57 protein-coding genes and 1 tRNA gene (1 of these 58 running past the window's edge) are annotated in these 55,748 nt (G+C 72.8%); 29 read left to right on the forward strand and 29 right to left on the reverse strand.

The annotated features are described in order from the left end of the window. Positions 1-1,136 (reverse strand): HNH endonuclease signature motif containing protein (locus tag ACYVDO_RS19200; RefSeq protein WP_460938923.1); only part of this gene is annotated, 1,136 nt, incomplete at its 3' end. Between the two features lie 57 nt (positions 1,137-1,193). Here ACYVDO_RS19200 and ACYVDO_RS19205 point away from each other — a divergent pair. Then, positions 1,194-1,340 (forward strand): hypothetical protein, encoded by a 147-nt coding sequence (locus ACYVDO_RS19205; protein WP_460938925.1) that lies wholly within the window; start codon positions 1,194-1,196, stop codon positions 1,338-1,340. 38 nt (positions 1,341-1,378) lie between these two features. Here ACYVDO_RS19205 and ACYVDO_RS19210 read toward each other — a convergent pair whose 3' ends face one another. Further along, positions 1,379-2,161, reverse strand: coding sequence for a hypothetical protein (locus ACYVDO_RS19210; RefSeq protein ID WP_460938927.1), 783 nt, complete (start codon positions 2,159-2,161; stop codon positions 1,379-1,381). 32 nt (positions 2,162-2,193) lie between these two features. On the opposite strand from ACYVDO_RS19210, the gene ACYVDO_RS19215 reads away from it, so the two are divergent. The 6 genes from ACYVDO_RS19215 (at position 2,194) to ACYVDO_RS19240 (ending at position 7,204) form a co-directional block, all read left to right on the forward strand. Continuing rightward, a complete protein-coding gene (locus ACYVDO_RS19215; protein WP_460938929.1) occupies positions 2,194-3,012 on the forward strand; it encodes an ABC transporter ATP-binding protein in 819 nt (272 codons plus the stop codon). A gap of 33 nt (positions 3,013-3,045) precedes the next feature. Further along, complete coding sequence (locus tag ACYVDO_RS19220) at positions 3,046-3,525, forward strand: NfeD family protein (RefSeq protein ID WP_460938931.1); 480 nt, start codon at positions 3,046-3,048, stop codon at positions 3,523-3,525. Between the two features lie 3 nt (positions 3,526-3,528). Then, entirely contained in the window at positions 3,529-4,743 is a 1,215-nt protein-coding gene (locus ACYVDO_RS19225) for an SPFH domain-containing protein (RefSeq protein WP_460938933.1), read from the forward strand. A 134-nt stretch (positions 4,744-4,877) separates the two neighbouring features. Next, on the forward strand, positions 4,878-5,651 hold the full coding sequence (locus tag ACYVDO_RS19230) for a sulfite exporter TauE/SafE family protein (protein ID WP_460938935.1): 774 nt from the start codon (positions 4,878-4,880) through the stop codon (positions 5,649-5,651). Further along, a complete protein-coding gene (locus ACYVDO_RS19235) occupies positions 5,651-6,370 on the forward strand; it encodes a TSUP family transporter (protein WP_460938937.1) in 720 nt (239 codons plus the stop codon). Before ACYVDO_RS19230 ends, ACYVDO_RS19235 begins: the two co-directional genes overlap by 1 nt. Before the next feature lie 9 nt (positions 6,371-6,379). Continuing rightward, positions 6,380-7,204 carry a TrmH family RNA methyltransferase gene (locus ACYVDO_RS19240; RefSeq protein WP_460938939.1) on the forward strand — a complete coding sequence of 275 codons (825 nt, stop codon included), beginning with the start codon at positions 6,380-6,382 and terminating at the stop codon, positions 7,202-7,204. 33 nt (positions 7,205-7,237) lie between these two features. On the opposite strand, the gene ACYVDO_RS19245 is transcribed toward ACYVDO_RS19240, so the two are convergent. From ACYVDO_RS19245 to ACYVDO_RS19295, 11 genes are all read right to left on the reverse strand, one after another. Further along, on the reverse strand, positions 7,238-8,650 hold the full coding sequence (locus ACYVDO_RS19245; protein ID WP_460938941.1) for an ABC transporter substrate-binding protein: 1,413 nt from the start codon (positions 8,648-8,650) through the stop codon (positions 7,238-7,240). Positions 8,651-8,686: 36 nt separating this feature from the next. Next, the gene (locus ACYVDO_RS19250; protein ID WP_460938943.1) at positions 8,687-9,514 is read right to left on the reverse strand and encodes a carbohydrate ABC transporter permease; all 828 of its coding nucleotides are present in this window, start codon (positions 9,512-9,514) and stop codon (positions 8,687-8,689) included. Further along, the gene (locus ACYVDO_RS19255; protein WP_460938945.1) at positions 9,511-10,419 is read right to left on the reverse strand and encodes a carbohydrate ABC transporter permease; all 909 of its coding nucleotides are present in this window, start codon (positions 10,417-10,419) and stop codon (positions 9,511-9,513) included. Before ACYVDO_RS19255 ends, ACYVDO_RS19250 begins: the two co-directional genes overlap by 4 nt. Positions 10,420-10,497: 78 nt before the next feature. Beyond that, positions 10,498-10,878, reverse strand: coding sequence for a DUF3037 domain-containing protein (locus ACYVDO_RS19260; RefSeq protein WP_460938947.1), 381 nt, complete (start codon positions 10,876-10,878; stop codon positions 10,498-10,500). After that, positions 10,875-11,642, reverse strand: coding sequence for a HipA family kinase (locus ACYVDO_RS19265; protein ID WP_460938949.1), 768 nt, complete (start codon positions 11,640-11,642; stop codon positions 10,875-10,877). The genes ACYVDO_RS19260 and ACYVDO_RS19265 overlap by 4 nt, the downstream gene beginning before the upstream one ends. A 48-nt stretch (positions 11,643-11,690) precedes the next feature. Continuing rightward, the gene (locus ACYVDO_RS19270) at positions 11,691-12,875 is read right to left on the reverse strand and encodes an MFS transporter (RefSeq protein WP_460938951.1); all 1,185 of its coding nucleotides are present in this window, start codon (positions 12,873-12,875) and stop codon (positions 11,691-11,693) included. Between the two features lie 36 nt (positions 12,876-12,911). Then, positions 12,912-13,379 (reverse strand): MarR family winged helix-turn-helix transcriptional regulator, encoded by a 468-nt coding sequence (locus ACYVDO_RS19275; protein ID WP_460938953.1) that lies wholly within the window; start codon positions 13,377-13,379, stop codon positions 12,912-12,914. A gap of 75 nt (positions 13,380-13,454) precedes the next feature. Then, complete coding sequence (locus tag ACYVDO_RS19280) at positions 13,455-14,990, reverse strand: ATP-dependent DNA ligase (RefSeq protein WP_460938955.1); 1,536 nt, start codon at positions 14,988-14,990, stop codon at positions 13,455-13,457. A gap of 68 nt (positions 14,991-15,058) precedes the next feature. Next, a complete protein-coding gene (gene ald / locus ACYVDO_RS19285; protein ID WP_460938957.1) occupies positions 15,059-16,180 on the reverse strand; it encodes an alanine dehydrogenase in 1,122 nt (373 codons plus the stop codon). Positions 16,181-16,337: 157 nt separating this feature from the next. Then, positions 16,338-16,520 carry a hypothetical protein gene (locus ACYVDO_RS19290; protein WP_460938959.1) on the reverse strand — a complete coding sequence of 61 codons (183 nt, stop codon included), beginning with the start codon at positions 16,518-16,520 and terminating at the stop codon, positions 16,338-16,340. 127 nt (positions 16,521-16,647) lie between these two features. Then, a complete protein-coding gene (locus ACYVDO_RS19295; protein ID WP_460938961.1) occupies positions 16,648-17,211 on the reverse strand; it encodes a flavodoxin family protein in 564 nt (187 codons plus the stop codon). 103 nt (positions 17,212-17,314) lie between these two features. Here ACYVDO_RS19295 and ACYVDO_RS19300 point away from each other — a divergent pair, with 103 nt between their 5' ends. Beyond that, positions 17,315-18,262 carry a universal stress protein gene (locus ACYVDO_RS19300; RefSeq protein ID WP_460938963.1) on the forward strand — a complete coding sequence of 316 codons (948 nt, stop codon included), beginning with the start codon at positions 17,315-17,317 and terminating at the stop codon, positions 18,260-18,262. A gap of 35 nt (positions 18,263-18,297) precedes the next feature. Here ACYVDO_RS19300 and ACYVDO_RS19305 read toward each other — a convergent pair whose 3' ends face one another. Continuing rightward, positions 18,298-19,212: a universal stress protein gene (locus tag ACYVDO_RS19305; protein ID WP_460938965.1), complete on the reverse strand. Its 915-nt coding sequence runs from the start codon at positions 19,210-19,212 to the stop codon at positions 18,298-18,300. Between the two features lie 514 nt (positions 19,213-19,726). On the opposite strand from ACYVDO_RS19305, the gene ACYVDO_RS19310 reads away from it, so the two are divergent. After that, positions 19,727-19,939, forward strand: a complete 213-nt coding sequence (locus ACYVDO_RS19310; RefSeq protein ID WP_460938967.1) for a hypothetical protein — start codon at positions 19,727-19,729, stop codon at positions 19,937-19,939. Between the two features lie 385 nt (positions 19,940-20,324). Here ACYVDO_RS19310 and ACYVDO_RS19315 read toward each other — a convergent pair whose 3' ends face one another. Continuing rightward, entirely contained in the window at positions 20,325-21,047 is a 723-nt protein-coding gene (locus ACYVDO_RS19315; RefSeq protein ID WP_460938969.1) for a phosphoribosyltransferase, read from the reverse strand. Positions 21,048-21,163: 116 nt separating this feature from the next. Between ACYVDO_RS19315 and ACYVDO_RS19320 the strand changes: the two genes are divergently transcribed. The 3 genes from ACYVDO_RS19320 (at position 21,164) to ACYVDO_RS19330 (ending at position 22,683) form a co-directional block, all read left to right on the forward strand. After that, a complete protein-coding gene (locus ACYVDO_RS19320) occupies positions 21,164-21,787 on the forward strand; it encodes a ribosome hibernation promotion factor (protein ID WP_460938971.1) in 624 nt (207 codons plus the stop codon). A 9-nt stretch (positions 21,788-21,796) separates the two neighbouring features. Next, positions 21,797-21,988 carry a sigma 54 modulation/S30EA ribosomal C-terminal domain-containing protein gene (locus ACYVDO_RS19325; protein ID WP_460938973.1) on the forward strand — a complete coding sequence of 64 codons (192 nt, stop codon included), beginning with the start codon at positions 21,797-21,799 and terminating at the stop codon, positions 21,986-21,988. A gap of 98 nt (positions 21,989-22,086) precedes the next feature. Further along, positions 22,087-22,683 (forward strand): Rv1733c family protein, encoded by a 597-nt coding sequence (locus tag ACYVDO_RS19330; RefSeq protein ID WP_460938975.1) that lies wholly within the window; start codon positions 22,087-22,089, stop codon positions 22,681-22,683. A gap of 1,018 nt (positions 22,684-23,701) precedes the next feature. On the opposite strand, the gene ACYVDO_RS19335 is transcribed toward ACYVDO_RS19330, so the two are convergent. After that, positions 23,702-23,789 (reverse strand) — tRNA-Leu (locus ACYVDO_RS19335). Between the two features lie 96 nt (positions 23,790-23,885). Here ACYVDO_RS19335 and ACYVDO_RS19340 point away from each other — a divergent pair. After that, positions 23,886-25,217 (forward strand): M20/M25/M40 family metallo-hydrolase, encoded by a 1,332-nt coding sequence (locus tag ACYVDO_RS19340; RefSeq protein WP_460938977.1) that lies wholly within the window; start codon positions 23,886-23,888, stop codon positions 25,215-25,217. 115 nt (positions 25,218-25,332) lie between these two features. Next, positions 25,333-26,280, forward strand: a complete 948-nt coding sequence (locus ACYVDO_RS19345; protein WP_460938979.1) for a hypothetical protein — start codon at positions 25,333-25,335, stop codon at positions 26,278-26,280. Between the two features lie 65 nt (positions 26,281-26,345). Here the strand turns inward: ACYVDO_RS19345 and ACYVDO_RS19350 are convergent, their stop codons facing one another. Next, positions 26,346-26,531 carry a DUF5703 family protein gene (locus tag ACYVDO_RS19350; RefSeq protein WP_460938981.1) on the reverse strand — a complete coding sequence of 62 codons (186 nt, stop codon included), beginning with the start codon at positions 26,529-26,531 and terminating at the stop codon, positions 26,346-26,348. A 39-nt stretch (positions 26,532-26,570) separates the two neighbouring features. Between ACYVDO_RS19350 and ACYVDO_RS19355 the strand changes: the two genes are divergently transcribed. After that, positions 26,571-26,888 (forward strand): primosomal protein, encoded by a 318-nt coding sequence (locus ACYVDO_RS19355; protein ID WP_460938983.1) that lies wholly within the window; start codon positions 26,571-26,573, stop codon positions 26,886-26,888. 55 nt (positions 26,889-26,943) lie between these two features. Here ACYVDO_RS19355 and ACYVDO_RS19360 read toward each other — a convergent pair whose 3' ends face one another. After that, positions 26,944-27,882 (reverse strand): aldo/keto reductase, encoded by a 939-nt coding sequence (locus ACYVDO_RS19360; RefSeq protein ID WP_460938984.1) that lies wholly within the window; start codon positions 27,880-27,882, stop codon positions 26,944-26,946. A gap of 62 nt (positions 27,883-27,944) precedes the next feature. Between ACYVDO_RS19360 and ACYVDO_RS19365 the strand changes: the two genes are divergently transcribed. Together ACYVDO_RS19365 and ACYVDO_RS19370 are read left to right on the forward strand one after the other, a co-directional pair. Next, positions 27,945-29,036, forward strand: coding sequence for an LLM class F420-dependent oxidoreductase (locus ACYVDO_RS19365; RefSeq protein WP_460938986.1), 1,092 nt, complete (start codon positions 27,945-27,947; stop codon positions 29,034-29,036). Next, positions 29,033-29,890, forward strand: coding sequence for an undecaprenyl-diphosphate phosphatase (locus tag ACYVDO_RS19370; protein WP_460938988.1), 858 nt, complete (start codon positions 29,033-29,035; stop codon positions 29,888-29,890). The genes ACYVDO_RS19365 and ACYVDO_RS19370 overlap by 4 nt, the downstream gene beginning before the upstream one ends. 46 nt (positions 29,891-29,936) lie before the next feature. Here the strand turns inward: ACYVDO_RS19370 and corA are convergent, their stop codons facing one another. Then, positions 29,937-30,917 carry a magnesium/cobalt transporter CorA gene (gene corA / locus ACYVDO_RS19375; protein WP_460938990.1) on the reverse strand — a complete coding sequence of 327 codons (981 nt, stop codon included), beginning with the start codon at positions 30,915-30,917 and terminating at the stop codon, positions 29,937-29,939. A 73-nt stretch (positions 30,918-30,990) separates the two neighbouring features. On the opposite strand from corA, the gene ACYVDO_RS19380 reads away from it, so the two are divergent. The 4 genes from ACYVDO_RS19380 to mshC are packed head-to-tail and all read left to right on the forward strand — an operon-like array spanning position 30,991 to position 34,314. After that, entirely contained in the window at positions 30,991-31,683 is a 693-nt protein-coding gene (locus ACYVDO_RS19380; protein WP_460938992.1) for an MSMEG_4193 family putative phosphomutase, read from the forward strand. A gap of 9 nt (positions 31,684-31,692) precedes the next feature. Further along, positions 31,693-32,232: a DUF3090 domain-containing protein gene (locus ACYVDO_RS19385; RefSeq protein ID WP_460938994.1), complete on the forward strand. Its 540-nt coding sequence runs from the start codon at positions 31,693-31,695 to the stop codon at positions 32,230-32,232. A 59-nt stretch (positions 32,233-32,291) separates the two neighbouring features. Continuing rightward, the gene (locus ACYVDO_RS19390; protein ID WP_460938996.1) at positions 32,292-33,041 is read left to right on the forward strand and encodes an SCO1664 family protein; all 750 of its coding nucleotides are present in this window, start codon (positions 32,292-32,294) and stop codon (positions 33,039-33,041) included. Between the two features lie 22 nt (positions 33,042-33,063). Then, on the forward strand, positions 33,064-34,314 hold the full coding sequence (gene mshC, locus ACYVDO_RS19395) for a cysteine--1-D-myo-inosityl 2-amino-2-deoxy-alpha-D-glucopyranoside ligase (RefSeq protein WP_460938998.1): 1,251 nt from the start codon (positions 33,064-33,066) through the stop codon (positions 34,312-34,314). A 7-nt stretch (positions 34,315-34,321) separates the two neighbouring features. Here mshC and ACYVDO_RS19400 read toward each other — a convergent pair whose 3' ends face one another. After that, the gene (locus tag ACYVDO_RS19400; RefSeq protein ID WP_460939000.1) at positions 34,322-35,191 is read right to left on the reverse strand and encodes a PAC2 family protein; all 870 of its coding nucleotides are present in this window, start codon (positions 35,189-35,191) and stop codon (positions 34,322-34,324) included. A 93-nt stretch (positions 35,192-35,284) separates the two neighbouring features. On the opposite strand from ACYVDO_RS19400, the gene ACYVDO_RS19405 reads away from it, so the two are divergent. Next, entirely contained in the window at positions 35,285-35,968 is a 684-nt protein-coding gene (locus tag ACYVDO_RS19405) for an HAD family hydrolase (RefSeq protein ID WP_460939002.1), read from the forward strand. Here the strand turns inward: ACYVDO_RS19405 and ACYVDO_RS19410 are convergent. Together ACYVDO_RS19410 and metH are read right to left on the reverse strand one after the other, a co-directional pair. After that, positions 35,944-36,789 (reverse strand): RecB family exonuclease, encoded by an 846-nt coding sequence (locus tag ACYVDO_RS19410; RefSeq protein ID WP_460939004.1) that lies wholly within the window; start codon positions 36,787-36,789, stop codon positions 35,944-35,946. The two genes, ACYVDO_RS19405 and ACYVDO_RS19410, sit on opposite strands and share 25 nt — an antisense overlap. A gap of 160 nt (positions 36,790-36,949) precedes the next feature. After that, entirely contained in the window at positions 36,950-40,738 is a 3,789-nt protein-coding gene (metH, locus tag ACYVDO_RS19415; protein ID WP_460939007.1) for a methionine synthase, read from the reverse strand. A 60-nt stretch (positions 40,739-40,798) separates the two neighbouring features. Between metH and ACYVDO_RS19420 the strand changes: the two genes are divergently transcribed. The 3 genes from ACYVDO_RS19420 (at position 40,799) to arc (ending at position 44,789) form a co-directional block, all read left to right on the forward strand. Then, a complete protein-coding gene (locus ACYVDO_RS19420; protein ID WP_460939009.1) occupies positions 40,799-41,908 on the forward strand; it encodes a site-2 protease family protein in 1,110 nt (369 codons plus the stop codon). A gap of 11 nt (positions 41,909-41,919) precedes the next feature. Beyond that, the gene (locus tag ACYVDO_RS19425) at positions 41,920-42,981 is read left to right on the forward strand and encodes a tRNA (adenine-N1)-methyltransferase (RefSeq protein ID WP_460939011.1); all 1,062 of its coding nucleotides are present in this window, start codon (positions 41,920-41,922) and stop codon (positions 42,979-42,981) included. Positions 42,982-43,052: 71 nt separating this feature from the next. After that, entirely contained in the window at positions 43,053-44,789 is a 1,737-nt protein-coding gene (gene arc, locus ACYVDO_RS19430; protein WP_460939013.1) for a proteasome ATPase, read from the forward strand. Here arc and ACYVDO_RS19435 read toward each other — a convergent pair. The 4 genes from ACYVDO_RS19435 to ACYVDO_RS19450 are packed head-to-tail and all read right to left on the reverse strand — an operon-like array spanning position 44,786 to position 49,973. Beyond that, positions 44,786-47,434, reverse strand: coding sequence for a non-ribosomal peptide synthetase (locus tag ACYVDO_RS19435; protein ID WP_460939015.1), 2,649 nt, complete (start codon positions 47,432-47,434; stop codon positions 44,786-44,788). The two genes, arc and ACYVDO_RS19435, sit on opposite strands and share 4 nt — an antisense overlap. A gap of 56 nt (positions 47,435-47,490) precedes the next feature. Continuing rightward, positions 47,491-47,889, reverse strand: coding sequence for a DUF3054 family protein (locus ACYVDO_RS19440; protein WP_460939017.1), 399 nt, complete (start codon positions 47,887-47,889; stop codon positions 47,491-47,493). A 31-nt stretch (positions 47,890-47,920) separates the two neighbouring features. After that, a complete protein-coding gene (locus ACYVDO_RS19445) occupies positions 47,921-48,907 on the reverse strand; it encodes a ribose-phosphate diphosphokinase (protein ID WP_460939019.1) in 987 nt (328 codons plus the stop codon). 55 nt (positions 48,908-48,962) lie between these two features. Then, on the reverse strand, positions 48,963-49,973 hold the full coding sequence (locus tag ACYVDO_RS19450; protein WP_460939021.1) for an alpha/beta hydrolase: 1,011 nt from the start codon (positions 49,971-49,973) through the stop codon (positions 48,963-48,965). Positions 49,974-50,005: 32 nt separating this feature from the next. Here ACYVDO_RS19450 and dop point away from each other — a divergent pair, with 32 nt between their 5' ends. From dop to prcA, 4 genes are all read left to right on the forward strand, one after another. Then, positions 50,006-51,523 (forward strand): depupylase/deamidase Dop, encoded by a 1,518-nt coding sequence (gene dop, locus ACYVDO_RS19455; RefSeq protein WP_460939023.1) that lies wholly within the window; start codon positions 50,006-50,008, stop codon positions 51,521-51,523. Between the two features lie 69 nt (positions 51,524-51,592). Then, a complete protein-coding gene (locus tag ACYVDO_RS19460) occupies positions 51,593-51,799 on the forward strand; it encodes a ubiquitin-like protein Pup (RefSeq protein WP_091760181.1) in 207 nt (68 codons plus the stop codon). After that, positions 51,796-52,623, forward strand: coding sequence for a proteasome subunit beta (gene prcB, locus ACYVDO_RS19465; RefSeq protein WP_460939025.1), 828 nt, complete (start codon positions 51,796-51,798; stop codon positions 52,621-52,623). Before ACYVDO_RS19460 ends, prcB begins: the two co-directional genes overlap by 4 nt. Next, on the forward strand, positions 52,620-53,447 hold the full coding sequence (gene prcA / locus ACYVDO_RS19470) for a proteasome subunit alpha (protein ID WP_460939027.1): 828 nt from the start codon (positions 52,620-52,622) through the stop codon (positions 53,445-53,447). Before prcB ends, prcA begins: the two co-directional genes overlap by 4 nt. A gap of 59 nt (positions 53,448-53,506) precedes the next feature. On the opposite strand, the gene ACYVDO_RS19475 is transcribed toward prcA, so the two are convergent. The 3 genes in view from ACYVDO_RS19475 to ACYVDO_RS19485 are tightly spaced (at most 51 nt apart) and all read right to left on the reverse strand, a layout consistent with a single transcriptional unit that may run on beyond the window. Then, positions 53,507-54,229: a dienelactone hydrolase family protein gene (locus tag ACYVDO_RS19475; RefSeq protein WP_460939029.1), complete on the reverse strand. Its 723-nt coding sequence runs from the start codon at positions 54,227-54,229 to the stop codon at positions 53,507-53,509. A gap of 46 nt (positions 54,230-54,275) precedes the next feature. Continuing rightward, positions 54,276-54,911, reverse strand: a complete 636-nt coding sequence (locus ACYVDO_RS19480) for a peroxiredoxin (protein WP_460939031.1) — start codon at positions 54,909-54,911, stop codon at positions 54,276-54,278. Positions 54,912-54,962: 51 nt separating this feature from the next. Next, positions 54,963-55,748, reverse strand: partial view of an alpha/beta hydrolase gene (locus tag ACYVDO_RS19485; protein WP_460939033.1) — the 3' portion only. Its footprint extends 138 nt past the window's final position; only the last 786 of its 924 coding nucleotides appear in the window; its start codon lies beyond the right edge, outside the window; it ends in the stop codon at positions 54,963-54,965.

Raw genomic sequence — 55,748 nt, forward strand, 5'->3', positions numbered from 1 at the left:
TGGGGGCACAGGCTGACCTGGTTGGTCTCGTCGGTGGGGCCCCCGTCGGCCCAGGCGTGCAGGTGGTGGACCTCGACGAAGCGTGTCGCCGTGCACCCGGGGAAGCGGCAGCCGCGGTCGCGGTCCTGGATGAGGCGGCGGGTGCGGTCGGGGAGGATCCGCATGCTGCGCCCGACCGAGACGGGGCGGCCCTGGGTCTCCCAGACCGGCTGGACGACCCCGTCGCTGAGGAACCGGCCGAGCAGCCGCAGCGGGATGGCGTGACCGCCATTGACCCACGCGCCGTCGGTGGACAGGTGCAGGTAGACCCGGTAGTGCGACGCCCGGCTGGTGGAGGCGACCGACGCCAGGGACCGGTGGGCCAGCTCCTCCAGCGCATCCGCGTACGTCGGCAGGCCGGTCTGGCTCATCGCGCCCGGCCGCGCGGCGACAGGGCCGCCGGGCGTGGCGGCATCGTCGTCCTCGCCCGACGAGCCCCCTCGGCTGGCGGTGAAGAGCGCGTCTTTCGCCTCCTTGATGGCCTGCTCGACCAGCGCCCCCACCGTGGCCGGGGCGGAGTACCGCAGGTGGAACCGGCCGTCGGCGTCGTAGTGCATCGCCAGCTCCGGCTTCGCGCACGCCCGCCGCTCGGCCTGCGACTCTCCTGCCAGCGAGTCCCGCACCACCGTCAGCGGCCCCTCGGCAGGGCCGTCCTGGGCCGCGGACGGCATCCCGCCGGGCTGGTCGAACGCGTGCCGCGCGCACATCCGGCGCAGCTGCGGCACCGTCGCGTGCCGGGCCAGGTGGGCCATCGACGCCTGGTGCGTCACCGGGACCCGACGGGCCACGACCGCGACCTGGTCCAGCGACAGCTCGCCCGCATCCAGGGCGGCGGCGGCCTCGGGCAGCTCCTTCGTGCGCCGGGCCACCCGCACGACGTCGGCGGCGTGCTCGGGGGACAGTCCCGCCCGGACCACGAGGTAGTGCTCCGGCGACCGGAACCCGCCATCACCCCAGTGCTTGTCGTCGACCAGCTCGCGGGCCACCTCGACCAGCTCGGCCTGCGCCCTGTTGAGCCGCCCCGCCACCTGCGCCGTGCGCGCCCACAGCTCACGCTGCCGGGAGTCCCGGGCCTGTGCGAGCGGAGTGGGTGACATGCTCACATCGTACACCTGTTCGAACGGCGACGCCATGGTTGTCCCCAAGGAAATCCATTGCCGAGCAACGGAATTCGCGCCTTCGCCTGGCGCAGCCGGCGGTTCTGGGAGAAGCAGGGCTGGCGGCCCACCGGGCGCACCTCCCGGACGCTGTACCCGCCCCATCCCGTGCTGCTCGAGTACGGGCGCGAGCTTCGGCGGTAGGCGCGGCACCCACCCGGCACCTGCCCCGGTTCCTGCCCTCAGCCCGGGCGCCACCCGGCGATCACGGCGCAGGCCGCGTTGGTGGCGTCGGCCAGCGTCCGGTCCGCGCTGCGCTGCAGCCTCAGCAGCAGCGCGTGCCGCCGTCCGGCGTCGGTCGCGGTGAGCGCGCCGTCGCCGGCAGCCAGCGCGACGTCGACGATCTGGCCCACGGTGCCGGCCAACGCGATGACACGCGCCGCGCGACCCGGCATACCGGAGGGGAGCCCCCACCGCCCACCCAGGGCGGCGTCGGCGAGGTCACGAGCCGCCGAGCCGGCGAACGGTTGGCCGCCGAGGGCGTCGAACGCCGCGGTCGCCGTGAGCAGCTCCTCGCGCAGGTGCCGCTCGAGCTGTGAGGTGTCGAGCGCCTCGACCGTGTGCCGGGGGACCGGGGCGCTGTCGTATGCCGTCCAGTCCACCCGTGTGCCGGTATCGAGCCCGGTCTGCGCCGGGTCGCCAGCCGGGCGCCCGCCGTACGTGGACACCGACGGAACCAGCATCCCGCCGATGCCGGGCACGAAGACGCACTCGCCACTGTCCGCGGCCGCGCCCTGGGCCTCCACCATCGCCTTGGGTAGCCCGGCGAGGTCACCGGGCGCAGGCAGGGCGACGAGCAGCGCCTGCTCGCCGAGGTCGCGCCACAGCGCCAGCCGGTCGAGGTCGCCGGCGACGTGGTCGGCGTCCGGGGTAGCCAGCCGCATGGCGTCCTCGAGGCGGCCGCCGGTCGCCCACGCGTGCGTCGTCCACAACGCGAGGCGCACGGAGGCGGGGAGCTCGGGCATCTCGTCATGCTAAGCCGATAGGGTCCCGAGCCATGAGTGACGTCCTGGAGTTCGCCGGCGTCAGCGTCGTCCGTGGCTCGACCGTCCTGCTCGACGACATCACCTGGGAGGTCGAGGAGGGCCAGCGCTGGGTCGTCCTGGGGCCCAACGGGGCCGGCAAGACCACTCTGCTGCAGCTGGCGGCCGGCAGGATCCACCCCACCAGCGGAGTGGCGGGAGTGCTCGGCGAGGTCCTCGGCGCGGTCGACGTCTTCGAGCTCCGGCCCCGCATTGGCCTGGCCTCGGCCGCGCTGGCCGAGCGCATCCCCGCCCACGAGGCCGTCCACAACGTCGTCGTCACCGCCTCCTACGGAGTCGTCGGCCGCTGGCGCGAGGACTACGACACGCTGGACCACGTCCGGGCTTCCGAGCTGCTGGGCGCGCTCGGTGCCGAGCACCTCGCGGACCGCACCTTCGGCACCCTCTCCGAGGGCGAGCGCAAGCGCGTGCAGATCGCCCGCGCCCTCATGACCGACCCGGAGCTCATGCTCCTCGACGAGCCCGCCGCCGGACTCGACCTGGGTGGCCGCGAGGACCTGGTCCGACGGCTGGGCGAGCTCGCCGCGGACCTCGAGGCGCCGGCCCTCGTCCTGGTGACGCACCACGTCGAGGAGATCCCGCCGAACTTCACCGACGTGCTGCTGCTGCGCGAGGGCCGCATCGTGGCCCAGGGCCCGGTCGAGATCACCCTGACCGCGGCGAACCTGTCCGAGACGTTCGGCATGCCGCTCGAGCTCGAGCAACGGGGCGACCGCTGGACCGCCCGGCTGCGCACCGGCGCGGGAACGCCCGGTGGCGGCGAAGCGTCCTAGGGTTGTGCGCACTGCGTCGTCAGGAGGGGACGGATGAACTGGATCGGTGACAGCCCGTGGCTCGCGTGGCTGGGCGTGGCGTTGGTGCTGGGGGCGATCGAGGCCGCGACCGTGGACTTCGTCTTCATCATGCTGGCCGCCGGGGCGCTCGCCTCGGCGGTCGCCGCTGCGATGGGCGCCGGCTTCGCGCTGCAGATCGTCGTGGGCATCATCGTGGCCGTCGTGCTCCTGCTCGTCGTGCGGCCCTACCTCAAGCGGAAGTTCAACGAGAACTACGCAGCGGACACCATCGGGGCGCGGGGCCTCGTCGGCCGCACGGCCTACGTGCTGCAGACGGTGACCGACACCGAGGGGCGGGTGAAGCTGGGCGGCGAGACGTGGTCCGCCAGGGTCGCGGACGCGGCCGACCGGATCGCTCCGGGTGAGCAGGTGCGTGTGGTGTCGATCCAGGGGGCGACCGCCTTCGTGGACCGGGTGTCCGACCAGCACGTGTCGGACAAGACAGGGGAGTGACAAGTGGACTTCAGTGCAGGCTTCATCGTCCTGGTGCTGCTGGTCGTCTTCGCGGCGATCGTCATCATCAGGACGGTCCGGATCGTGCCGCAGCAGACGGCCCTGATCATCGAGCGGCTGGGGCGCTACTCGCGCACCCTGGAGGGCGGCATCCACTTCCTCGTGCCGTTCGTCGACAAGGTGCGCGCGAACGTCGACCTGCGTGAGCAGGTTGTCTCATTCCCCCCGCAGCCGGTGATCACCAGTGACAACCTCGTCGTCAACATCGACACGGTCATCTACTACTCCGTCATCGACGCCAAGTCGGCCGTCTACGAGATCGCCAACTTCATCCAGGGCATCGAGCAGCTCACGGTCACCACGCTGCGCAACGTCATCGGCTCGCTCGACCTCGAGCAGACGCTGACCAGCCGTGACCAGATCAACGCCCAGCTGCGCGGCGTCCTCGACGAGGCCACCGGCAAGTGGGGCATCCGCGTGAACCGCGTCGAGCTCAAGGCCATCGACCCGCCCATGTCGGTGCAGGAGTCGATGGAGAAGCAGATGAAGGCCGAGCGGGAGCGCCGCGCCCAGATCCTGTATGCCGAGGGCACCAAGCAGTCCGCGATCCTCACCGCCGAGGGTGAGAAGCAGAGCCAGATCCTGCGTGCAGAGGGCTCGGCCCAGGCCCGCATCCTCGAGGCTCAGGGCCAGGCCCGCGCCATCCAGCAGGTGTTCGACGCCATCCACCGCGGCAAGCCCACCCAGAAGCTGCTGGCGTACCAGTACCTCCAGGTGCTCCCGCAGATCGCCCGGGGCGACTCGAACAAGATGTGGATCATCCCCAGTGAGCTCACCGACGCCCTGCGCGGCATCGGCGGCGCCCTCGGTGCGACCGACAAGGGCAACGGCCCCGACGGTGGCGGCGAGGACGAGTGGGTGGACCCCGGCCAGCTCCAGGACGCGTTCGACGAGACGGTTCTCGAGGACCCGATGCAGGCCCTCGCCGAGGCGCGTGGCCTCGCGGGCAAGGCGAGCCAGGAGGCGACAGAGCACGCTGCGCCGGTCCAGCGGGTCCAGCCGTCGATCGGCCGCCCCGCCGACGCCGTGCCCGAGCGCGAGCCGGGCCCGGCGCCGGACGCGGCCCTCGACCCGGCGCCACAAACCGACCTGCCGACGGCGCCCCCCGTGCCGCCGACCCCACCGCCGGTGGAGGGCACGGAGCCGCCGCGCCCCTGACCCGGGTCCTGCTCGGTCCGTGTGCCGTGTGCCGCCCCTCGACCTCGCGTCGTGCGGGCGGCACACCGCTGTGAGGGTGGTCAGATGCGGGACACCGTGTCCGGTTCGTCCCGTCGGGTGGCTAGGGTGGCGAGGTGTCCGCCTTCGAAGCCCTCGGCATCCTCCTCGCGGGCATGGCCGCAGGGACCATCAACACCGTGGTCGGCTCCGGGACCCTGGTGACGTTCCCGACCCTGCTGTTCTTCGGCTACCCGCCGGTGGTCGCGAACGTCTCCAACACCGTCGGCCTCGTCGCCGGGGGAGTCACCGGGATCCACGGGTACCGCCACGAGCTCCGGGACTCGGGGGCCACGTTGCGCCGCCTCGGACCCGCCTCCCTGGTGGGCGGCGTGGTGGGTGCCGTGCTGCTGCTCGTCCTGCCCGCCAAGGCGTTCCAGGCCATCGTCCCGGTCCTCATCGCGCTCGGCCTCGTGCTCGTCATCCTCGGACCGCGGCTGCAGGCCCGGGCGCTCGCCCGGCACGAGGCCGGCATCCCACCGGCCCCGTGGCACGGCTCGGCGCTCGTCGGGGGCACGTTCGTCGCGGGGGTGTACGGCGGCTACTTCGGCGCGGCGCAGGGCGTGATCCTCATGGGCATCATGAGCGCCCTGTCGACCGACCCCATCCAGCGGCTCAACGGCTACAAGAACGTCCTGGCCACGATCGTGAACGCCGTCGCGGCCATCACCTTCATGGTCGTGGCCTGGGGCCGGATCAGCTGGCCCGCCGCGCTGCTCATCGGGATCGGCGCGTTCGCGGGCGGCATCATCGGGGCGCGCGTGGGCCGGCGGCTCCCGCCGCTGGTGCTGCGGTCGTTCATCGTCCTGGTCGGCGTCGTCGGGATCGTGAAGATCGTCTGGTTCAGCTGATGGACTGGGTCCCGGTGCTGCTGCTCGGCGCTGCCCTCTTCGCCGGGGCGTTCGTGCAGTCCTCGATCGGGTTCGGCATGGCCGTCGTGGCCGCACCCTTCGTCGTGGTGGCCGCGCCGGACCTCATGCCGGGCAGCCTGCTGGTCACGAGCTTCGCGCTGCCGGTGGTGCAGCTCCTGCACGGCGCCCGCGACATCGCCTGGCGGCCGCTCGGGTGGGCCCTGGGCGCACGGGCGCTGCTGACCCCGCTCGGGGTGCTGCTCGTGGCCGAGCTGTCGGTCCGGGCGATCTCGGTCGTGGTCGGGGTCCTCATCCTGGTCACCGTGGTGGCCTCCGTCTCGAGGCTGGACGTGCGCGCCACCCCGCCCAAGGCAGCCATGGCAGGGGCCGTCGCAGGCGTGTCGGGCACGGCGGCGTCGATCGGGGGCCCCTTCTTCGCGCTGGTGCTGCAGCACGAACGGCCCGAACGGCTGCGCTCCACCCTGTCGGCGTTCTTCCTCATCGGCACCGGCATGGCCATCGGCGGGCTCGCCCTGGCCGGCGAGTTCAGCCGGCACCAGCTGCTGTCCGGGCTCGTCTGGCTGCCCTTCCTGGGCCTGGGGTATGCCGCGGCCGCACCGGCGCGGGCGCGGCTGGACCGAGACCGCTTGCGCCGCATCGTGCTCGTCTTCTGCGTGGTCGCCGGCGTCAGTGTCATCGTCCGGGCCCTGGTGTCCTAGCCTGCCTGCGTGCCGACCCAGATCTCCCGTGCCGACGACGAGCGGCTCACCGACTACGTCGCCCTGACCGACGTGGCGCTGCGCCGGCGCACCGAGCCCGAGCGCGGGCTGTACATCGCCGAGTCCGAGAAGGTCATCCGCCGCGCGCTGGCGGCAGGGCACCATCCTCGCAGCTTCCTCATGGCGAGTCGGTGGCTCGAGGACCTCGCCGACGTGGTCGGGCAGGCGGAGGCCGACGGCGTCCCCGTCTTCGTCGGCAAGCACGACGTCATCGAGCAGCTCACCGGATTCCACCTGCACCGCGGCGCCCTCGCGGCCATGCAGCGGCCCGAGCTGCCCTCGCTGGCCTCGCTGCTGGCCGGCGCCCGCCGGGTCCTCGTCCTCGAGGACGTGGTGGACCACACCAACGTGGGTGCGGTGTTCCGGTCGGCCGCGGCTCTGGGGGTGGACGCCGTCCTGGTCACTCCGCGCTGCGCGGACCCGCTGTACCGCAGGGCGATCCGGGTCTCGATGGGCACGGTCTTCCAGGTGCCGTGGACTCGCATCGCGCCGTGGCCGGCCGCGATCGCCGACCTGCAGGCGCAGGGCTTCACCGTCGCGACGCTGGCCCTCGCCGACGACGCAGTGTCCCTCGACGAGCTGGCCGCCGCCCCACCGGAGCGCCTGGCCCTCGTGCTCGGCACGGAGGGCGACGGGCTGTCGCACCACACCCTCGAGGCCGCCGACCTGACCGTGACGATCCCGATGGCCGGCGGGGTGGACTCCCTGAACGTGGCTGCGGCGGGCGCAGTGGCCGCCTGGGCCCTGCGCCCGCCGCAGCGGCACCGTTCCTGACCCGGTCGTCGGTGCGACCGGGTCAGGGTCCGGCTACTTCGTGGAGTCGTTGTAGGTCTTGGCCTGCGCCGCCACCGCGTCGGCAGCCTTGGTCATGGCGGTCTTCGGGTCGGCTCCGTTGAGGGCCGACTCGAGGCCGTCCTCGGAGGCCTTGCGCGCCTGCGGCATGACACCGAGCAGGCAGCCCTGCGTGGCCGTCGTCAGCTTGGTCGCGTCGAGCTGCTGGACCGCGACGTCGAACAGCGGGTTCGCCTTGCGATACTCCACGTCGACCGGCTGGTTCAGGGCACCCTTGGAGTTCGGGAAGTAGCCGGTGCCCGTGTGCCAGGTGGCCTGGCTCTTCGGGCTGCTCAGGAACTTCACGAACTGCCAGGCGGCCTCCTTGTTGGCGTCCTTGTGGTTGACGCCGTTGATCCAGAGCGACGCACCGCCGATGATCGGGCCACCGGTGTCGCCGGCCTTGACGTGCGGGTAGTTGGTCGCGCCGAGCTCCCAGCCGCCCGCCTTGGCCGCCTGGCTGTAGCCACCGAGCTGCCCGGTCGACTCGAGGTTCATGGCAACCTGGCCAGACTTGAACGCTGCCTGGGCGGCCTTGGTGTCACGACCGGTGTTCGCGGCCAGACCGTCCTCGACCATCTTCTGCCACCACGAGACGACGGCCACGTCGGTGTCGGAGGCGAGGTTGACGCTGGTGGCGCGACCGTTGCGGCCGTTGCCGTTGTTGCAGTACTCCTGGCCGCTGGTGGCCATGAACTGCTCGAGCAGCCAGCCGTAGATCGCGGCACCGAAGCCGTAGTCCGCCGGGCCGCCCTTCTTCTTCGACAGCTTCTCCGCGGCGGCGCGGATCTCGTCGAGGTTCGTCGGCGGCTTGTTCGGGTCGAGCCCGGCCTTGGTGAACAGCGACTTGTTGATGTAGAGCAACGGCATCGAGGTGTTGAACGGCATCGAGTTCAGCTTCTTGTCGACCGAGTAGTAGCCGGTGATGTTCGGCTGCAGGTCGGAGACGTCCAGCTTGTCGCGGTCGATGAACGACTGCATGGGCACCGTCTGCTTGGCGTCGATCATGAACTGGGTGCCGATGTCGTAGATCTGGATGACGTCGGGCGTGGACTTGCTCTGGATCGCGGCCTTGTACTTCGTGATGGCGTCGTCGTACTTGCCGGCGTAGGTCGCCTTGACCTCGATCTTGCCCTTGTTCTGGTCGTTGAACTCCTTGACCAGCTGGGCCAGGACCTCGGCGTTCTTGCCGTCCATCGCGTGCCAGAACGACACGGTGGTGACGCCCTTGGCGTCCTTGAGGACGCCCGCCTTCGGGGCGTCGGCGCCGTCGGAGGCGGAGCTGCCGCCCCCACCACAGGCGGCGAGGACCAGGGACGTCGCGAGCAGGCCAGCGGGCACGGCATACCGGAGCCCCCTGGGTCGCGTCGTGGCTGTCTTGCTTCTCATCACGTCGACCACTCCTTGTTGCGGACTGACTGGGAACTACTTGACGGCACCCGCGGTGAGCCCGCGGACGATGAAGCGCTGCCCGAAGATCACGAGCAGCAGGGTCGGGAAGAGGGCGAGCATCACGCCGGCGAGCACCATGCCGGGGCTGTCGCTGTCGGAGGACTGGAGCTGGCTGATGCCGATCTGGATCGTCTGGTGGCGCGGGTCCTCCGTCGCCAGCAGCGGCCAGAAGTACATGTTCCACGCCGACAGGGCCGACCAGATGCCGAGCGCGGCGAGGCTCGGTCGGCTGAGCGGCGTGAGGATCGAGACCAGGAACCGCAGGTGCCCCGCCCCGTCGACCCGCGCGGCGTCGCGCAGCTCGGTCGGGAAGGACAGGAACGACTGCCGCATGAGGAACGTCCCGAACCCGGTGGCCAGGAACGGCAGGGCCAGCCCGGCGACGGTGTCCTTGAGTCCCAGGCCGGAGATGAGCAGGTAGTTCGGGATGATGATCGACTCGAACGGGATCATCATCGTCGCGAGGAACACCCCGAACCAGAACCCGCGCCAGCGCAGGGGCAGGAACACGAACGCGTACGCCGCGAGGACGCTCGTGACGAGCTGGCCCACCGTGATGGCCACGGTCTGCAGCACGCTCGTGAGGTACTGGCTGCCCAGCGGGATGATGTCGAGGGCCTTGCCGTAGTTGTCGAGGTGCAGGCCGTTCACCGGCCACAGGGCGGGCGGGAAGCTGTTGGTGTCGCGCTCACCCATGACCGAGCCGACGAGGCCGTAGTACACGGGGAACAGCACGACCACGATCATCAGCGCCAGGACGAGGTAGGTCGCCCAGGAGCCGGGTCGGCGGCCGGTCCTCATCGGTAGAACACCTTCCGCTCGAGCACGCCGAACTGCAGCGCGGTGATGACGAGGACGACGAGCAGCAGGACCATCGCCTGCGCGGAGGCGTAGCCGTAGTTCGAGTTGTTGTTGGCGAACGCCTGCTCGTAGATCGAGTAGACGAGCGTGGTGGTGCGTCCCTCGGGACCCCCGACGGTGAGGATCTTGATCTGGCCGAAGCTCTGCAGCGAGTGGATCGTGCCGACGACGACGAGGAAGAACAGCTGCGGCGTGATGAGCGGCATGATGATGGAGCGCTGCAGGCGCAGCCCCGACGCGCCGTCGAGCCGGGCGGCCTCGATGACGTCCTCCGGGAGGGCGCCGAGGCCGGCCGAGATGACCAGCAGGTTGTAGCCGATCTGCATCCAGACGGTGGCCGCGGAGACCGACCACAGGGCGAGGTCGGGGTCGGTGAGCCACCGGACCTTGTCGACGCCCACGTGCGACAGCAGCCCGTTGAGGACGCCGCTCGCGGGGTTGTAGAGGACGCCGAAGATGACCGAGGCGGTGGCGACGGAGAAGGCGAACGGCAGGGCGAAGGCCGTCCGGAAGAAGCGCACCGCGCGGATGCGGCTCTGCAGGAGCAGGCCGAGGAACAGCGCGATGGCGATGCTCGGCAGCACCGTGAGGACCGTGAAGGCGAAGGTCACCCACAGGACCTTGAGGAACTCCTCGTCAGTGAAGAGCTTGGTGTAGTTGACGAAGCCGACGAAGCCGCTGGCGTTGCCGAGGATGTCGGTGCCCTGGACCGACAGCAGGATGGACTTCACCAGCGGCCAGAAGACGAAGATGCCGAAGACGACGAGCGCCGGCAGCAGGTAGGCCAGCGCCAGCCACGAGCCCCTGCCCCGGCCCTTGCCGACGACGGCGGTGGGGACGGTCATGGCGCGACCCTATAGTCCGCATTGGGGCTTTGTTGCCCGCGCGTCCCGTGTCGTGGGGATTTGCCACCGATGGGCGGCTCAGGCCACGAGGCGGTCCAGCAGCGTCCGGAGGGTCGCGGCGGGGTCGGAGGTGAGTCCTCCGTGGACCGGTCCGGGCTGCACCACGGTGCTGCGGGGCGCGCTCAGCCAGCCGAACCGGCGCCCGAGCTCCCCGAGCGACGGGAGCCCACCGCCGGTCTCACCCCGGCAGACACGGCACACCGTCTCGAGGGAGGCCCCCACCGCACCGAGGTCGAGGCCGGGGGCGAAGGCCCGCAGCCGGTCCTCGTCCAGCCGCCAGGCGGCCTCGAGGTAGTCGGCCGTCTGGCTGTAGACGACGACGCCGACGTTGAGGAACTCCTCGCGCTGCACCTCGGGGACGCAGCGCAGGACGACGTACTGGTAGCCGACGGCGGTCATGCGGCACCTCCGGGGAGCCATGCGGCGGGGTTGGCGACCCGGGCGAGCAGGTGCTCACGGTAGGCCGCGCGGAGGTCCTCCGGGCCGGAGAGCCCCGGGGCCGGTTCGAGCCACTCGTCGGGGACGGCCGCGGTGACGTCGGCGAGCAATGCCTCGGTGACCTGCGGGGCCAGCCGCTCGTGCGCAGCCGTCGGGTCCGAGGCCACGTCGCGCAGGACGTGCTGGTCGGCGTCGTAGGCCTGGTCGGCGAACCGGGCCGGGTCCGCGCCGCGGCTGGGCCACCCGTGGTGGAAGTACAGCGCGGCGCCGTGGTCGATCAGCCAGGGCTCGCGGTGCCAGACCAGGAGGTTGGGGTTGCTCCAGGTCCGGTCGACGTTGGCCGTGAAGGCGTCGAGCCACAGGATGTCGGCAGCGGTGTCCGCCGCCGGGGGTCGCGACCCGTCGTACCCGAACGAGCCCGGCAGGAAGTCGACCCCGAGGTTGTGGCCGAGGCTGGCGGTGAGCAGGTCCTGCACCTCCTCGTCCGCCTCGTACTTGGCGATGGGGGCCTGCAGGTCGACGACGGCCAGCCGGGGGACGCGCATCCCCAGGGCCCGCGCCAGCTCACCGATCAGGACCTCGGCGACGAGCACCTTCAGCCCCTGCCCGGCACCGCGGAACTTCAGGACGTAGGTGCCCAGGTCGTCGGCCTCGACGATGCCGGGCAGCGAGCCGCCCTCCTTGAGGGGGGTGACGTACCGCGTCGCGGTGATGAACTCGAGCACGGCGCCAGCCTAGGGTGCGTGGCGCCGTGCTCGAGGTCGGTGGGCGGCTCAGGCGTCGCCGACGGTGACCGCCTCCGCCTCCAGCGGGCTGTCGATCGCCTCGGCGCCGTGGCCGGGCTGCGCGTCGACCGCCCTGAGGTACGGCAGGGCGGTGAGCAGCACGAGCACCGCGAGGACGACCGCGCCGGCACCGACCCAGAACGGGATGTTCGCGGCCCGCTCGCCCAGCGTGCCGGCGAGCCACGGCGCGACCGCGCCACCGCCGAACCGGACGAAGCTGTAGGCCGCGGACGCGACGCCGCGCTCGACGGGGGAGACCTTCATGACGGTCTCGGTAATGAGCGTGTTGTTCACGCCGAGGAACGCGCCGGCGAGGATGACGCCGACGACGAGCACCGGCTTGTGCTCGGCGCCCAGGGCCATGCCGGCCAGCACCAGGGCGAAGCCGAGCAGCGCTCCGACCACACCGGGCACCGTGCCGAACCGGCGCTGCAGCCGGGGGGCGACGACGACCGAGGTGAAGGCGAGCAACACGCCCCAGCCGAAGAAGACGAGGCCGACCTGGTGGGCACCCATGGCCAGCGGGAACGGCGTCCAGGCCAGGAGGGTGAAGAAGCCGAAGTTGTAGAGCAGGGCGGTGATACCCACGGTGAGCAGGCCGCGGTGGCCGAGGGCGCGCAGCGGTGCGCTGATGCTGCTGCGCTTCGCCGGGGCGGGGGTCGGGGGGAGGGTCGCGAGGATGGCGACGAGGGCGACGAGCATGAGGGCGGAGACGCCCCAGAAGGGCCAGCGCCACGAGTGGCCGCCGAGCCAGCCGCCCAGGAGGGGGCCGGTCGCGATGCCGACGCCCAGCGCGGCCTCGTACAGGATGATCGCCTGGCCCACCGAGCCGCGGGCCGCGTTGACGATGGTGGCCAGGGCCGTCGCGATGAACAGGGCGTTGCCCAGGCCCCAGACCGCACGGAAGGCGACGATGCCGTTGACGCTGTCCTGGGCCCCGGCGAGGCCGGCGCCGACGATGATGACGAGCAGGCCGATCAGCAGGGTTCGCTTGGCCCCGACGCGACTGGAGACCCAGCCGGTGCCGAGCATGGCGACGCCCATGACCGCCATGTAGCTCGTGAAGAGCAGCGAGACCTGGGACGCGCTGGCGCCGAGGTCGTCGGCGATGGGCTTGAGGATGGGGTCGACGAGACCGATGCCCATGAACGCGATGACGCAGGCGAAGGCCACGGACCAGACTGTCTTGGGTTGACGCCACATACGGGGTCAGGCTTCCTCTCGGGTGGGTGGTGCGGGGGAGTGGTGCGGGAGAGCGGCCCGCGCGAGCAGGTCCTCCAGGACGGCGACCGCATCGCGCAGCCGGTCCCGCTCGACCTCGTCGAGCGAGCCGAGCGTCGGTGCCAACACGGCCACGCGGGCCCGGCGCACGTCCGCGAGGGCCTCGTGGCCCGCGGCGGTGATCGAGACGAGGGTGGCCCGCGCGTCGGAGGGGTCTTGGTCGCGTCGCGCCCACCCCTGCGCCTCGAGCCGCTGGACGCCGGCGGTGGTCGTCGGCTGGCTGCTGTGGTCGATCTCGGCCAGCTCGCTGACGCGGCACGGGCCCCACTCGTCGAGCAGGGACAGCAGCCGGGCCTGGGCCACCGGGATGTCGAACGAGGCGTACCGCGACGCCCACCGGGTCAGACGGGCCGCGGCGCGCAGCAGGTCGTTCCCGGGGTCGTCATGGTTGCTCATGACAACCAGTTTACATAGGTAACCTATGCAATATCAAACGACCCGCCCCGGGCCTGGCCCGGGCAGCACCGGCCCTCAGCCCCGCAGGGCCCGCACGGTCTCGACGGTGTCGGCCTCCTCGGCCGTCTTGTCGTCGCGGTAGCGCAGCACCCGGGCGAACCGCAGCGCCATGCCGCCGGGGTAGCGGGAGGACGTCTGGATGCCGTCGAACGCGATCTCCACGACCTGCTCGGGCCGCACCGGCACGACCCAGCCGTCGGTGCCGTCGGTGGCGAGCTCGGTGAACCGCTCGGTCTGCCACTGCAGCATCTCGTCGGTCATGCCCTTGAACGTCTTGCCGAGCATGACGAAGCCGCCGGTCCCGGGGTCGCGGGCGCCGAGGTGGATGTTGGACAGCCACCCCTGGCGGCGGCCGCTGCCCCACTCGACCGCGAGCACGACGAGGTCGAGGGTGTGCCTGGGCTTGACCTTCACCCAGCCGGCGCCGCGACGTCCCGCGGCGTACGGGGCGTCGGTCGCCTTGAGCACCACGCCCTCGTGCCCGCCGGAGACCAGGCGGTGGAAGAACTCGCGGGCCTCCTCGTCCGACCCGGCCAGCACCCGGGGCACGAGCGTGTCCGCCGGCACGAGGCCGGCCAGCCGCTCCAGGCGCTCGGTGGCCGGCAGGTCGAGCAGGTCCTCACCGTCGACGTGGAGCAGGTCGAAGAAGTACGACGACACCGGCACCTGCGCCCGCAGGGTCTCCACGCTCGTGCTGCTCATGGTGCGCGACGCCGTCTCCTGGAAGGGCCGCGGCCTGCCCTGCTCGTCCAGCGCGATGGCCTCGCCGTCGACGACGACGCGCCCGGCCGGCAGCGCCCGAACGACCTCGACCACCTCGGGGAGGCGCTCGGTGATGTCGTCGAGCGAGCGGGTGAACAGGCGCACCTCGTCACCGTCCTTGTGGGCCTGCAGCCGTATGCCGTCGAGCTTGCCGTCCACGAACGCGCGGCCGTCCTCGCCCGCCACCTGTTCCCACCCGGCGTCCACGTCGGGGGCCGACGCGGCCAGCATCGGCCGGACCGGGCGCCCCACCTCCAGGCCGATCTCCTCGAGCGCCGGCACGCCCCCGGACAGCGCCGCGACGGCGACGGGCGCGGCATACCCCGCCAGCATGGTGGCCCGGCGTACGGCCGCCTCGGGCACCTCGGCGGCGGCAGCGATGGCCTGGAGCATGACCCCGTCGAGCGCGCCCTGGCGCACCTGACCGGTGATGAGGGCGCGGAGGTACTCCTGCTCGGGAGAGGTGAGCTGCCCGAAGAGGTCGGTCACCGCGGCCCGACGCTGCGCCGCGGAGCCGCTGCCCGACACGGAGGCCAGGCGGCTCAACGCCGCGTCGACCTCGCCGACCGTCGCGGTGGCCTCGACTGCCGGCTCGGGCAGGTCGGTCAGGCCGCGCCAGCTCACGCCGACCCGGCGCTGGGGCAGGACACCGGACAGGTAGGCGGCCACGGTGCCCGCCTCGTCGGGGCCGGCAGCCCGCAGGGCGTCCGCGACGGCGGCGGTCTTGGCCAGCCGGGACCGCGTGGCGGCAGCGGCGGTGGAGGCGGCGACGACGTCGGCGAACAGCACGTGCCGAGGCTAACCGCGCGGGCCGACAGCCGCCGGGGAGCCGAGGGCGGCCGGCCCCCCGACTGTCACTAGGCCTTGCCGAGGATCGTCTCGAGCTCGACCGACTCCAGGCCGTGTGCGTCGCCCACGGGTCCGTTGGTGACGGCGCCGTCGTGGGTGTTGAGGCCCAGGGCCAGCGGGTGGTTCTCGCGCAGCGCCTCGCGCCAGCCCCGGTCGGCCAGCTCCACGGCATACGGGAGCGTCACGTTGGTGAGGGCGTAGGTACTGGTGTGGGGCACGGCGCCGGGCATGTTGGCGACGCAGTAGAAGACCGAGCTGTGCACCTCGTACGTCGGGTCGTCGTGCGTCGTGGGCCGGGAGTCCTCGAAGCAGCCGCCCTGGTCGATCGAGATGTCGACGAGGACGGATCCGGGCTTCATCCGCGAGACCTGCTCGTTGGTGACGAGCTTCGGGGCCTTGGCGCCCGGGACGAGCACCGCGCCGATGACCAGGTCGGCGTCGCTGATGGCGCGCTCGATCTCGTAGGTGTTGGAGGCGACGGTCTGGCAGTGGCCCTGGTAGACGAAGTCGGCGTGCCGCAGCTTGGCGATGTCGCGGTCGAGCAGCAGCACCTCGGCCTGCATGCCCAGGGCGATGGCGGCGGCGTTCATGCCGGAGACACCGGCGCCGATGACGACGACCTTGGCGGCATAGACCCCGCTGACGCCGCCCATCAGGACGCCGCGACCACCCTGCGCGCGCATGAGGGTCTGCGCGCCGACCTGGGGGGCGAGCCGGCCCGCGACCTCGGACATGGGGGCCAGGAGGGGGAGGGTGCGGTCCGGCAGCTCGACCGTCTCGTAGGCGATGCCGGTCACCTTGCGGCGCAGGAGCTCCTCGGTGAGCGCCCTGTCCGCCGCGAGGTGCAGGTACGTGAAGAGCGTCTGGCCCTCGCGCATGCGCGCGTACTCCTCGGCCACCGGCTCCTTGACCTTGAGGACGAGGTCGCCCGTCTCCCAGACCTTGTCGGCGGTGTCGAGGATCGTGGCGCCCGCGCCGACGTAGTCCTCGTCGAGGATCGAGGAGCCGACGCCGGCTTCCTGCTCGACGTAGACCTCGTGCCCGTGCCGCACCAGCTCGTGGACGCCGGAGGGCGTGATGGCCACGCGGTACTCGTTGTTCTTGACCTCGCGGGGAATGCCGATCTTCATCGAGCTGCCTTCCTGGATCGCAGTGGTCCTCGAACAATGCAGGACTGCGGCCCATCTGCCAACCGCCGACGGGACGACGGCTGGGCCGCCCGCAGCCACAGGTCCCGGGCTCCGTGCGTGGAGGGCTCCGCCCGCGGGCGCGGGGGTCGCCGGACGCTCAGGAGGCGATGCTGCCGGAGTGCAGGAGGGCGCCGATGAGGGCGGTGCGCCAAGGGAGCGGGGCGCGGTCCGGCGTGCGACAGGACGCGCTGCCGCATTCGCAGACCCAGATCCAGCCCCGGGCGCCGCGCAGGACGCGGGGGTGGTGGCCCTGGGTGCGGTGCATGGTGCGAGTGCTCACGGTTCGACGGTAGGACGGCGCCGGGCCCGCCGGTCGCGGGCGCGCCGCAGGTCACCCGACCTCCCGGTGCGAAATGGTCCGAACGGGGGAGCAGCGGGCGAGTCGGGCGTCGGCACAGGGGTGCCGCTCAGCGCACCGTCTTGCCCAGACCCGGCCCGACGACGGCGCTCAGGGAGCGTCCCCAGTAGCGGGCCCGGTCGAGCTCGTGGGCGACGAGGGGCCCCATCGCGCCGGACACCCAGAACGACATGGGTGGCGCGGCCACGGCCCGGTGCTGGCGCCGGACCAGCGTCGCGGCCCGGCGCGCGGCCGAGCCCGGAACGCGGGGGCGGTTCACGCGAGTGTCGAAGAAGGCGAACGGGGGCGTGTGCCTCTCCTGGGCGAGTCCCTCGAGCCACTCACGGATCCCGCGCCTGCTCACGGGGGTGCCGTCCCCGAGCCGCTGCCTGGCGTCCTCTCGGGTGGACGGACGGCTCAGCCCGAACGCGTGGGTGGGCCCCCCGACGACGAGCAGGTCGACGCCGATCAGGTCAGGGGGCACGGCGTCGACGGGGTGCACCTCCACCCAGGCCCAGTCCCGCAGCCCCTCCGCGATCGCGTGGGCCACCTCCTTGGTGTTCCCGAACATGGACTCGTACACCACCCACACCGTGGTCATCTCGGCCTCCAGCCCCCGGCTCCTGCCGACCATGCTCGGCTCGCCACCCGGTGGGTGCTCAGGGTCCAAGGTCCCGGCCGGCGGCCAGGGACCTACGACCCGTGCGCGGGGTTCCCGGGTCGGCCACGGTGTGGTCATGGACCCGATCCGCCCCGTGGCCGTCGCCGTCGGAGAGTCCTCCCCCGGCCCGGTCGTCGTCGGCTACGACGGGTCCGCCGGGAGCCGTCGAGCCGTCGGGTGGGCCACGCGGGAGGCCTCGCACCGGAGGGTCCCGCTGCGGGTCGTCGTGGCGGCCGACGACACGGGAGTGCCCGGCGCGCACCGGACGGCGACCCGCAGGGCGCCGTTGCGCCCGGCGGACGCCGAGGAGGCACTCGCGGACGCCGTGGCCCTGGCGGAGGCCCACCAGCCGGGGGTGATCCGCGCCGGGGCCGTGCGCCGGGGGCAGCCCGGCGGGGTGCTCGTGGACCAGTCCCGGACCGCCCAGGTGCTGGTGGTCGGCTGCCGTGGACGCACCGGGCTGCCGGCGTCGGAGTCCTCGACCTCGATCATCACCGCCTCGCGCTCCGGCTGTCCCGTCGTGGTGGTGCGCGGGCGTCCCGACCCACGGCCCCGGGAGGCCGTGGTCGTCGGGGTCGCCGTCGGCCCCGAGACCATCGAGGGTCCGGTGCGGTATGCCGTGGAGCACGCCTCGCGAGAGGGTGCGCCGCTCGTGCTCGCGTGCGGCTGGGGGGACGGGGGCGGGACGACGCCCCGGATGCCGCGGCCCACCCCGGCGGACAGGGCAGGACCGCTCGCGACGGTCGTGCGTGACCTGCGGCACCAGGCGCAGGAGTCGCTCGACCGCGCGCTCGCCCTGGCGCAGCGCCTCGATCCCGGTCTCGAGATCCGGGGGGAGCTGGTCGACGCCCGCCCGGAGCGCGCCCTGGAGGGCCTGTCCTGGGGAGCCTCCCTGCTCGTCCTCGGCCGCGGCGGGACCGGACCGTTCCCCGGGCTGCCGCTCGGGCCGGTGACCCGTTCGCTGCTCGAGCACGCCGGGTGCCCCGTGGTCGTGCTGCCGGCCCCCGAGGCGCCCACGCGCTGAGTTGTGGCCGGGCGCTGAGGTCTCGGCTGGCCGCCTCACCCCTCGGTGGCGGCCCGGGGGCGGGGCCTGTCCTGCCCGTTGACGTCTCGGGCCGTCGAGGGGACGACGAGCAGGGGACGCGGGCTCAGGTGCAGCAGCCGGGTGCCCACCGAGCCGAGGAGCAGGCCGGCGAACCCGCCGCGCCCGCGACTGCCCACGACGAGCAGCTGGGCCTCGCGGGCCTCGTCGCAGAGCACCGGCACGGCCTGTCCGCGCACCAGGCGTGGTCGCACCTCCACGTCCGGGTACCGCTCCTGCCACCCGCTCAGCATCTCGGCCAGGACCACGTGCTGGGCGTCGGCGAGCTCTCCCCAGTCCCCGAACCACTCCGGCTCGGTGGCCAGGGGGTCGGGTGGCTCCCACCACCAGGCGTGCACAGCCAGGAGCGGGACCCCGCGGGCCGACGCCTCGGCGAAGGCGGTCTCGAGGGCCGGCTCCCCGTGCGGATCGGGGTCGACCCCGACCACGACGAAGCCCGCCGTGGGGGCGGCGGCCGCCGTGGGGACGACGAGGACGGGACACCGCGCGTGGGCCGCCACCTGCTGGGTCGTCGCCCCCAGGACCGCCGCCGGGAGGGCCCTGAGGTGCCCTGCCCCGACGACGACGCGGTACGCCTCGTGGCTGGCGTCGACGAGGGCCCGGGCGGCCCCGCCCACGACCGTCTCCGCGGTCACCGGGTGCTCGAGCCGCTCCTGCAGTCCCAGCCGCACCCGCTCCAGCCGCGCGGCCTGCTGATCGAGGAGCGCCGGCGTCCACGGGGCCACGCCCTGGCCGGTCGCGTTCACCAGGTGCACCCGGCGCCCGCTGCGCCGGGACGCGTCCACCGCGGCGTCGAGGACCGCCTCCACGGGGTGGTCGGCGTCGATCCCGACCACGATGCTGCCCCTGGGCGCCGCGGGGGAGCTGGTCATCGGGTCTCCTTCGTCCTACCCACCCTCCCCGGTACGGGAACCGCCGCCGCAGGGGCCAAGGTCCCGTGAGCGCCAGCGGCACCGGCTGGACGGCCTCGCAGGCGCAGGGAGCCGAACGGGCGACAGCGGTCGTGAACACACGGGACCAAGGTCCCTATGGCCCCACCGAAGCGTTCGGCCCAATGGTGGTGCGCCCCCGGTCACGAGGGCGATACCGACGGAGGATCCGACGCCGAGCGTGGGAAGCCGCGTTCACCGCCCTGGCCGGGGCGGGGTGCCGGGGGTGCTGTCGGTGCTGGGAGGTCGCGACGCCCGGCAGACGGGTCCCGGTCGGTCAGCCAGCCGGCCGGGGTCCCGCCCACCCGGGCTGCATGGCTCACCGAGCGGAATCCATCCTCCGCATGTCACAGGCCCCTTGGAGGCATTCGTGCTCCCCGTCCCCCAACCAGTGCTGTCCCTTCCCGTCCCAGCCCCTCCGCGGGGCATCGCCGTCGACCTCCGGTCCCCGCAGGGTGTGGTGATCCACCTCCTGCGCCAGGTGATGGAGCCGTCGTGGTCCCCCGGCCCCGCCGCGGAGGCGCTCCTGCAGGGGGTGGACGACGACCGGGTGCTGCGCCACGCTCGTGTGCTGCTGCGCATCGCCACGCGGGAACGCATCGTTCCCGCGCACGCCCGGGCCTTCGCCACCGTGACCATGGCCCTGCACCGGTTGGAGGACCGGTCATGACCACCCCGCGCAGCGCCCACGTGTCCTCCCGACCCGAGCCGGCGACGCACGCGCGTCGCCCCGTCCACCGTCCGGTCGGCCGGGTGCCCGATCGCGACGCCGGTGAACGTCCGGAAGGACTGGTCGCCCGCCTCGAAGGGATCCGCGACCGGCTGCGGGCGCTGCTGCCGATCGTCCACGACGAGGGCGGCCGGCAGGTGGCCGCTGCACTGCGGGAGGTGGATGCGCTGCTCGCGGACCTGCACCCCCGCGCCGCGCCCGCCCCACAGTCCCCGGCGCCTGCGCCGGGCTCTCGGACGGTCACGCAGCCTCCACCCGACCCAGCGACAGGGTCCCCGGCCCGGGCCGCTCGGCGGCGGCCGCCCGCGCTGCCGTGCGGTCCGGACTACCCGCTGGTGCCCGTGAACCGGGAGCGCTGAGCAGCAGCCGGACCGGGCCGGCCCGACCTCTCGTGGTCGGCGGCCCGTCGGAGCACCTCGAGGACCTCCTGGTCCGTCGTCTGCGGGAAGTCCTCGTACCACTCGCCCACCGAGCGCAGGTGGCGTGGCAGGACGAGGGGCCGCACCGAGTCGCACACCTCACGCAGCCTCACCGCAGCGTCGGGGGCGCAGACGGGGACGGCCAGCACGACGCGTGCGGCACCGCGTGCCCGCGCCACCAGACAGGCGGCTCGCGCGGTGGCGCCGGTGGCGACCCCGTCGTCGACGACCACGGCAGTCCGTCCTGTGAGGCACGTCGGCTGCCTGCCGGCCCGGAAGCGGGTGGCCCGACGGGCCACCTCCCGCTCCTGCTCGGCGACCAGCCCGGCCAGCTCCTCTTCGGGGACGTGGCACCCGCGCACGATCCGGTCATCGACGACCAGGATCCCCTCCTCGCCGACCGCCCCCATGGCCAGCTCGGGCTGCTGCGGTGCACCGAGCTTGTGGGCGACGACCACGTCCAGTGGGGCCGGCAGGGTCCGCGCGACCTTGGCGGCGACCGGGACGCCGCCCCGCGGCAGTCCGAGCACCACGACGTCGGCTCCACGCAGGTCCCGGACCAGCACGGCCAGGTGCTGACCGGCGTCGACCCGGTCCCGGAAGCCATGGACCGCTGCGTCACTGCCCACGAACGCCACCCTGGTCCCGGACTGCGATGCGTGCCAAGGACGTTCGGCCCTGCGCCCACCGCACCCGGACGGCGTACGAACGGGGTGGCAGCAGACATCGACCCGGAGGTGACACCGTGCAGGTGACCCAGTCCCTGACCCCGCACGACGTGAGGGTGACGATCAGCGGGGTGGACGAACCCGGCCTCGCGGACGTCGTCCGCGCCAAGGTCGCAAGGGCCGCCCGGCACACCCACGCCCCCGTGACGTCGGCCTGGGTGCGGCTGAGCCGGCACGGTGACCCGGCCGTCCCGCGCCCGGTGGTGGCGCAGGCGAACCTCGACATCGACGGACGGCTGGTCCGGGCCCAGGTCGAGGCGACGAGCGCCCACGAGGCCGTCGACCTGCTCGACGCCCGGCTCCGGCGCCTGGTCCAGCGCGCGGCCCGGCACTGGGAGGCCCGGCGCGGCCACGAGCCGTCGTCGGCCCTGCACGAGTGGCAGCACGAGACGCAGCCGACCCACCGGCACAGCTGGTACCCCCGCCCGGAGTTCGAGCGGGAGGTGGTGCGGCACAAGGCATACGACATCGTGCGCCGGACCGTCGACGAGGCGGTCCAGGACCTCGAGCTGCTGGACTACGACTTCCACCTGTTCGAGGACGCCCGGACGGGCATCGACTGCGTCGTCTACCGGGCCGGTCCCACGGGGCTGCGCCTGGCGTACGCCCTCTCACCCCGGCCCGGAGCCGGTGACACCTAAGGGCCGGAGGTGACGGTCAGCCCCCAGACCGCGCCCCGGTTGACCACTGCCCAGGCCGTGGAGCGACTCAACCTCAGCGGCCTGCCGTTCTGCTTCTTCCGGGACGCGACGACCGGACGGCGGGGATGCGTCCTCTACCACCGGTACGACGGCCACTACGGCCTCATCACGCCGGCCTCCCGCAGCGTCAGCCGGTCCTGAGGCGGCGAACCCCGGTGCCCACCGACAACGCCCATCGCCCCGTCCCGCACGCGAGGCGGCCCGCGCGCGCACCGGACCGTTCGGGCGTCACGGCGTGGGTGACGCGGCAGTACCGGGTCCTGCGTGCCCCAGCCGGCACGCTGGTGCGCGGCTCGGACCGGGTCGAGGCAGCGACGCGGCTGGCGGTACTGCTCGTGCTCGCCGCGCTGGTCCCGGTCCTGGTCGGTCTCGGACTGGCCGTGGACCGCAACCTCGTGGCCGAGGCCGCGCAGCAGCGGGCCGGCGGTCACGAGGTCGTCGCGGTCCTCCAGGAGGACACGCGACCACTGGTGCTCGATGGGGCCGGCGAGATGGTGGCGGTGCCGGTCCAGGTCCGGGCCCGGTGGGAGCTGCCCGGCGGAGGCAGCCGCGAGGGCCTCGTCCCGGCCGCGCGTGGGCTGCGTGCCGGCGCCCAGGTCCCCACGTGGCTCGACCACCGCGGATGGCCGGCACCGCGACCCCTGTCGGCGGCCCGGGCGGCTGCCATCAGCCTGCTCGTGGCCGCCAGCGGCTGGATGGCCGCTGGCGGTGGCCTGGCGGTCCTCGCCCTCCTGGTCCGGCGCGGCCTGGACCGGCAGCGGTACCGGGCGTGGGCCAGGGAGTGGTCGGCCACCGCTCCCGGCGCCACGGGTGCCGGCCCCTCCGAGAGACCCTGACCGGCCCCGGTCCCTGGGTCTCGCATTTTCACGCCACTGCCGCAGGACCAGTGCTCTCGACGTCCGGGACTCTCTCGCCCTCCCGAGGCGGATGCGGGACCAACGCCCCTTCCGCGGTGACCCCGCAAAGGGTCACGCTCGAGTTGGCCCCAGTGGGGAGGTACGGGTCATGAGCAGGGTCTTCACGTCGTGGCGATTCCTGTGGGATCGCCGCGCGAGGCGGGAGCTCACCGCGTTCCAGCGGTTCTTCCTCGCGCTACAGGGGTTCTCGTCGTCGGCATTCCCCTCATCTGGTGGGCCGCGAGCATCACCTGCGACCCCGGCGACGACGTGTGCATGGCCGAGTCGTGGGGGCGGGGCTTCTACGTGGTCTTCTTCGCCGCGGCCTGGGTCTTCCTGACGAGCACCATCCTCATCGCTCGGGCTGTTGCCGAGGTAGGTCGGGCGGTCAGGTCCCGCAGGGCTGGGTCCAGCGAGCCGTCCGAAGCGCAGGCACCTGCGACGGACTCCCCGGCAGGAAGCGGCCGCGCCGGGTCTGGTGGTCCTCCGGGCACGGGCCCGCACGGGCCGTAGGTGGAGTGGCGGTCCTCGCGCTCCTGGTCCGGCTCGGCCTGACCGGCAGCGGTGCCGGGCGTGGGCCAGGGAGTGGTCGGCCACCGCCCCCGGCGCCACAGGTGCCGGCCCCTCCGAACGGTGACCCGGCGGACCGCTGTCGTCCTCGGACTGGCTGCCGGCCGGCCAGGCCCGGCGCGGCATACGTGAGAAGGACCCCGACGAAAAGCGTGTCGGGCTCCTTCTGCGTTGGTGTCCGGAGGGGGAGCCGTCGCCCGCTCGTCCCAAGTCCACCTGCTCGATCCAACGAAGAAGGACCCCGACGAAAAGCATGTCGGGGTCCTTCTTCGCTGGTGTCCGGAGGGGGAGCCATCGCCCGCTCGTCCCTCGCGGGCTCCTCCCAAGTCCACCCGCTCGACTCAACGCAGAAGGACCCCGACAAAAGCGTGTCGGGGTCCTTCTGCGTTGGTGTCCGGAGGGGGACTTGAACCCCCACGCCCGATAAAGGGCACTAGCACCTCAAGCTAGCGCGTCTGCCATTCCGCCACCCGGACAGGGTGTCAACAGGCCCTCTGGGGGAGCGCCTGCTGCGACCCGGAACGATAGCACCCGGCCCCGTGCGTCTCCCAATCCGCCCTAGGGTGGCAACCATGACGAACCCGACCGCCGACGTGCGCCCCGAGGACGAGGTCGTCCGCATCTGCCAGGAGCTGATCCGGATCGACTCGACCAACTACGGGGACGGCAGCGGGCCGGGGGAGAGGGAGGCTGCCCACTACGTCGTGGGGCGCCTGCGCGAGGTGGGTCTCGAGCCCGAGCTGGTCGAGTCCGACCCGGGCCGCACCAGCGTCGTCGTGCGCCTCGAGGGGGAGGACCGCGACCGGCCGGGGCTGTGCCTGCACGGCCACCTCGACGTCGTCCCGGCCAACGCCGCGGACTGGCAGGTGGACCCGTTCTCCGGCGAGCTGCGCGACGGCTGCGTGTGGGGACGCGGGGCCGTCGACATGAAGGACATGGACGCCATGATCCTGGCCGTGGTGCGCGACCTCGCCCGCCGCGGCGCCAAGCCACCGCGCGACCTCGTCGTGGCCTTCTTCGCCGACGAGGAGGCCGGAGGGGTCAAGGGCAGCCACCACGTCGTCGACACCCGCCCCGAGCTGTTCGAGGGGGTGTCCGAGGCCGTCAGCGAGGTCGGCGGCTACAGCGTCACCCTCCCGGCCAAGGACGGCGGCGACACCCGGGCGTACCTCGTCCAGACCGCGGAGAAGGGCATCCTCTGGCTGCGTCTGGTCGCCACCGGTCGCGCCGGGCACGGCTCGGTCCCGAACCCGGAGAACGCCGTGGTCCGCCTCGCCGAGGCCATCGCCCGCATCGCCGCCCACAAGTGGCCGCGCGAGTACGTCGCGAGCGTGCGCGAGCTGCTCGACGGCCTCAGCGCCATCACGGGCACCTCGTGGTCGGACGAGGACCTCGACGAGCTGCTCGACCACCTCGGGGGGGCCCAGGGGTTCGTCCGCGGGACCCTGCAGGACACCGCCAACTTCACGACCGCCGACGCGGGGTACAAGCACAACGTCATCCCGCAGAGCGCCGCCGCCTCGCTCGACTGCCGCTTCCTGCCCGGCCACGACGACGAGCTGCTCGAGACGGTCCGGCAGCTCGCGGGCGAGCACGTCGAGGTCCAGGTCGTGCACCGGGACATCGCGTTGGACTCGCCGTTCGAGGGTCCGCTCGTGGAGGCCATGAAGGCCGCGCTCCTCGCCGAGGACCCGGGCGCCCAGATCCTGCCCTACTGCCTCTCCGGTGGCACCGACAACAAGGCACTGAGCACCCTGGGGATCACCGGCTACGGCTTCGCCCCGCTCCAGCTGCCCGCCGACCTCGACTTCGCACCGATGTTCCACGGCATCGACGAGCGCGTGCCGGTGTCCGCGCTGCAGTTCGGGGCGCGGGTGCTCCAGCGCTTCGTCGCCACCTGCTGAGCCGGTATGCCGCGCGCCCGCGGCACGAGGAAAGTTCCGGTTACCGGGGCGTAGCCCCCGGCAGCCCGGCTCGTTGTCCCGGTATCAGGTCCTGCGCCGAAAGCGAGCCCCACCGATGCGACTCCACCGCACCAGCGTCCTGCGTGGCTGCGCCGCGCTCCTCGTCACCGGCGGCACGCTGGCCGCGGTCGCCGGACCCAGCCAGGCGGCCGGAAGCACCGACCCGCTCGCTCCCGTCACCCAGCCGCTCGCCTCCGTGACCCAGCCGCTCACGGGCGCGTTGCCGACGCTCCCGGCTCCCCTCCCGAGCGTGCCGGCGGCGCCTCTCCCGACGAGCACCGGCGGGTCGGGCGGCACCGGCGGTTCCGGGGCGGCGACCTCGGCTTCGGGCGGGACGACCGCGGCGCCGAGGCCGGCTGCCCGCTCGGGCTCCTCGCGCGCGGCGGCCTCCACCGCGGCACCGTCGGCGGCGTCGAGCAGCTCCGCCCCGCCCGCCTCCGTCGCCGCCGACACGCCGGTCGCGACCCTCTGCCTGTTCGCGACCGGTGGCGCGTCGCCCGCCTTCGAGGTGGACGCGAAGGCGCTCGGCACCGACCTCTCCTCCCCGCTCGTCCAGCGGTTCCCCCAGGTGTTCGCGCCCTGCCCGGCCGGGGCCGTTCCCGCGGGCGACCACGTCGTGGCCGTCGATGCCGCAGTCCGCGGGCTGGTCGGCGCGTGCGTGCGCGTCACCCGTCAGGTGGCACCGCTCCAGACCACGCTGGTGGTCCTCGACCGCGACCTGATCCGCGAGCTCACCGCAGCCGGGCTGCCGCTGCACCAGCTCGTCGTGCCGTGCCCCGGCGGGTCGCCGTCCTCGCACGCGACGTCGTCGCCGCACGCCTCCAGCGGCGGTGGGTCGTCGTTGACGCAGGCCGACCAGGTGGCCGCACTGTCGTCCCTGGGACGCCTGGCCTTCACCGGCTCCGACGTCCTCCCGACGGTGCTCTCCGGGCTCGGCATGCTGGTCCTGGGCGTCCTGCTCGTCCGCGCGCGGACCCTCGTCCCGGCCCGCCGGCGGCACTGAGGGCATCCCGCGGGCGGCACACAGCACGCTGCTGTGCACGACGGCCGCAGCAACGGACCGGCCGCTCAGTGGGCCCGCGGTGCCCGGATGATCTTGCGGCGCAACCAGGTCCGCTGGGACCCGCCCAGGTAGATACGCGTGCGGTGCAGCTCCCACTGCCCGTACTCCGCGTGCTCCGCGAGGGTGCGGCGGATCTCGGACCGGGAATCCTGGCGCGTGAAGCTCAGCACGCGGTACTCGTACTCGACCATCGTTCTCCATTGTGGCCCAGAACCCGCTACGGTCGGCACATGACCGCTGACCCGCGTGGCGCGCTGACCGCCCTCGTGACCGCGTTCGAGCGGCACCTCGAGGCCTCCGCCACCAAGCGCGGCGAGGACGACCCGACCGTCATCGCGGCCTACGACGACCTCGCCGACGCGTTCGCGACGTACGACGACGCGCTGCTCCAGGCGTACGGCGAGATGACGCCCCTCGACATCTACGACGGCGACGAGGACGACGACGAGGACGACGAGGAGCTGGACGACCACTCCGACGAGGACGGCGACGGCGTGTACTCCGGCCTCGACGACGAGGAGTACGACGAGGACGACGACGACCACTGACCGGTCGCCCGCCCAGGCCCTCCCCGGTACCGCAACGGGTGACCTCGCCGTCCCTTCAGGCGGACACCTCGTCCAGGGCAGCCACGAGCTCCTCGGGGAGCTCGAGGGACTCGGAGGCCAAGGAGGTCCGCAGCTGGGCCGTGGTCCGCGCCCCGACGACGGGCGCCACCACGCCCGGACGGTCGCGGACCCACGCCAGGGCCACCTCGGTGGGGGAGACGTCGAGGCCCTTGGCGGCGATCGCCAGCGCCTCGACGACCTGGACGCTGTGGTCGTCGAGGTAGCGCGCCGTGAAGCGCGGGAAGTCGCGGGAGGCCGCGCGCGAGTCGGCGGGGATGCCGTTGCGGTACTTGCCGGTCAGGACTCCGCGGCCCAGCGGTGACCAGGGCAGCAGGCCGAAGCCGAGGGCCTGCGCCGCCGCGAGCAGGTCCGGCTCGGCAGCCCGGTTCACGAGCGAGTACTCGACCTCGTTGGCCACCAGCGGCACCCGCGCCCGCTCCAGCAGCGACAGCGCCCGGGTGGCCTGCCACCCGCTGTAGTTCGAGACCCCGACGTAGCGGGCCCGGCCGGTGCCGACCGCCCACTCCAGGGCCGACAGCGTCTCGGTCAGCGGCGCCTCGTCGGACCACGTGTGCACCAGCCACAGGTCGACGTGGTCGGTCCCGAGCCGCTCGAGCGAGGTGTCGAGCTGGCTCAGCAGGCTGTGCCGCGAGGTGTCCACGACGCGCTGGCCGGACCGGCGCGAGATCCCGGACTTCGTGCAGATGACGAGGTCCTCCCGGGCCACCTCCTCCTCGAGCAGCCGCCCGATGATCTCCTCGGAGGCGCCGTCGGCGTACCCGTGCGCGGTGTCGACGAGGTCGCCCCCCGCGTCGAGGAAGGTGCGCAGCTGCTCGCGTGCCCCTTCCTCGTCCGTGGTCCGCCCCCACGACATGGTGCCGAGGGCGAGACGGGAGACCGACAGCCCGGAGCTGCCCATTCGTCTGTGGCGCATGTCTCGGTACCGTACTGGGCCGCGCCCGGGAGGCCGGCTCGGCCCGCCGCTAGCCTCGCTCCATGGAACTCGGCGTGAACCTGGGGTACTTCGGCATGGGCGTCGACGGCGACAACGTCGCGGTGGCCAAGGAGGCGGACCGGCTGGGGTATGCCGTGGCGTGGGCCGCCGAGGCGTACGGCTCGGACGTGCCCACGGTGCTGGCGTGGATCGGCGCGCAGACCGAGCGGATCGGCCTCGGTGCGGCGGTCATGCAGATCCCCGGCCGCACGCCCGCGATGACCGCCATGACGGCCGCGACCCTCGACACGCTGTCCGGCGGCCGCTTCCGCTTGGGCCTCGGGGTCAGCGGCCCGCAGGTGAGCGAGGGCTGGCACGGGGTGCGCTTCGACGCGCCGCTCGGTCGCACCCGCGAGTACGTCGACATCGTGAGGATGGCGCTGCGCCGGGAGACCGTGTCGTACCAGGGGAAGCACTTCACGCTGCCGCTGCCCGACGGTCCGGGCAAGGCCCTCAAGCTCACGGTCCACCCACCACGGCCGCACATCCCGCTCTACCTCGCTGCCGTCGGCCCGAGGAACCTCGAGCTCGCCGGTGAGGTCGCCGACGGCTGGCACGCCATCTTCTTCAGCCCCGAGCACTCCGGCGACCTCGTCGAGTCGGTGCGGGTCGGCCGCCGGCGTGCGGGCCACGGTGCGGACGGCACCGACCCGCTGGGCGGCTTCGACGTCGCGCCGTCGGTGCCGGTCGTGATCGCCGACGACGTGCAGGCCGCCGCCGACGCCGTCCGCCCGTACGCCGCGCTGTACGTCGGGGGCATGGGCTCGCGCGAGCAGAACTTCTACAACCGGCTGGCCTGCCGGATGGGCTTCGAGGAGGCGGCCGCCGAGGTGCAGGACCTGTACCTGGCCAAGCGGCACCGTGACGCGGCAGCAGCCGTGCCCTTCGAGTTCATCGACGCCACCACGCTCATCGGGCCCCCGGAGCGCATCCGGGAGCGGCTGCACCGGTATGCCGACGCCGGCGTGGGGACGCTCTCCGTCGCGCCGTTCGCCGGTGCCCTCGAGGACCGCCTGCGGGTCGTGCGCACCATGGCCGAGCTCATGCGCGACACTGGCCTCGCCGATCCCACCCCCACGAAAGCAGTCCAGTGACGCTGAGCTTCCTCCAGGCCATCATCCTCGGCATCGTCGAGGGCCTCACCGAGTTCCTGCCGGTGTCCTCCACCGGGCACCTGACCATCACCGAGAAGCTGCTGGGCCTGCAGGTCGACGCCCCCGCCATCACGGCCTACACCGCGATCATCCAGCTCGGCGCGATCCTGGCGACCCTGCTGTTCTTCTGGCGCGACATCGTGCGGCTGCTGCTCGCGTGGGTCAGGGGGCTCGCCAGCGCCGAGGCCCGGCGGCACCACGACTACCAGCTCGCCTGGGCCGTCATCGTGGGCTCGATCCCCGTGGGGATCGTCGGGTTCCTCGCCAAGGACCTGATCAGCGGGCCGCTGCGCAGCCTGTGGGTCGTCGCGGCCGCGCTCATCCTGTGGAGCGTCGTGATGTGGCTGGCCGAGTCACGCCACACCAAGCTGGCCCGCGAGGGCGTCGAGCGCACCGAGGGCGGCGTCACCCTGATGGACGGCCTCATCATCGGCATCGTCCAGTGCTTCGCCCTCATCCCCGGGGTGTCGCGGTCGGGTGCCACCATCTCCGCCGGGCTCTTCCGCGGCATCGACCGCGTCTCGGCCACCCGGCTGTCCTTCTTCATGGCGATCCCCGCCCTCACCGCGGCCGGCCTGTTCGAGGCCGTCCAGGAGAAGGACCACCTCGAGCTGCTCGGCGGCGCCCAGATGGCCGTCGGCATCGTGGTGGCCTTCGTCGTCGCCTACGCCTCGATCGCCTGGCTGCTGAAGTTCGTCTCCAGCAACAAGATCACGGCCTTCGTCTGGTACCGCGTGGCCCTGGGCCTCGTGCTCGTCGTGGTGCTCGCCACCGGCACCATGTCGGCGACCTGACCGGCGAGCCGACCGGCGACCCGCCAGGCGAGCTGACGGGCGGCGCCTACAGCCAGCCCGACTTCTTGAACATGCGGTAGAGCGTCACGCACGCCACACCCATGAGGGCCAGCGCGCCGTAGTAGCCGTAGTACAGGTGCAGCTCGGGCATGTGGTCGAAGTTCATGCCGTAGATGCCGGCGATCATCGTGGGCACCGCGGCGATCGCGACCCACGCGGAGATCTTGCGCATGTCGTTGTTCTGCTGCACGGAGATCTGGGCGAGGTGGGCGCTCAGGATGTCGGTGAGCAGCCGGTCGTAGGACTCCATGTGGTCGATGACGCGCAGCAGGTGGTCGGCGACGTCGCGCAGGAGCAGCCGGACCTCCTTGTCGGGCAGCGGCGAGCGGGAGCCGTCGTGCAGCATGCGCAGGGGAGCGGCCAACGGCGTCGCCGCCCGCCGGAACTCGAGGACCTCGCGCTTGAGCCGGTAGATCGTCTCGGAGGTCACGGTCGTGGACCCCGCGAAGACCGACTGCTCGATCTCCTGCAGGTCGTCCTGCAGCTCGGTGTCGATCGCCAGGTAGTTGTCCACCACCGCGTCGGTGACGGCGTGCAGCACTGCGATGGCCCCGTGCGACAGCATCTCCGGGTTCGCCTCGAGCCGGGCCCGGACCGACTTCAGCGGCCCGGCCTCGCCGTACCGCACGGTGACGACGAAGCGGTCGCCGACGAACATCATGACCTCACCGGTCTCGATGTCGGAGGTCTCCTCGACGTACCGCAGCGGCTTGAGCACCACGAACATCGTGTTGTCGTACAGCTCGACCTTGGCCCGCTGGTGGCCGTTGACGGCGTCCTCGACCGCGAGGGGGTGCAGCTGCAGCTCCTCGTTGACCAGCTCGAACTCGGCCTGCGTGGGGTCCTTGAGACCGATCCACAGGAAGTCCTTGGTGGCCGGATCCGCCCTGAGGCCGTCGAGGGCGTCGCTGAGGTCGCCGCAGGGTTCACGGCGCCCACCACGGTAGATGGCCTGGTCCACGATCACGGGCACCACTCCACCACGTCCGGCGCCGGTGGGCACGCAGCCACACGTACGCAGCCACCCGTATGGTTCGTGCGTGCCCACCGTCATCCTCGTCCGCCACGGCCACTCCACGTCCAACGGCGACGGCACCCTCGCCGGCCGCACCCCGGGCATCCACCTCAGCGACCGTGGCCGTGAGCAGGTGGCGCGTCTGGCCGAGCGGTTCGCGGGGACCGAGCCGGCCCGCCTCGTGACCAGCCCCCTCGAGCGGTGCCGGGAGACTGCCGAGGCGATCGCCGCCGTCGTCGGCGCGGACGTCGTCGTCGAGGAGGACCTGCAGGAGTGCGCGTACGGCGCGTGGACGGGCCGCAGGCTCGCCGAGCTGGCGAAGGAGCCGCTGTGGTCCACCGTGCAGGACGACCCCGCCTCCGCGCGGTTCCCCGACGACGACCGGTACGCCGCCGAGAGCCTCGCGCAGATGTCCGACCGCGTCGTGCGGGCGGTGCAGCGCCACGACGCCGAGGTGCGGGAGGCCAACGGCGACAACGCCCTCTGGGTGGCGGTGACCCACGGCGACCTCGTCAAGGCGGTGCTCGCCGAGGCGACCGGGGCCGGCCTCGGCCGCTTCCAGCGCTACACCGCCGACCCCGCCTCGGTGTCGGTGGTGCGGTACGGCGGACGCCACACCTTCCTGCTCGCGGCCAACGACCTGGCGCCCGACCTGTCCCGCTTCCGCACCGAGGAGGCCCCCGCGGCCGACGCGGCCGTCGGCGGGGGCGCCGGTTAGGCTCGGGTCATGGCGCTCGTCGAGTTCGATCCCCCGGACCGGTTCGTGGCCGGCACCGTCGGCCCCCCGGGCCAGCGCACCTTCTTCCTGCAGGCCAGCTCGGGCCGCCGCCTCACGAGCGTGTCGCTCGAGAAGGAACAGGTCTCGGTGCTGGCCGACCGGATCAACGACCTGCTCGACAGTTACGCCGGGGGCGCCGGTGGCGACCACGCCGTCGCGGGGGCCGTCGACAACGCCCCGCTCGACACCCCCATCGAGGACGAGTTCCGGGTCAACACCCTGAGCCTCGCGTGGGACGAGGCGCGCCAGCGGGTCGTCATCGAGTGCCTCGACCGCGACCCCGACGACCCCGAGGCGAGCCTGGACCCCTCGGTCCTCACCGAGGAGCCCCGCCAGATCCGGGTCGTGCTGCCGCCGGCCAGCGCCCGTGCGTTCGCGCGCCGGGCGCAGTCGGTGGTGTCGGCCGGGCGGCCGCCCTGCCCGTTCTGCGGGGGGCCGCTCGAGCTCGAGGGCCACATCTGCCCGCGTGCGAACGGCTACAAGCGCTGACCGCCTGGCCGAGCGACCCTGCCGCCGTCGAGCAGCTGCTGACCACGGCGGACCTCGTCGTGCTGGGCGCGCTGGCCGACGCCTCCAACCTGGCCCTGCTCGTGCGGCTGGGCGACGACGACGGGCCGCTCGCGGTCTACAAGCCGATCTCCGGTGAGCGACCCCTGTGGGACTTCCCCGACGGGTCGCTCGCCGCCCGGGAGGTCGCCGCCCGGCGCGTCAGCGACGTCGGCGGCTGGGACGTCGTCCCGCCGACGGTGCTGCGCGCGGGCCCGCACGGCCTCGGTTCCGTGCAGCGCTGGGTGGGGGACCCGGAGGAGGTGCCCGAGCACCCGGTCGACGTCGTCCCCGCGGGCCGGGTGCCCGAGGGCTGGATCCCCGTGCTGCGGGGCGAGGACGAGCGCGGGCGGGCCGTCGTGGTGGTGCACGAGGACACCGCTGCCGCCCGGTCCGTGGCGGCCTTCGACGCCGTGATCAACAACGCGGACCGCAAGGGCTCGCACCTCGTGCGGGCCGAGGGCGGCCTGCGGGGGTTCGACCACGGCGTCAGCCTGCACGAGGAGCACAAGCTGCGCACGGTGCTGTGGGGCTTCGCCGGCCAACCGCTGCCGCGCGCGGAGATGGCCCGCGTCGAGCGCGTGCTGGCGGCCCTGTCCGACGGCACGTCCGACCTGCGGACCGACCTCGACCTCCTGCTCACCGCGGCGGAGGTGGCGGCACTCGAGGAGCGCTGCCGCGCCCTCCTGGAGGCCGCGGCATACCCCGTGCCGTCGGGGCAGTGGCCGGCCATCCCGTGGCCGCCGCTCTGAGGCGCCCACGTAGGCTTCGCTCGTGATCTCCTGGCCCACGCCCTCCCTCCCCTCCGTGCCGGGCACCGGCCGACCGGTCCAGCTCTTCGACACCTCCACCGGGGTCGTCCGGGCCCTCACCCCCGGCCCGACCGCGCGGATGTACGTCTGCGGGATCACGCCCTACGACGCCACCCACATGGGCCACGCCGCCACGTACGTCACCTTCGACGTGCTGGGCCGGGCGCTGCGCGACGCCGGCCACCGGGTGCAGTACGTCCAGAACATCACCGACGTCGACGACCCGCTACTGGAGCGGGCGCAGCGCGACGGGATCAGCTGGGAGCAGCTCGCGGCGGACGAGATCGCGCTCTTCCGCGAGGACATGACCGCCCTCGCGGTGATCCCGCCCGACCAGTACGTCGGCGTGGTGGAGAGCGTCGTCCCGGTGGCCGGGGCCGTGCAGGCCCTGCTCGAGTCGGGCGCGGCCTACACCGTCGACACCCCGGACTCCCTGGCCGGGGACGACGTCTACCTCGACATCAGCCGCGACCCGGGGTTCGGGTCGGTCTCCAACTGGTCGCGCGAGCAGATGATGGCGGTCTTCGCCGAACGGGGCGGCGACCCTGACCGCAGCGGCAAGCGTGACCGGCTGGACCCGCTGCTGTGGCGCGCCGCCCGTCCGGGGGAGCCCTCGTGGCCGGCGAAGGGACTGCCCGACGGTCGACCGGGCTGGCACATCGAGTGCACCTCGATCGCGCTGGACCATCTGGGCATGGCGTTCGACGTGCAGGGCGGCGGCACCGACCTCGTCTTCCCCCACCACGAGATGAGCGCCACCCAGGCCACGGTCCTCACAGGGGAGCGGCCGTTCGCGCGCACCTACGCCCACCAGGCCATGGTCGGCCTCGACGGCGAGAAGATGAGCAAGTCCAGGGGCAACCTCGTGCTCGTGTCGAAGCTGCGCGCCGACGGCGTCGACCCGATGGCGATCCGGCTGGCGCTGCTCGCCCACCACTACCGGACCGAGTGGTCCTGGACGGACGAGGGCCTGGCCGAGGCGCAGCAGCGGCTCGACCGCTGGCGAGCGGCCTTCTCCGTCGCGACGGCCCCGCCCTCGGACGGGGTGGTGCAGGAGCTGCGCGCCCGGGTGGCCGACGACCTCGACACTCCCGGTGCCCTCGCGGTCGTGGACCGCTGGGCCCACCGCACCCTCACCGCCGGCGGCGACGACGGCACCGCTCCGGGCCTGCTGGCCCGGGCGGTCGACGCCATCCTCGGCGTCCGGGTCTGACCGGCGGCTACGCCCCGGGGCCGCCCTGCGGTCCGCCGTCCTGGCCACGCCGGCGCAGGTAGCGCTCGAACTCGCGGGCGATCGCGTCACCACTGGCCTCGGGCAGGTCGGCGGTGTCCTGGGCCTGCTCGAGCGACTGGACGTACTCGGCCACCTCGTCGTCGGTCTCCGCGAGCTCGTTGACGCCGCGTTCCCAGGCGCGGGCCCCCTCGGGGAGGTCGCCGTGCGGGATGGGCGCGTCGAGCAGCTCCTCGAGCCGCGAGACGAGCGCCAGGGTGGCCTTGGGGGAGGGGGTGTGGCCGGCGTAGTGCGGCACGGCGGCCCAGCACGAGACGGACTGCAGGCCGCTCTGGCTGGCGGCGTCGGCGAGCACGCCCACGATGCCCGTCGGCCCCTCGTAGCGGCTGGGCTCGAGGTCGAAGCGGTGGATCACGTCCTCGTCCTCGGACGTGGCCGTCACGGGGATCGGCCGCGTGTGGGCGACGTCGGCCATCAGCGCACCGAGCGTGATGACGGTGGTGGCGCCGACCTCCTGGGCGAACTCCATGAGCTCGATGGTGAACGCCCGCCACCGGAACGACGGCTCGATGCCCTGGACCAGCACCACGTCCCGGTCGAGCCCGGCGCTGGAGGCCACGAGGATCCGGGTCGTGCGCCAGTGGATCCTGCGCCGGCCGTCGTCGAGGACGACGCGGGGGCGGTTGACCTGGAAGTCGTAGTAGTCCTCGGGGTCCAGGGCCGCGATCGGCTCGGCGTCCCAGACGTCGACGAGGTGGTCGACCGCCGCGGTCGCCGCCTCGCCCGCGTCGTTCCAGCCCTCGAAGGCGGCGATCACGACGGGGTTGTCGAGCTCCGGCACGTCCTCGAGTTCGATCACCGTTCCTCCTCTGCGCACCGGCGGGGTGCCGGTCTTCCCAGCCTACGGTCCCGCGGTCGGGAGGGTGAGCAGGCCTGCGTAGACTCGGCCGACGTGACCGACCTGCCCGCCGCCGTCTTCTGGGACATGGACGGCACCCTCGTCGACACCGAGCCCTACTGGATCAGCGCCGAGCACTCGATCGTCGAGGAGGCCGGGGGCGTCTGGAGCGACGAGTACGCCCACGAGCTGGTCGGCAACGACCTCATGGTGTCCGCCCGGTTCATCCGCGACAACAGCCCGGTCGACCTCGACCCGGTGGAGATCGTCGACCGGCTGCTCGAGGGCGTCATCGTGCAGGTCCGCGAGCACGTGCCGTGGCGGCCGGGCGCCCTGGAGCTCCTCGAGCGCCTCGCCGCCGAGGCGGTGCCCAGCGCCCTCGTCACGATGTCGTGGCGCTCGCTGGCGGACGCCGTCGTGGGCGCCCTTCCCGAGGGCACCTTCGCCGCCGTCATCACCGGCGACGAGGTCGAGCACGGCAAGCCGCACCCCGAGCCGTACCTCGCGGCGGCCCGCGCCCTCGGGGTGGAGCCGGGCGAGTGCGTCGCCATCGAGGACTCGCCGACCGGCGTCCGCTCGGCGGTCGACGCGGGGGTGCCCACGCTCGCTGTCCCGCACATCGTGCCCGTGCCGGTCATCGTCGGTGCCGTGCAGGTCCCCAGCCTGCGGGGCCTGACCCCCCGTGACCTGCGGAGCGTGTTCGACGGCGCCCGTCAGTCGTCGGCCGGCACGACCTGACCCGACACGCCCGGGTCGAGCGCGATCCGGGCGGCGTCCTCGGGCAGCGGCGGCGGGGTGCCGCCCCAGGCCGGGCAGAACTGGCGGTAGTCGCACCAGTCGCACAGCTTGGAGGTCTTGGGGCGCCAGTCGCCCGTCGTGGCGGCCCGCTCGATGGCCACCCACACGGCCTTGAGGTTGCGCTCCAGGCTGAGCAGGTCGTGCTCGTCGGGGGAGTACCGGACGACCTCGCCGTTGCCGAGGTAGACGAGCTGGAGCAGTCGCGGGATCTCCCCGCGCAGCCGCCAGAGCACCAGCGCGTAGAACTTCATCTGGAACAGCGCCTTGCCCTCGAACAGCTCGCTCGGGGACCGGCCGGTCTTGTAGTCGACCACGCGCATGGCGCCGTCGGGGGCGACGTCGAGCCGGTCGACGTACCCGCGCAGCACGAGCCCGTCGACGTCGGTCTCGACGTACAGCTCGCGCTCGGCCGGCTCGAGCCGGGTGGGGTCCTCGAGGCTGAACCACGTCTCGATCAGCGCGTTCGCCTCACCGAACCATGAGTCGAGAGTGCGGCGCTCGTCGCCGGCGATCATCTCGGCCAGCTCGGGCTCCTGCTCCACCAGCGACTGCCACTGCGGGCCGACGAGGTCGGCCGCCGCCGAGGGCGTGCGCTGCTCCGGCGGGAGGTCGAAGAGGCGCTCGAGCACGGCGTGGACGAGCGTGCCCCGGGCCGCCGCCGGGGAGGGCGGCGCGGGCAGCTTGTCGACCGCGCGGAACCGGTAGAGCAGTGGGCACTGCTTGAAGTCCGACGCTCGGCTCGGGGAGAGGGCGGGAACCATGCCACGCACTCTAGGTGCCGGTGCCGACACGACCCGGCGCCCCGCGCCATACCCACACCCCTCGTCTCCCACTTGTTGCCAGCAGGTGGTCACGAGGCCGCGAAAAAGGTCCCTTGGTGACCACGAGGTGGCAACAAGTGGGGGAATGCGCGCGTCGGGGTCAGTCCTCGGGGAGGTAGCCGAGGTTGGGTGACAGCCAGCGCTCGGCCTCGGCGAGCGTCCAGCCCTTGCGCTCGGCGTAGTCCTCGACCTGGTCGCGACCCAGCCGTCCCACGACGAAGTACTGCGACTGGGGGTGCGAGAAGTACCAGCCGGACACCGAGGCGCCGGGCCACATCGCCATCGACTCGGTGAGCTCGATGCCGGCGTTCTCGCGGACCTTGAGCAGGTCCCACAGGAGCTGCTTCTCGGTGTGGTCGGGGCAGGCGGGGTAGCCGGGTGCCGGGCGGATGCCGGTGTACCGCTCCGCGATGAGGTCCGCGTTCCCCAGGTGCTCGTCGGGCGCGTAGCCCCACAGGTCGTGCCGGACGCGCTCGTGCATCCGCTCGGCGAACGCCTCGGCCAGCCGGTCGGCCAGGGCCTCGAGCATGATGGCGCTGTAGTCGTCGCTGTCGGCCTTGAACTGCATGACCCGCTCCTGCGACCCGAGCCCGGCGGTCACCGCGAACGCCCCGACGTGGTCGGCGAGACCGGTGTCGCGCGGCGCGACGAAGTCGGCCATGGCGCGGTTGGGGACGCCCTCGCGGTGGGACCCCTGCTGGCGCAACGTGTGCAGCGTCGTGGCGACGTGCTCCCGGGTCTCGTCGGTGTAGACCTCGATGTCGTCGCCGACCGCGTTGGCGGGGAAGAGCCCGACGACCCCCTCGGCCCGCAGCCAGTGCTCGGACTCGATCCGGTCGAGCATCTCCAGGGCGTCCTGGTAGAGCCGGGTCGCGGCCTCGCCGGTCGAGGGGTTGTTGAGGATGTCGGGAAAGCGCCCCTTCATCTCCCAGGCGAGGAAGAACGGCCCCCAGTCGATGTACTCGCGCAGCTCGGCCACCGGGTAGTCGTGGAAGATCCGCACGAACTGGGTGTGACCTCGGCCCGGCACGCCGGACTGCCGCCTCAGCAGCTCCTTCTCCTGGGCGGCCACCAGGTGCGGCACCGGCGGGTGGTAGCCCGACCAGTCGACCGGGGTGCGGTGCTCGCGCGCCTGCTCGATCGACACCAGGGGCCGCTCGGTGGTCTTGGCCGCGTGCCGGGCGCGCAGGGAGTCGTAGTCGGCCGCCACCTGCGCCATGAGCTTGGGGCGCTGCTCGTCGGACAGCAGCTGGGAGACGACCGGCACCGACCGCGACGCGTCCTTCACCCACACGACCGGCCCGTGGTACCGCTGGTCGACCTTGACGGCGGTGTGTGCGCGCGAGGTGGTCGCGCCGCCGATGAGCAGCGGCAGGTCGAAGCCCTGGCGCTCCATCTCGGCGGCGAAGCTGACCATCTCGTCCAGGCTCGGCGTGATGAGGCCGGACAGCCCGATGACGTCGGCGTTCTCGGCCTTCGCGGCGTCGAGGATCTTCTGGGCCGGCACCATGACGCCCAGGTCGACCACGTCGTAGTTGTTGCACTGGAGCACGACCCCGACGATGTTCTTGCCGATGTCGTGCACGTCGCCCTTGACGGTGGCCATGACGACCTTGCCCTTGGCCCGCTTGGGCGCGTCGGTCTTCTCGGCCTCGATGAAGGGGATGAGGTAGGCGACGGCCTTCTTCATGACCCGGGCCGACTTCACGACCTGCGGCAGGAACATCTTGCCGCTGCCGAACAGGTCGCCCACGACGTTCATGCCGTCCATGAGGGGACCCTCGATGACCTCGATGGGCCGGCCGCCCCGCTCCTCGATGAGGGCCCGCAGCTCCTCGGTGTCGGCCTGGACGTGGTCGTCGATGCCCTTGACGAGGGCGTGCGTGATCCGCTCCTCGACCGGCAGCTCGCGCCACTCCTCGGTCTTCTCCTCCGCGGCCTCGCCGCTGGCCGCGAACCGGTCGGCGATCTCGAGCAGTCGCTCGGTGGAGTCGGGACGACGGTTGAGGACGACGTCCTCGATCCGCTCGCGCAGCTCGGGGTCGATCTCGTCGTAGACGACGAGCGCACCGGCGTTGACGATGCCCATGTCCATGCCGGCCCGGATGGCGTGGTAGAGGAACACCGCGTGGATCGCCTCGCGCACGGGGTTGTTGCCGCGGAACGAGAACGAGACGTTGGAGACGCCGCCGGAGACGAGCGCGCCGGGGAGGTTCTCCTTGATCCAGCGGGTGGCCTCGATGAAGTCGGTGCCGTAGGCCGCGTGCTCCTCGATGCCCGTCGCCACCGCGAAGATGTTGGGGTCGAAGATGATGTCCTCGGCCGGGAGACCGACCTCCTGGGTGAGGATGTCGTAGGCGCGCCGGCAGATGACCTTGCGCCGCTCGAGGCTGTCGGCCTGGCCCTCCTCGTCGAAGGCCATGACGACGACCGCGGCACCGTACTTGCGGCACAGCCTGGCCTGCTCGACGAACTTCTCGACCCCCTCCTTCATCGAGATGGAGTTGACGATCGGCTTGCCCTGCACGCACTTGAGTCCGGCCTCGATGACCTCCCACTTCGAGGAGTCGATCATCAGCGGCACTCGGGAGATGTCCGGCTCGGACGCGACGAGCTTGAGGAACCGGTCCATGGCGGCGACGCCGTCGATCATGCCCTCGTCCATGTTGACGTCGATGACCTGGGCGCCCGCCTCGACCTGCTGGCGTGCGACGTTGAGGGCCGTCGGGTAGTCCTCGGCCTGGATGAGCTTGCGGAACCGCGCCGAGCCGGTGATGTTGGTCCGCTCGCCGACGTTGACGAAGAGCGACTCCTCGGTCACCGTCAGCGGCTCCAGCCCCGACAGGCGCAGGGCAGCCGACCCGTCACGGGGCACGCGCGGCTGCTGGCCGGACGCCGCCTCCGCGATCGCCTTGATGTGGTCGGGGGTGGTGCCGCAGCAGCCGCCGAGGAGGTTGACCAGCCCCGCCTGGGCGAACTCGCCGACGACCGCGGCCATCGCGTCCGGGGTCTCGTCGTACTCCCCGAAGTGGTTGGGCAGCCCGGCGTTGGGGTAGCAGGACACGAACGTGTCGGCGACGCGGGCCAGCTCCGCGGCATACGGCCGCATCTCGGCGGCGCCCAGCGCGCAGTTGAGGCCGACCGCGATCGGGCGCGCGTGCCGCACGCTGTGCCAGAACGCCTCGGTGACCTGGCCCGACAGGGTGCGGCCGGACGCGTCGGTGATGGTGCCCGAGACGATGACCGGCCACCGGCGCCCGTGCTCCTCGAAGAGGGTCTCGAGGGCGAAGATCGCGGCCTTGGCGTTGAGGGTGTCGAAGATCGTCTCGACGATGAGCGCGTCCGAACCGCCGTCGACGAGGCCGCGGGCCTGCTCGAGGTAGGCCTCGACGAGCTCGTCGTAGGTGACGTTGCGCGTCCCGGGGTCGTTGACGTCGGGGGAGATCGAGGCCGTGCGGTTCGTCGGCCCGAGGGCGCCGAGCACCCAGCGCGGGCGCTCGGGCGTGCGCGCGGTCATCGCGTCGCAGGCCTCGCGGGCCAGGCGCGCCGCCGCGACGTTCAGCTCGTAGGCGAGGTCGGACATGCCGTAGTCGGCCAGGGAGATGCGCTGCGCGTTGAACGTGTTGGTCTCGATGAGGTCCGCGCCGGCCTCGAGGTAGGCGTCGTGGATGCCGCGGATGACGTCCGGCTGGGTGAGGGAGAGCAGGTCGTTGTTGCCCTTGAGGTCGTCGGCCCAGTCGGCGAAGCGCTCGCCGCGGTAGTCCTCCTCCGCGAGGCCCTCGCGCTGGATCATGGTGCCCATGGCACCGTCCATCACCAGGATCCGCTCGCGCAGGGCGGCTCCCAGCTGGTCGGTGGCGTCAGGTCGGTGGGTCAGGGTCTCGGGCACCGGTCAAGTATCGCGCATGCCCTCGCCGGGACGTCGACCGTGGTCACGTAGGGTCGCCGCATGAGCGACCCCGCCACCCGTGAGGCCGAGGAGAGCGGGCACGGCGTGCGGATCGCCCGCGTGGCCGGCATCCCCGTCTACCTCGCGCCCAGCTGGTTCGTCATCGCCGTCGTGATCATCGCCATCGTGGCGGGTCCGGTGCTCACGACCCGCCCCCTGTTCGGGATCGGCGTGGGGGTCCTGCAGGCGTTGCTGCTGCTCGTGAGTGTCCTCGCGCACGAGGCCGCCCACGCGGTGACCGCACGCGCCTTCGGGATGCCGGTGCTGCGCATCGTCGCGAACGTCTGGGGCGGCCACACGTCCATGGAGGCGGTCCGCTCGACCCCCGGGCGGATGGCCGCGGTGGCCGCAGCCGGCCCGCTCGCCAACGCCGTCCTCGCCGTGCTGGCGTATGCCGTGGCGCCCCTCGTGACGGGGGACCTCAGCCACCGGCTCGTCCAGGGCATGGTCATCATCAACGGCAGCCTGGCCGTGCTGAACCTGCTGCCCGGCATGCCGCTCGACGGTGGCCAGATCGTGGAGTGCCTGGTCTGGAAGGCCACCGGTGACCGCAACCGGGGCGCGGTCGTGGCCGGCTGGTGCGGGCGCGTCGTCACCGTCCTGGTCGTGCTGTGGTTCGTCGTCCGCCCGCTCGCGCTGGGGCAGGGGCTCGGCTTCGGCTCGATCTGGGTGCTCGTCATCGCGTCGGTGCTGTGGGCCGGCGCCAGCGAGTCGGTCCGGCGCGGCACGGCGTTGGGGCGGCTCGGCCGCCTGCGGCTGCAGGACGTCGCCGAGCGCGCCGTCGTCATGCCCCGGGACAGCACGGTCGGCATGGCCCTGGACCACCCGGACATCGTCGTCACGACCGACGAGCGCGGGGTGCCGTGCCTCGTGTTCGGCGCCATGGACGTGGCCCTGCACGCGGACCTGGACCGGCAGGCGCCGGTCAGTGCCGCCGTCTTCCGGGTGCCGGACGACAACGTCGTCGACGCCGCGCCCCAGGACGGCGTCGACGACGTGGTGGCAGCGATGCAGCGCACCGGCTCGGGGACCGTCGTGCTGACCAGCGCCGGTCGCGCCTGGGGCGTGACGAGCGCCGACCGGATCAACGCGGCCGCGGCCCGCAACTAGACTTCCGGCCCATGACCACCGGGCCGCAGGACTCCGCCACCCCCACCTCCGCGGCCGTCGGTGCCGACCTGCGCCGCGGGCCGTTCGGCGTGGGGGAGCGGGTGCAGCTCACCGACCCCAAGGGCCGGCTGCACACCATCACCCTCGAGCCCGGCCGGGAGTTCCACACCCACCGGGGCAGACTGGCGCACGACGACCTCATCGGCGCCCCGGACGGCTCCGTGGTCCGCAACACCGCCGGGGTCGAGTACCTCGCGCTGCGGCCCCTGCTGTCCGACTACGTGATGTCGATGCCGCGCGGCGCGGCGGTCGTCTACCCCAAGGACGCCGGCCAGATCGTCACCATGGCCGACGTCTTCCCCGGCGCGCACGTGGTCGAGGCCGGGGTCGGCTCGGGTGCCCTGTCGATGTCGCTGCTGCGCGCGGTCGGCGAGCACGGCACGCTGCACTCCTTCGAGCGGCGCGAGGACTTCGCCGACATCGCCAGGGGCAACGCCCGGGCGTTCTTCGGTGTCGACCACCCCGCGTGGACGGTCACCGTGGGCGACCTGGTGGAGGAGCTGCCCCGGACCGTCGAAGCGGGCACCGTGGACCGCGTCGTGCTGGACATGCTCGCCCCCTGGGAGTGCCTCGACGTCGTGGCGCAGGCGCTGCTGCCCGGTGGCGTGCTCATCTGCTACGTCGCCACGGCCACCCAGCTGTCCCGCGTCGCCGAGGCGATCCGCGACCACGGCGGCTACACCGAGCCGGAGGCCTGGGAGTCCCTCGTCCGTGGCTGGCACCTCGAGGGACTCGCCGTACGCCCGCAGCACCGCATGCACGGCCACACCGGCTTCCTCATCACCACCCGCCGGCTGGCCCCCGGGGTGACCCCGCCCCTGCGCAAGCGGCGACCGGCCAAGGGCGCCTACGGCGAGGACGGCGAGGCCGGTGCCACGCCCGGCGACACCACGGCCTTCGGCCAGGAGGCAGAGTTCTCGCCCGAGGAGCTGGGCGAGCGCGTCCCATCAGACAAGAAGATCCGGCGGCTTCGCCGTTCTGTGACTCAAACCTCCACGACGACCGAGCAGTAGCGCGTTAGGTTGGGTCATCGGTCGCGCTGCTGCGGCCGGTGGGTACGTCGATCGCCACCGAGGGAGCCGACATGACCGACCAGCACCGCCACGACCCGTCCGACGAGCGCCGCCAGGCCGAGCTCCTCGCCGAGGAGGTCGCCGCGCTGCGCCAGCGGCTCGCCGACGCGCCGGCGCGCTCCCGCGACCTCGAGACCAAGGTCCTGCAGCTGCAGTCGAACCTCGCCACCATCTCCTCCCAGAACGAGCGGCTGGTCCGCACGCTCAAGGAGGCTCGTGAGCAGATCGTCACGCTGAAGTCCGAGGTGGACCGGCTGGCCCAGCCGCCCGCGGCGTACGGCGTGGTGCTGGAGTCCTACGACGACGCGACGGTGGACATCCTCACCGGCGGCCGCAAGATGCACGTGGCGGTGAGCCCGGCCGTCGACCCGGCGGAGCTTTCGGCGGGTCGGGAGGTGCGACTCAACGAGGCCATGAACGTCGTGGCGACGTGCGGCTACGAGCGCACCGGCGAGGTCGTGATGATCAAGGAGATGCTCGGCGACGGCCGGGTCCTGGTCGTCGCGCACGCCGACGAGGAGCGGGTCTGCCGCATCGCCGACTCCCTCGAGGGCGAGCCCATCCGGGTCGGCGACGCCCTCATGCTGGAGTCGCGGTCCGGCTTCGTCTACGAGCGCATCCCCAAGGCCGAGGTGGCCGAGCTGGTCCTCGAGGAGGTGCCGGACATCGACTACGAGGACATCGGGGGCCTGGCCGGCCAGATCGAGGCGATCCGCGACGCCGTGGAGCTGCCCTACCTGCACCCCGACCTGTTCACCGAGCACCAGCTCAAGCCGCCGAAGGGCGTCCTGCTCTACGGCCCTCCCGGCTGTGGCAAGACCCTGATCGCCAAGGCGGTCGCCTCGAGCCTGGCCAGGAAGGTGGCCGAGCGCGAGGGCAAGCCGGTCGGCAAGTCGTTCTTCCTCAACATCAAGGGCCCCGAGCTGCTCAACAAGTACGTCGGGGAGACCGAGCGGCACATCCGCCTGATCTTCCAGCGGGCCCGGGAGAAGGCCTCCGGCGGCACGCCGGTCGTGGTGTTCTTCGACGAGATGGACAGCCTGTTCCGCACGCGCGGCTCCGGGGTCTCCTCCGACGTCGAGACGACGATCGTGCCGCAGCTGCTGTCGGAGATCGACGGTGTCGAGCGGCTCGAGAACGTCATCGTCATCGGCGCCTCGAACCGCGAGGACATGATCGACCCGGCCATCCTGCGGCCAGGCCGGCTGGACGTGAAGATCAAGATCGAGCGCCCGGACGCCGAGAGCGCCCGCGACATCTTCACCAAGTACCTCACGGCCGACCTGCCGCTGCACGAGCACGACCTGTCCGAGCACGGCGGGTCCAAGCAGGCGACGGTCGACGCCATGATCACCGCCACGGTGGAGCGGATGTACTCCGAGATCGAGGAGAACCGGTTCCTCGAGGTGACCTACGCCAACGGCGACAAGGAGGTCCTGTACTTCAAGGACTTCAACAGCGGTGCCATGATCCAGAACATCGTCGACCGGGCGAAGAAGATGGCCATCAAGGACTTCCTCACCGTCGGCGCCAAGGGCATCCGGGTCGACCACCTGCTGGCCAGCTGCGTCGACGAGTTCAAGGAGAACGAGGACCTGCCCAACACGACCAACCCGGACGACTGGGCCAGGATCTCGGGCAAGAAGGGTGAGCGGATCGTCTACATCCGCACGCTCGTCACCGGCAAGAGCGGCACGGAGCCCGGGCGGTCGATCGACAACGTCGCCAACACCGGGCAGTACCTCTAGGAGGGCTGCGCCCGTCGGCGTCCCCACCACGCCGTCCGGGCCCGGGTCTCGAGCCAGGTCCACCCGCGGTGGTACGCCACGCCCACGGCGATCGACGCCGCCATGGCGAGCACCGAGCTGTACGCCATGATCCGCGGGTAGACGACGAAGTGCGTGAGGTAGACGAACAGGGACGCGGCGGCGACCGTTGACGCGGCCCGGGCGAGCCCCCCCGGGAGCCGCACGCTGGGGAGCCAGATGAGCGCCAGCACCCCGAGCATGATCGTCGGGCCCCGCATCGGCATGCTCGGCCAGAAGCCGGGCAGCGTCAGGAGCGGGACGGCCGAGACCAGCAGCCGCTGCGGCACGGTCCGTGCCCGTGCCGCCGCCCACCCCGTCGCGAACAGCCAGAGCAGGACGTAGGCGTTGGCGCCGCGGTACGGCCCGGCGTCGGGCACGACCACGTCGTAGCGGGTCAACAGCCCCACGCCCACCAGCACCATGGGGAAGGCGAAGGGGAACCGCCGCTCCCAGCGGTCCACCGCCGGCACGGCCAGGAGCGCGGTCGCACCCAGGAGCAGGGCGACCAGTGCCTCGACGAACCAGTAGTGCCAGTGCGGCGACCACCGCGACCAGTCCCCGAGCACCTGGTTGAGCAGCAGGACGTTGCGCCAGTCGTACGTGCCGGCGAACAGCGCCACGGCGCCGATCCACGCGGCGCTGGGCGCCCAGATCCGCAGCGCGCTGCGCAGGATGCCGCGGGCGCGCTCGGCCCGGGGCCGGGCGGTGAGCTGGAACCGGGCGAGGTTGTAGCCGGCCAGCGCGAGCAGCGTGTGCGCCCCACCGGGAACGAAGGACAGGTGGGTGTGGTTGGCGAGGATCAGCAGCACCGCCACCGCACGCACCACGACGCTCGTCTCCACCGCGTGCCAGCCGCGGCGCCACCTCGGGGTCGGGCGGCCACCGCCGGCCGCCACGCCCCGGCCGGGGTGGGAGCTGCCTGCTGCCGCGACGAGCTCGACGGGGGAGAGCAGGTGCCACCCGGCCGGGAGCGCCCCCAGGAGCCGCTCGAGCCGCAACGACACCTCGACGTAGGACAGCGAGTCCCCGCCGAGGTCGACGAAGCTCGAGTGCTCGTCGGCGTCCGGGGCCTCGAGCAGGTCGCGGTAGAGGGCGGCGACGGCCGCGGGGGACAGCTCTGGCGCGGCGCCGGCTCGGGTCCCGGCCCCGGCGTCCGCCGCCCGCCTGCGTGCGCGGTGCGCCTCGACGAGGGTCGCCATGCCGGGGTAGTCCGGCTTGCCGGTGGGCAGGACGAGCACGTCCGTGCCCTCGAGGACGACGATGCCCCCGGCCGGTATGCCGTGCCGGCCGGTGAGCGTCGCGACGACCCGCTCGCCGGTGCCGGGATCGGCGGTGAGGACGCCGAGGGCGTCACCGAGGTCGACGCAGTGGGCGGGCACCCCGGCCTCGGCCAGGTCCCGCTCGGCCCGGTCCAGGTCGATCCGCAGGCCGACGACCTTGGCGAAACGGCTGCGGCGGCCCACGACCTCGACCGTGCCGTCGGGACGCAGGTGCCCCAGGTCGCCGGTCCGCAGCTCGGTGACGTCCCGCCCGCGGGCCAGGTCCTGCGGGTGCTCGGCGTAGCCGAGCATGACGTTCGGCCCCGAGTACACGAGCTCGCCGAGCCCGCAGTCGAGCTCGGAGATCGGGTCGAGCCGGAAGCCGCCGCCCGGGACGGGCCTGCCGACCGTGTCCGCGTGGGTGTCGAGCAGGTCCGGGGGCAGGACGGCCATCCGGGCGGTCGCCTCCGTCTGCCCGTACATGACGAACAGGTCCCACCCGCGGGCGCGGCCGAGGGCGGCGTACCGCCGCACGGCGTCCGGCGCGAGGCGGCCACCCGCCTGGGTCACCACGCGCAGGCTCGGGTGCACCCGGTCGGCGAAGCCGCTGCGGTCGAGCAGCTCGAACGTGTGCGGGACGCCGGCCAGGGTGGTGACGCCGGCGTCGTCGACGAGCCGCCAGAAGCACGGGGCGACGACCGACAGGTCGGTGAGCACCAGGGAGGCCCCGACTGCGAGGTGGCTGTGGGCGACCGACAGGCCGTAGCAGTAGTGCAGGGGGAGGGTGGTGGCCGCGCGGTCGTCCGGCCGGGTGCCGAGGGCCTCGGCGATGGCGTGGGCGTTGCTGTCGAGGTTCTCGTGCGACAGGCGGACGAGCTTGGGGGATCCCGTGGACCCCGACGTCGGCAGCAGGAGGGCGAGGTCGGGGTGCAGGTCGTGCGCCGGGTCGACGCTGCGCGACGTCAGCTGCCAGCGGCCCCCGTGGCGGCCCGCCACCACGTCGGGCGCGTACCGCTGGACGAGCGCGGCGTGGTGCTGGGGCCGGTCCCCGGGGACGACGAGCGGGACGTGCCCCGCCGCCAGCGCGCCGAGGTAGGTGACGAGGAAGTCGAGGGAGTTCTCTGCGGCCAGCAGCACCAGGCGTCGCCCCGTGCCGAGCGCGCCGGCCGCCTCGGCCACTCGCCTGGCCAGGGCGGCATACGAGAGGTGCCCGTCCGGCGTCCACACGGCGCACCGGTCGCCGTGGCGGGCGAGGCCGTCCACGAAGCCCACGCCGCACGCGGGGCGGGCGGCCGGGGTCGGCACGGTGGTGGGGCGCTCGGTCACCCGCGGAAGGTTATTAGGTAAGCCTTACCAAACTCAAACCGGCCGCACGGGGCCGGTCAGCGGCGGGAGGCGGCCCGCGCGGACCAGCGCGCCAGGCCCTCGCCACCGAAGCGCAGCACCTCGACCGCGCACCGCCAGCCGACGAGGAAGAGCCCGAGCACGAGCAGCGTGACGAGGCCGAACGACCACGCGAACCCACCGCCGGTGAGGACCCGCAGCACCAGGCCGAGGACCACCGTCACGAGCCACACGACCTCGGACCCCGGCACCCGCACCGGCCAGGCGCGCACGCGTACGGCCAGCGCCCACCCCGCCACCAGGGCCAGGAGGAACGGCCAGGCCACCAGGAGGACCCCCGCCAGGGTGAGGCCCTCGCGGTGGCTCGCCCGGCCGATGGTGGCGAAGATGAGGACGAACGCCGCGTCCGCGGCGAACGCCCCGGCGCGGCGCCTCACCCGACCACCCGTCCCGGTGTCCGGCGGCGCATCAGTGGACCTTGTCGAAGAGCGTGGCCTGCGGGGGCGCGTGGGTCGGGTCCACCCCGTCGAACAGGCTGCTCACCGACTCGCCGGCGTGGATCCGGCTGATGGCCTCGGCGAAGAGCTGGGCGACGGTGCGGACCCGCAGCTCCGGCCAGCCGGTGGGGGCCGGCACGGTGTCGGTGGTGACGACCTCGCCGACCATCGGGTGCTCGCGCAGCCGCTCCACCGCCCGGCCGGCGAAGAGCCCGTGGGTGCACGCCACGTCGGCCCGGGTGCAGCCGAGGTCCTTGAGCCGCTCGAGCAGCTCGATGATGGAGCCGCCCGTCGCGATCTCGTCGTCGAGGATGATCGCCCGCCGGCCGGAGACGTCGCCGACGATCGAGTCGATGACGACGCGGTCGTCGGCCAGCCGCTGCTTGCTGCCCGCGGCCACGGGAAGCCCCAGGAGGCGGGCGAACTGGGTGGCCGTCTTGGCGTTGCCCAGGTCGGGGGAGACCACGACGGAGTCGGCGAGGTCGGTGCCGCGGAAGTGGTCGGCGAGCACGCCGATGGCCGTGAGGTGGTCGACCGGGACCGAGAAGAACCCGTGGACCTGCGGTGCGTGCAACGTCATGGTGAGCACGCGGTCCACGCCCGCCGCCACCAGCATGTCGGCGACGAGGCGGCCGCCGAGGGAGATGCGCGAGGCGTCCTTCTTGTCCGACCGGGCATAGGCGTAGTGCGGGATGACCGCCGTGATCTGGGCCGCGGACGCCCCGCGGGCCGCGTCCACCATGAGGAGGAGCTCCATGAGGTGCTCCTGCGTGGGTGGGACCAGCGGCTGGACGATGTAGACGTCGCGCTGGCGGCAGTTGGCCAGCAGCTGGGCCTGGAGGCAGTCGTTGCTGAACCGCTTGATCTCCACGGGCGAGAGGTCGACCCCGAGCGCCCCGCAGATCCGGTGGGCCAGGGCACGGTGGGCGTTGCCGCTGAAGATCACGATGTCGCGCAAGTGCGTCTCCCGGGTGGGTCCGTGCCGGATCGGTCCGTGGCGGATCGGGTCGAGCCTAGCCCGCTCCGGTGGGATCCGGGTCACCCACGGGGTACAGGTGCCTGCGCAGCTCGGCGACGAGCTCGGCCCGGTGCCGCCGCCCGACCGGCGTGGCCCCCGGCATGGAGGCGAACCCGTGGGTCACCCGGCGGTAGTTGGTGTGCCGTACCGGCACGCCGGCAGCCCGCAGGGCCTCGGCGTACCGCGTGCCGTCGTCGCGGATCGGGTCGAGGTCCGCCGTCTGCACCAGGGCCGGCGGGAGGCCGTCGAGCCGGCCGAACAAGGGCGAGACGAGCGGCTCGGACCAGTCGGCGTCCCGGGGCGCGTAGTGGTCGCGGAAGGCCAGGACGCTCGCCCGCGTCAGGATCGGGGCGTCGGCGTGCTCACGGATGGACGGCGAGCCGAGCGTCAGGTCCGTGGAGGGGTAGAGCAGCGCCTGGTGGCGCAGCGGCGAGCGGCCGAGGTCGCGCATCAGCTGGGCCGTGACGGCGGCGAGCGCGCCCCCCGCGCTGTCGCCGACCACGGCCATCCGCGTGGTGTCCGCACGCAGCACCGACCCCTGGAGCGCGAGCCACGAGGTCGCGTCGTAGGCGTCCAGGGCGGCCGTGGGGGCCCTGTGCTCGGGGGCCAGCCGGTAGTCGACGCTGACGACGACGGCCCGTACCCGCGCGGCCAGGTGGGTGCACAGCGGGTCGTAGGACACGACGTTGCCCTCGACGAACCCGCCGCCGTGGAAGAAGACGACCACGGGCGCGTCGGTGTCCGTGTCCTTCAGCGCCCGGGGGCGGTAGAGGCGCAGCGGGACCTCGTAGCCGTCGCGGGCCGGTGCCGTGCCGTAGGTGATCCCCACGGAGCGGTCCACCGGGCCGGTCACCCACGTGAACGGGGGCCGCGCCGGGTAGGTCGTGCCCCGGTCCCGGACGATCTGCTCGGGGGTGCGCCGCTCGACCGGGGGCACGAGCACGTGGTCGAGCAGCGCGGTCAGGGCGGCGAGCCGCAGGGGCATCGCCATGGGGGAGTGCCGCATGGGCCGGAAGTCTCTCACCTAGGGTGGGGTGCGTGACCGTGCGCCGGGTGATGGGGATCGAGACCGAGTACGGCATCTCCGTGCCGGGTGACCCCGCGGCCAACCCGATGATCCTCTCCGGCCAGGTGGTCAACGCGTACGCGTCGATGCAGGGCATCCGCGCGGCGCACGCCTCCTGGGACTATGCCGACGAGGCCCCCCTGCGCGACGCCCGCGGCTTCGACATGGCTCGGGCGCTCGCCGACGCGAGCCAGCTGACGGACGAGGAGGACCCGACCCTCGCGAACGTCGTGCTCACCAACGGCGCCCGCCTCTACGTCGACCACGCCCACCCCGAGTACTCCTCGCCCGAGGTCACCTCGCCGCGGGCCGCGGTCGCCTTCGACCGGGCCGGCGAGCTGATCATGGCCGAGTCGGTGCGGCGGCTGTCGCAGGTCCCGCCCGGCGTGAACCTGTACAAGAACAACACCGACGGCAAGGGCCAGTCCTACGGCACGCACGAGAACTACCTCATGCGGCGCGAGACCCCCTTCACCGACATCGTCCGCCACCTCGTGCCCTTCTTCGTGGCCCGGCAGGTCTTCACCGGCTCCGGTCGCGTCGGCATCGGGGTGGACTCGCGCAACCCGGGCTACCAGCTCAGCCAACGCAGCGACTTCTTCGAGGTCGAGGTGGGGCTCGAGACGACGCTCAAGCGGCCGATCATCAACACCCGGGACGAGCCGCACGCCGTCGCCGACCTCTACCGCCGGCTGCACGTGATCATCGGGGACGCCAACCACTGCGACGTCGCGAACCTGCTCAAGCTCGGCACCACCTCGCTGGTGCTGGCGATGATCGAGGACCGCGCCATCGACGTGGACCTCACGGTCGCCCGGCCGGTCGCCTCACTCCAGCGGATCAGCCACGACCCGACCTGCCGCGAGACCCTGGAGCTGCGCGACGGCACCCGGCTGACCGCCGTCCAGCTGCTCTGGCGCTACCACGAGCTCGCCGAGCGCTACCTCCAGCAGCGGTATGCCGGGGAGCCGGACGAGGACACGGCCGAGGTCATGCGCTGGTGGGCGCTCGTGCTCGACAAGCTCGAGCGCGACCCGCAGGAGGCCGCGCGGGAGGTCGACTGGGTCGGCAAGCTGAAGGTGCTCCAGGGGTACATCGACCGCGACGGGCTCGAGTGGTCCGACCCGCGGCTGCGCGCCGTCGACATCCAGTGGTCCGACGTGCGACCCGACAAGGGGATCTTCCACAGGCTCCGGGACGCCGGGCGGTTCGAGGAGCTCGTGGGCCATGACGAGGTCCTCCGGGCGGTGCACGAGCCGCCCACCGACACCCGTGCCTACTTCCGCGGCAAGTGCCTGGAGAAGTACGCCGACCAGATCGCGGCGGCCTCGTGGGACTCGGTGATCTTCGACATCCCCGGCCAGACCTCGCTGCAGCGGGTGCCCATGCTGGAGCCGCTGCGCGGGACCAAGGCCGGTGTCGGCGCCCTGCTCGACCGCAGTCCGGACGCCGCCACCCTGCTGCGCGAGTTGGCCTCGGCATCGGGTTAGGGTCGCACTAGGTTGGACGCACGCGGCGCAGTGGCGTCGCGGCAGCACGACGAGCGGGAGGTCACGCAGATGCCGAGCCAGGAGCAGAGCCGACCACAGCGCCGGGACGACGCGCCCGACGAGGCGCCCGAGCCCACCCCGGCGTCGCCTGAGGCGAGTGCCCGCAAGGAGAACCTCGACTCCGACATCGACAGCGTCCTCGACGAGATCGACGGGGTGCTGGAGTCCAACGCCGAGGAGTTCGTCCGCGGGTTCGTCCAGAAGGGCGGCCAGTGACCACGGACGCAGGCGCAGGGCGGCTGCCCGCGGCATACCTCGCCACGGGCTCGTCCTCCTTCACCGAGTTCGTCGGGGCGCACGCCCCCCACCTGCTGCCGTCGCGGCGTGCGCTGCCCCCGGGCAGCACGCTCGAGGCGCCGCACGGCACGACGATCGTCACGGCGACCTTCGACGGCGGGGTCGTCATGGCGGGCGACCGCCGCGCCACGATGGGCAACCTCATCGCCAACCGCGACATGGAGAAGGTCTTCGCCGGCGACGAGTACTCCGCGGTCGGCATCGCCGGCACCGCGGGGCTGGCCATCGAGCTGGTCAAGCTGTTCCAGGTCGAGCTCGAGCACTACGAGAAGATCGAGGGCACGCTGCTCTCGCTCGAGGGCAAGGCGAACCGGCTGGCCTCGATGATCCGCGCCAACCTCGGCATGGCCATGCAGGGCCTGGCCGTCGTGCCCCTGTTCGCCGGGTACGACCTCGACCGGCAGACCGGCCGGATCTTCTCCTACGACGTGACCGGCGGCTGCTACGAGGAGCACGACCACCACAGCGTCGGGTCCGGCTCGCTGTTCGCGCGCGGCTCGCTCAAGAAGCTGTGGCACCCCGGACTGTCGGCCGACGACGCCGTGCGGGTGGCGGTCGAGGCGCTCTACGACGCCGCCGACGACGACTCCGCCACCGGCGGCCCCGACGTCGGGCGCCGGATCTGGCCCACCGTCGCGGTGGTCAACGTCGACGGCGTCCGGTTCGCCGCCGACGAGGCGCTGCGCGGGGTGGTCGAGTCGGTCATCGCCGGGCGCCAGGGCAACCCGGGAGGTGCGCGATGACCAGCATGCCGTTCTACGTCTCGCCCGAGCAGCTGATGAAGGACCGGGCCGACTACGCCCGCAAGGGCATCGCCCGCGGCCGGTCCGTCGTGGTGCTCGGCTACGACAAGGGCATCGTCTTCGTCGCCGAGAACCCCTCGCGCGCCCTGCACAAGGTGTCCGAGATCTACGACCGGATCGCCTTCGCCGCGGTCGGCAAGTACAACGAGTTCGAGAACCTCCGGGTCGCGGGGGTGCGGTATGCCGACCTGCGCGGGTACTCCTACGACCGCACCGACGTCACGGCTCGTGGCCTCGCCAACGCCTACGCCCAGACGCTCGGCACCGTCTTCACCCAGGAGTCCAAGCCCTACGAGGTGGAGATCGTCGTCGCCGAGGTGGGCGACACCGACGCCGAGGACCAGATCTACCGGCTGACCTACGACGGGTCGGTCGCCGACGAGCACGGCTTCGTCGCCATGGGCGGCGCCGCCGACTCGATCGAGACCGGCCTGAAGGACCGCTGGCGGCCCGGGATGAGCCTCGGCGCGGCCCTCACCCTGGCCGTCGGCGAGCTCGCGAAGGACCCGGCGGGGGGTGCCGACCGCACCCTGACGGCTGCCCAGCTCGAGGTGGCCGTGCTCGACCGCGAGCGGCCGCGCCGCACGTTCCGGCGGATCGGCGGGGGCCTGCTCGAGGCGCTGCTCAGCACCGAGGACCCGACCCACGACGCGCCGTCCGAGGACGACCGGGCACCGGGCCGGCACGACACCCTCACCGGTGACGGCTCGCCCCGCGACGAGTCGACCAACCCGCAGACCCAGCGGCCCACCGACGACGCGTGAGGCCCGGGCGACCCTCCACGGGGTCGCCCGGAGCCCTCGAGGTGGGTCCCCGCCGTGTCTCAGACGGGCAGGCGCTCGGCCAGCCACTGCTGCGTGGCGACCCAGGCCTGGCGCGAGGCGTCCGCGTCGTGGAACAGGGGTGAGGGGTTGTCGAAGGCGTGCCCCGCGCCGGCATACGTCAGGAACGTCGCGTCCCGCCCGTCGGCGGTGACGGCGTCCTCGATCTCGCGGACCTTCTCCGGCGGGATGTAGTCGTCGGCCAGGCCGAAGTGGTGCAGGCTCGGGCAGGTCACCTGGGGTGCGAGCCCGATCAGGGCGGGCAGCGCGGAGCCGTAGTAGCTGACCAGGGCGTCCGGACCGACTCCCTGCGGCAGCGTCGCGGCGGCCACGGCGAAGGCCAGGCCGCCGCCGAAGCAGAACCCCAGCACGCCCACCGGGCCCCGGACCTCGTCCCGCTCCCGCAGGGCGGCGACGGCCGCCGAGCCGTCACCGACGGCGGAGTCCCAGTCCAGCCGCTGGAGCAGGCCCATCGCCTCGGGCAGCCCGTCCTGGGCCTCGGAGACGACCTGGTCGCCGAGCCGCCAGTAGATGTGGGGCACCAGGACGACGTACCCCTGCGAGGCGAGGTCACGGGCGCGCCCGCTGATGTAGCCGGTGACGCCGAAGATCTCCTGGAGGAGCACGATGCCGGGGCCCTGCCCGCTCGGCGGCAGGTGGAGGTCCGCCGGCAGGTCCCCGCCCGTGACGGGGAGGGTCAGCGTGGTCACGTCGTTCTGGCTCATGCCCGACAACGTAGGCCGCGCCGGGCCCGTCCGCCGGGCGAACGCCTCAGGCCGTGGGCGCCGCGGCGTAGCGCAGGTAGGGCTTGACCTCCTCGACGTCCCCGAACCGCGCCCGGGCGTCCTGCGTCGACACGGTGGGGGCGACGATGACCCGCTCGCCCTGCTTCCAGTCGACCGGCGTGGAGAAGGGCCCGGCGTCGTTGACCTGCAGGGCGTCGAGGGCTCGCAGGATCTCGTCGAAGTTGCGCCCGGCGCTCTTGGGGTAGGTGAGCGACAGCCGGACCTTGCCGGCCGGGTCGATGAGGAAGACCGAGCGGACGGGGGAGGTGTCGCCCACGCCGGGGTGGATCATGTCGTACAGCTCGGCGACCTTCCGGTCGGCGTCGGCGACGATCGGGTAGTCGACCGAGGTGCCGGCCACGTCCTCGATGTCGCCCTGCCACGCGTGGTGGTCCTCGAGGCTGTCGACGGAGACGGCGAGGACCTTGGTGTTGCGGCGGGCCCACTCGTCCTTGAGCTGGGCCACGCGGCCGAGCTCGGTCGTGCAGACCGGAGTGAAGTCGGCCGGGTGGCTGAACAGCACGGCCCAGCCGTCGCCCTTCCACGCGTGGAAGCTCAGCTCGCCCTGCGTCGTCCTGGCGGTGAAGTCGGGGGCGTCGTCGCCCAGTCGCAGCGTGGCCATGTCGGGGTCCTCCCAGAAGTAACGCGATGTTTGCCGGGTCCAAACATGCCGTTACCTGACCGGGATGTGGATGCCCCGTCCGGATCGTGGACCCGCGGTGAGCTCGAGGAGGGCGTCCGCGAGCGCACCGAGGCACCCGGGGTCCAGCAGGATGCCGTAGTGGTCGGCGTCCAGCCGGAGGGTGCGGACGTCCGCCGGCAGACGGGCTTCGGCCAGGCGTGCGGGGGAGTAGAGCCCCGGCTCCTGCCCGAGCGGGCCGCGCGCGGCCCAGGCCAGCACGGCGGGGCACTGCAGCGTGTGGACCGCCGCGAGGGTGGCCGGGTCACTCATCAGGTCGGTCCAGTCGGCGCGGACGCACTCCAGCGAGCTGCTCGAGCGCAGGGCACCCGGTGCGCCGGCCAGGTCGTGCTGCAGGTAGGCCGCGAGCGCGTCGCCGTTCGTGCGCGCCAGCGCGGGCCCCAGGGTGGGGTGGGCCCGCCAGTGCTCGAGGTGCGCCTCGGGGTCCGCGAAGGTCATGGTCAGCCGGTCCATGGCCGGGCCGATGATGCCGTGCAGCACCTCGTCGACATCGAAGGTGCCCGGACTCGGGTAGGCCAGGCCGCCGTCGACGAGCAGCACGCCGCCCACGACGTCGGGCCGGCTCGCGGCGGCGAGGGCCGCGACGAAGGCCCCCATGGAGTGACCTGCGAGCACCGGTCGCTCGAGGCCGAGGTGCTCGACCACGGCCAGCACGTCGCGGACGTGGTCGGCCAGGCCGGTGGAGCGCAGCCCGGAGCTCTCGGCCCGCCCGCGCAGGTCCGGTGCCGCCACCGACAGCCTGCCGGCGAGGGTCGTGGC

This window comes from Phycicoccus ginsengisoli (assembly GCF_054779295.1).

Bases quoted from the DNA above. Each gene is read 5' to 3' on its own strand.
- ACYVDO_RS19275 (WP_460938953.1), bottom strand. From the start codon at position 13,379: ATGAGCAACCATGACGACCCCGGGAACGACCTGCTGCGCGCCGCGGCC.
- ACYVDO_RS19255 (WP_460938945.1), bottom strand. From the start codon at position 10,419: ATGACCGTCCCCACCGCCGTCGTCGGCAAGGGCCGGGGCAGGGGCTCG.
- ACYVDO_RS19305 (WP_460938965.1), bottom strand. From the start codon at position 19,212: ATGACCAGCTCCCCCGCGGCGCCCAGGGGCAGCATCGTGGTCGGGATC.
- ACYVDO_RS19300 (WP_460938963.1), top strand. From the start codon at position 17,315: ATGGACCCGATCCGCCCCGTGGCCGTCGCCGTCGGAGAGTCCTCCCCC.
- ACYVDO_RS19425 (WP_460939011.1), top strand. From the start codon at position 41,920: ATGACCACCGGGCCGCAGGACTCCGCCACCCCCACCTCCGCGGCCGTC.
- ACYVDO_RS19385 (WP_460938994.1), top strand. From the start codon at position 31,693: ATGGCGCTCGTCGAGTTCGATCCCCCGGACCGGTTCGTGGCCGGCACC.
- arc (WP_460939013.1), top strand. From the start codon at position 43,053: ATGACCGACCAGCACCGCCACGACCCGTCCGACGAGCGCCGCCAGGCC.
- ACYVDO_RS19220 (WP_460938931.1), top strand. From the start codon at position 3,046: ATGAACTGGATCGGTGACAGCCCGTGGCTCGCGTGGCTGGGCGTGGCG.
- prcA (WP_460939027.1), top strand. From the start codon at position 52,620: ATGACCAGCATGCCGTTCTACGTCTCGCCCGAGCAGCTGATGAAGGAC.
- ACYVDO_RS19215 (WP_460938929.1), top strand. From the start codon at position 2,194: ATGAGTGACGTCCTGGAGTTCGCCGGCGTCAGCGTCGTCCGTGGCTCG.
- ACYVDO_RS19360 (WP_460938984.1), bottom strand. From the start codon at position 27,882: ATGCGCCACAGACGAATGGGCAGCTCCGGGCTGTCGGTCTCCCGTCTC.
- ACYVDO_RS19235 (WP_460938937.1), top strand. From the start codon at position 5,651: ATGGACTGGGTCCCGGTGCTGCTGCTCGGCGCTGCCCTCTTCGCCGGG.
- ACYVDO_RS19250 (WP_460938943.1), bottom strand. From the start codon at position 9,514: ATGAGGACCGGCCGCCGACCCGGCTCCTGGGCGACCTACCTCGTCCTG.
- ACYVDO_RS19340 (WP_460938977.1), top strand. From the start codon at position 23,886: ATGACGAACCCGACCGCCGACGTGCGCCCCGAGGACGAGGTCGTCCGC.
- ACYVDO_RS19480 (WP_460939031.1), bottom strand. From the start codon at position 54,911: ATGGCCACGCTGCGACTGGGCGACGACGCCCCCGACTTCACCGCCAGG.
- ACYVDO_RS19460 (WP_091760181.1), top strand. From the start codon at position 51,593: ATGCCGAGCCAGGAGCAGAGCCGACCACAGCGCCGGGACGACGCGCCC.
- ACYVDO_RS19410 (WP_460939004.1), bottom strand. From the start codon at position 36,789: ATGGTTCCCGCCCTCTCCCCGAGCCGAGCGTCGGACTTCAAGCAGTGC.
- ACYVDO_RS19355 (WP_460938983.1), top strand. From the start codon at position 26,571: ATGACCGCTGACCCGCGTGGCGCGCTGACCGCCCTCGTGACCGCGTTC.
- ACYVDO_RS19295 (WP_460938961.1), bottom strand. From the start codon at position 17,211: ATGGTCGGCAGGAGCCGGGGGCTGGAGGCCGAGATGACCACGGTGTGG.
- ACYVDO_RS19350 (WP_460938981.1), bottom strand. From the start codon at position 26,531: ATGGTCGAGTACGAGTACCGCGTGCTGAGCTTCACGCGCCAGGATTCC.
- ACYVDO_RS19420 (WP_460939009.1), top strand. From the start codon at position 40,799: ATGAGCGACCCCGCCACCCGTGAGGCCGAGGAGAGCGGGCACGGCGTG.
- ACYVDO_RS19450 (WP_460939021.1), bottom strand. From the start codon at position 49,973: ATGCGGCACTCCCCCATGGCGATGCCCCTGCGGCTCGCCGCCCTGACC.
- ACYVDO_RS19345 (WP_460938979.1), top strand. From the start codon at position 25,333: ATGCGACTCCACCGCACCAGCGTCCTGCGTGGCTGCGCCGCGCTCCTC.
- ACYVDO_RS19475 (WP_460939029.1), bottom strand. From the start codon at position 54,229: ATGAGCCAGAACGACGTGACCACGCTGACCCTCCCCGTCACGGGCGGG.
- ACYVDO_RS19365 (WP_460938986.1), top strand. From the start codon at position 27,945: ATGGAACTCGGCGTGAACCTGGGGTACTTCGGCATGGGCGTCGACGGC.
- ACYVDO_RS19245 (WP_460938941.1), bottom strand. From the start codon at position 8,650: ATGAGAAGCAAGACAGCCACGACGCGACCCAGGGGGCTCCGGTATGCC.
- ald (WP_460938957.1), bottom strand. From the start codon at position 16,180: ATGAAGATCGGCATTCCCCGCGAGGTCAAGAACAACGAGTACCGCGTG.
- ACYVDO_RS19260 (WP_460938947.1), bottom strand. From the start codon at position 10,878: ATGACCGCCGTCGGCTACCAGTACGTCGTCCTGCGCTGCGTCCCCGAG.
- ACYVDO_RS19210 (WP_460938927.1), bottom strand. From the start codon at position 2,161: ATGCCCGAGCTCCCCGCCTCCGTGCGCCTCGCGTTGTGGACGACGCAC.